The organism is Paraburkholderia sp. SARCC-3016 (genome assembly GCF_031119615.1).
Lineage (GTDB): Bacteria > Pseudomonadota > Gammaproteobacteria > Burkholderiales > Burkholderiaceae > Paraburkholderia.
In genome coordinates, this window is record NZ_JAVHZD010000001.1 from 458,544 (window position 1) to 514,541 (window position 55,998).

Annotated in this window: 58 protein-coding genes and 3 pseudogenes (2 of these 61 running past the window's edge); 34 read left to right on the plus strand and 27 right to left on the minus strand. The window is 61.1% G+C overall.

Annotated elements, in window-relative coordinates; all coding sequences use genetic code 11:
• The 7 genes from QYH69_RS02095 to QYH69_RS02130 form a co-directional block, all read right to left on the minus strand.
• Positions 1-296: the 5' end (the start) of a sensor histidine kinase gene (locus tag QYH69_RS02095; RefSeq protein WP_308830256.1), read on the minus strand. 829 nt of this gene lie to the left of the window's left edge; the window shows 296 of its 1,125 coding nt (coding positions 1-296); it begins with the start codon at positions 294-296; the stop codon falls past the left edge of the window.
• A 159-nt stretch (positions 297-455) separates the two neighbouring features.
• The gene (locus tag QYH69_RS02100) at positions 456-758 is read right to left on the minus strand and encodes a hypothetical protein (protein ID WP_075156058.1); all 303 of its coding nucleotides are present in this window, start codon (positions 756-758) and stop codon (positions 456-458) included.
• 439 nt (positions 759-1,197) lie between these two features.
• Entirely contained in the window at positions 1,198-1,413 is a 216-nt protein-coding gene (locus QYH69_RS02105) for a hypothetical protein (protein WP_308830257.1), read from the minus strand.
• A gap of 728 nt (positions 1,414-2,141) precedes the next feature.
• Positions 2,142-2,408, minus strand: coding sequence for a translation initiation factor IF-1 (gene infA / locus QYH69_RS02110; protein WP_075156061.1), 267 nt, complete (start codon positions 2,406-2,408; stop codon positions 2,142-2,144).
• A 30-nt stretch (positions 2,409-2,438) separates the two neighbouring features.
• On the minus strand, positions 2,439-2,663 hold the full coding sequence (locus QYH69_RS02115) for a hypothetical protein (RefSeq protein WP_308830258.1): 225 nt from the start codon (positions 2,661-2,663) through the stop codon (positions 2,439-2,441).
• A gap of 483 nt (positions 2,664-3,146) precedes the next feature.
• Positions 3,147-3,359: a 30S ribosomal protein S21 gene (rpsU, locus tag QYH69_RS02120; protein WP_308830339.1), complete on the minus strand. Its 213-nt coding sequence runs from the start codon at positions 3,357-3,359 to the stop codon at positions 3,147-3,149.
• 484 nt (positions 3,360-3,843) lie between these two features.
• A complete protein-coding gene (locus QYH69_RS02130; protein ID WP_308830259.1) occupies positions 3,844-4,047 on the minus strand; it encodes a cold-shock protein in 204 nt (67 codons plus the stop codon).
• Between the two features lie 339 nt (positions 4,048-4,386).
• On the opposite strand from QYH69_RS02130, the gene QYH69_RS02135 reads away from it, so the two are divergent.
• From QYH69_RS02135 to QYH69_RS02155, 5 genes are all read left to right on the plus strand, one after another.
• Positions 4,387-4,623: a hypothetical protein gene (locus QYH69_RS02135; protein ID WP_308830340.1), complete on the plus strand. Its 237-nt coding sequence runs from the start codon at positions 4,387-4,389 to the stop codon at positions 4,621-4,623.
• A 263-nt stretch (positions 4,624-4,886) separates the two neighbouring features.
• Entirely contained in the window at positions 4,887-7,289 is a 2,403-nt protein-coding gene (locus tag QYH69_RS02140; protein ID WP_308830260.1) for a PAS domain S-box protein, read from the plus strand.
• Positions 7,290-7,480: 191 nt separating this feature from the next.
• Positions 7,481-8,488, plus strand: a complete 1,008-nt coding sequence (locus QYH69_RS02145; protein WP_308830261.1) for a serine protease — start codon at positions 7,481-7,483, stop codon at positions 8,486-8,488.
• Between the two features lie 122 nt (positions 8,489-8,610).
• Complete coding sequence (locus tag QYH69_RS02150; RefSeq protein ID WP_308830262.1) at positions 8,611-8,841, plus strand: hypothetical protein; 231 nt, start codon at positions 8,611-8,613, stop codon at positions 8,839-8,841.
• Positions 8,842-9,410: 569 nt separating this feature from the next.
• On the plus strand, positions 9,411-9,644 hold the full coding sequence (locus tag QYH69_RS02155; RefSeq protein WP_075158603.1) for a DUF6723 family protein: 234 nt from the start codon (positions 9,411-9,413) through the stop codon (positions 9,642-9,644).
• 127 nt (positions 9,645-9,771) lie between these two features.
• On the opposite strand, the gene QYH69_RS02160 is transcribed toward QYH69_RS02155, so the two are convergent.
• Positions 9,772-10,449 (minus strand): TetR/AcrR family transcriptional regulator, encoded by a 678-nt coding sequence (locus QYH69_RS02160; protein ID WP_308830263.1) that lies wholly within the window; start codon positions 10,447-10,449, stop codon positions 9,772-9,774.
• A gap of 226 nt (positions 10,450-10,675) precedes the next feature.
• On the opposite strand from QYH69_RS02160, the gene QYH69_RS02165 reads away from it, so the two are divergent.
• Positions 10,676-11,149: a nuclear transport factor 2 family protein gene (locus tag QYH69_RS02165; protein WP_308830264.1), complete on the plus strand. Its 474-nt coding sequence runs from the start codon at positions 10,676-10,678 to the stop codon at positions 11,147-11,149.
• 30 nt (positions 11,150-11,179) lie between these two features.
• Positions 11,180-12,610: an MFS transporter gene (locus tag QYH69_RS02170; protein WP_308830265.1), complete on the plus strand. Its 1,431-nt coding sequence runs from the start codon at positions 11,180-11,182 to the stop codon at positions 12,608-12,610.
• A 327-nt stretch (positions 12,611-12,937) separates the two neighbouring features.
• On the opposite strand, the gene QYH69_RS02175 is transcribed toward QYH69_RS02170, so the two are convergent.
• Positions 12,938-13,084, minus strand: a complete 147-nt coding sequence (locus QYH69_RS02175; protein ID WP_308830266.1) for a hypothetical protein — start codon at positions 13,082-13,084, stop codon at positions 12,938-12,940.
• Between the two features lie 203 nt (positions 13,085-13,287).
• On the opposite strand from QYH69_RS02175, the pseudogene QYH69_RS02180 reads away from it, so the two are divergent.
• From QYH69_RS02180 to QYH69_RS02190, 3 genes and pseudogenes are all read left to right on the plus strand, one after another.
• Positions 13,288-13,461, plus strand: a pseudogene (locus tag QYH69_RS02180) (LysR family transcriptional regulator); the annotation flags it as partial.
• Between the two features lie 51 nt (positions 13,462-13,512).
• A complete protein-coding gene (locus tag QYH69_RS02185; RefSeq protein WP_308830341.1) occupies positions 13,513-14,244 on the plus strand; it encodes a substrate binding domain-containing protein in 732 nt (243 codons plus the stop codon).
• A gap of 102 nt (positions 14,245-14,346) precedes the next feature.
• The gene (locus QYH69_RS02190) at positions 14,347-15,102 is read left to right on the plus strand and encodes an SDR family oxidoreductase (protein ID WP_308830342.1); all 756 of its coding nucleotides are present in this window, start codon (positions 14,347-14,349) and stop codon (positions 15,100-15,102) included.
• A 458-nt stretch (positions 15,103-15,560) separates the two neighbouring features.
• Here the strand turns inward: QYH69_RS02190 and QYH69_RS02195 are convergent, their stop codons facing one another.
• Positions 15,561-16,526: a helix-turn-helix domain-containing protein gene (locus QYH69_RS02195; protein WP_308830267.1), complete on the minus strand. Its 966-nt coding sequence runs from the start codon at positions 16,524-16,526 to the stop codon at positions 15,561-15,563.
• A gap of 185 nt (positions 16,527-16,711) precedes the next feature.
• Here QYH69_RS02195 and QYH69_RS02200 point away from each other — a divergent pair, with 185 nt between their 5' ends.
• From QYH69_RS02200 to QYH69_RS02210, 3 genes are all read left to right on the plus strand, one after another.
• Positions 16,712-17,005, plus strand: coding sequence for a hypothetical protein (locus QYH69_RS02200; RefSeq protein ID WP_308830268.1), 294 nt, complete (start codon positions 16,712-16,714; stop codon positions 17,003-17,005).
• Between the two features lie 16 nt (positions 17,006-17,021).
• On the plus strand, positions 17,022-17,429 hold the full coding sequence (locus QYH69_RS02205; protein WP_308830269.1) for an MAPEG family protein: 408 nt from the start codon (positions 17,022-17,024) through the stop codon (positions 17,427-17,429).
• Between the two features lie 92 nt (positions 17,430-17,521).
• The gene (locus tag QYH69_RS02210) at positions 17,522-18,388 is read left to right on the plus strand and encodes an NmrA family NAD(P)-binding protein (protein WP_308830270.1); all 867 of its coding nucleotides are present in this window, start codon (positions 17,522-17,524) and stop codon (positions 18,386-18,388) included.
• 395 nt (positions 18,389-18,783) lie between these two features.
• Here QYH69_RS02210 and QYH69_RS02215 read toward each other — a convergent pair whose 3' ends face one another.
• Positions 18,784-19,728 (minus strand): LysR family transcriptional regulator, encoded by a 945-nt coding sequence (locus QYH69_RS02215; protein ID WP_308830271.1) that lies wholly within the window; start codon positions 19,726-19,728, stop codon positions 18,784-18,786.
• 104 nt (positions 19,729-19,832) lie between these two features.
• Here QYH69_RS02215 and QYH69_RS02220 point away from each other — a divergent pair, with 104 nt between their 5' ends.
• The gene (locus QYH69_RS02220; RefSeq protein ID WP_308830272.1) at positions 19,833-20,600 is read left to right on the plus strand and encodes an SDR family oxidoreductase; all 768 of its coding nucleotides are present in this window, start codon (positions 19,833-19,835) and stop codon (positions 20,598-20,600) included.
• Positions 20,601-20,623: 23 nt separating this feature from the next.
• Entirely contained in the window at positions 20,624-21,700 is a 1,077-nt protein-coding gene (locus QYH69_RS02225; RefSeq protein ID WP_308830273.1) for an alkene reductase, read from the plus strand.
• A gap of 354 nt (positions 21,701-22,054) precedes the next feature.
• On the opposite strand, the gene QYH69_RS02230 is transcribed toward QYH69_RS02225, so the two are convergent.
• Positions 22,055-22,648 carry a TetR/AcrR family transcriptional regulator gene (locus QYH69_RS02230; protein WP_308830274.1) on the minus strand — a complete coding sequence of 198 codons (594 nt, stop codon included), beginning with the start codon at positions 22,646-22,648 and terminating at the stop codon, positions 22,055-22,057.
• Positions 22,649-22,793: 145 nt separating this feature from the next.
• Here QYH69_RS02230 and QYH69_RS02235 point away from each other — a divergent pair, with 145 nt between their 5' ends.
• Complete coding sequence (locus QYH69_RS02235; protein ID WP_308830275.1) at positions 22,794-23,750, plus strand: NADP-dependent oxidoreductase; 957 nt, start codon at positions 22,794-22,796, stop codon at positions 23,748-23,750.
• Between the two features lie 244 nt (positions 23,751-23,994).
• Here the strand turns inward: QYH69_RS02235 and QYH69_RS02245 are convergent, their stop codons facing one another.
• Positions 23,995-25,188, minus strand: coding sequence for a GGDEF domain-containing protein (locus QYH69_RS02245; protein ID WP_308830276.1), 1,194 nt, complete (start codon positions 25,186-25,188; stop codon positions 23,995-23,997).
• Between the two features lie 277 nt (positions 25,189-25,465).
• Here QYH69_RS02245 and QYH69_RS02250 point away from each other — a divergent pair, with 277 nt between their 5' ends.
• From QYH69_RS02250 to QYH69_RS02285, 8 genes and pseudogenes are all read left to right on the plus strand, one after another.
• The gene (locus tag QYH69_RS02250; protein WP_308830277.1) at positions 25,466-25,918 is read left to right on the plus strand and encodes a MarR family transcriptional regulator; all 453 of its coding nucleotides are present in this window, start codon (positions 25,466-25,468) and stop codon (positions 25,916-25,918) included.
• Between the two features lie 29 nt (positions 25,919-25,947).
• Positions 25,948-26,511: an isochorismatase family protein gene (locus QYH69_RS02255; RefSeq protein WP_308830278.1), complete on the plus strand. Its 564-nt coding sequence runs from the start codon at positions 25,948-25,950 to the stop codon at positions 26,509-26,511.
• A 2-nt stretch (positions 26,512-26,513) separates the two neighbouring features.
• Positions 26,514-26,843, plus strand: a complete 330-nt coding sequence (locus QYH69_RS02260; RefSeq protein WP_308830279.1) for a hypothetical protein — start codon at positions 26,514-26,516, stop codon at positions 26,841-26,843.
• Positions 26,840-28,093, plus strand: coding sequence for an MFS transporter (locus tag QYH69_RS02265; RefSeq protein WP_308830280.1), 1,254 nt, complete (start codon positions 26,840-26,842; stop codon positions 28,091-28,093). Before QYH69_RS02260 ends, QYH69_RS02265 begins: the two co-directional genes overlap by 4 nt.
• A gap of 210 nt (positions 28,094-28,303) precedes the next feature.
• Positions 28,304-29,083, plus strand: coding sequence for an alpha/beta hydrolase (locus QYH69_RS02270; protein ID WP_308830281.1), 780 nt, complete (start codon positions 28,304-28,306; stop codon positions 29,081-29,083).
• A gap of 393 nt (positions 29,084-29,476) precedes the next feature.
• Positions 29,477-31,240: an alkaline phosphatase family protein gene (locus QYH69_RS02275; protein WP_308830282.1), complete on the plus strand. Its 1,764-nt coding sequence runs from the start codon at positions 29,477-29,479 to the stop codon at positions 31,238-31,240.
• A gap of 153 nt (positions 31,241-31,393) precedes the next feature.
• Positions 31,394-32,839, plus strand: a complete 1,446-nt coding sequence (locus QYH69_RS02280) for a cytochrome c peroxidase (protein WP_308830283.1) — start codon at positions 31,394-31,396, stop codon at positions 32,837-32,839.
• A gap of 7 nt (positions 32,840-32,846) precedes the next feature.
• Positions 32,847-33,233 (plus strand): annotated as a pseudogene (locus tag QYH69_RS02285) (M24 family metallopeptidase); the annotation flags it as partial.
• Between the two features lie 31 nt (positions 33,234-33,264).
• On the opposite strand, the gene QYH69_RS02290 reads toward QYH69_RS02285, so the two are convergent.
• Entirely contained in the window at positions 33,265-34,134 is an 870-nt protein-coding gene (locus QYH69_RS02290; RefSeq protein ID WP_308830284.1) for a helix-turn-helix domain-containing protein, read from the minus strand.
• Between the two features lie 61 nt (positions 34,135-34,195).
• Here QYH69_RS02290 and QYH69_RS02295 point away from each other — a divergent pair, with 61 nt between their 5' ends.
• The 5 genes from QYH69_RS02295 to QYH69_RS02315 all read left to right on the plus strand — a co-directional run bounded on the left by QYH69_RS02295 (position 34,196) and on the right by QYH69_RS02315 (position 38,183).
• Positions 34,196-35,026: an NAD-dependent epimerase/dehydratase family protein gene (locus QYH69_RS02295; RefSeq protein ID WP_308830285.1), complete on the plus strand. Its 831-nt coding sequence runs from the start codon at positions 34,196-34,198 to the stop codon at positions 35,024-35,026.
• A gap of 215 nt (positions 35,027-35,241) precedes the next feature.
• On the plus strand, positions 35,242-35,808 hold the full coding sequence (locus QYH69_RS02300) for a carboxymuconolactone decarboxylase family protein (RefSeq protein ID WP_308830286.1): 567 nt from the start codon (positions 35,242-35,244) through the stop codon (positions 35,806-35,808).
• Between the two features lie 65 nt (positions 35,809-35,873).
• Positions 35,874-36,650 (plus strand): enoyl-CoA hydratase/isomerase family protein, encoded by a 777-nt coding sequence (locus QYH69_RS02305; RefSeq protein ID WP_308830287.1) that lies wholly within the window; start codon positions 35,874-35,876, stop codon positions 36,648-36,650.
• A 55-nt stretch (positions 36,651-36,705) separates the two neighbouring features.
• Complete coding sequence (locus QYH69_RS02310) at positions 36,706-37,377, plus strand: peroxiredoxin-like family protein (RefSeq protein ID WP_308830288.1); 672 nt, start codon at positions 36,706-36,708, stop codon at positions 37,375-37,377.
• 89 nt (positions 37,378-37,466) lie between these two features.
• Positions 37,467-38,183 carry an SDR family oxidoreductase gene (locus QYH69_RS02315; RefSeq protein ID WP_308830289.1) on the plus strand — a complete coding sequence of 239 codons (717 nt, stop codon included), beginning with the start codon at positions 37,467-37,469 and terminating at the stop codon, positions 38,181-38,183.
• On the opposite strand, the gene QYH69_RS02320 is transcribed toward QYH69_RS02315, so the two are convergent.
• The 4 genes and pseudogenes from QYH69_RS02320 to QYH69_RS02335 form a co-directional block, all read right to left on the minus strand.
• Positions 38,160-39,092: a LysR family transcriptional regulator gene (locus tag QYH69_RS02320; protein WP_308830290.1), complete on the minus strand. Its 933-nt coding sequence runs from the start codon at positions 39,090-39,092 to the stop codon at positions 38,160-38,162. The genes QYH69_RS02315 and QYH69_RS02320 overlap by 24 nt on opposite strands.
• A 208-nt stretch (positions 39,093-39,300) precedes the next feature.
• A pseudogene (locus QYH69_RS02325) lies at positions 39,301-39,474 on the minus strand (alkene reductase); the annotation flags it as partial.
• Between the two features lie 174 nt (positions 39,475-39,648).
• Positions 39,649-39,819, minus strand: a complete 171-nt coding sequence (locus QYH69_RS02330) for a hypothetical protein (protein ID WP_308830291.1) — start codon at positions 39,817-39,819, stop codon at positions 39,649-39,651.
• A gap of 73 nt (positions 39,820-39,892) precedes the next feature.
• On the minus strand, positions 39,893-40,447 hold the full coding sequence (locus tag QYH69_RS02335) for a helix-turn-helix domain-containing protein (RefSeq protein WP_308830292.1): 555 nt from the start codon (positions 40,445-40,447) through the stop codon (positions 39,893-39,895).
• A gap of 87 nt (positions 40,448-40,534) precedes the next feature.
• On the opposite strand from QYH69_RS02335, the gene QYH69_RS02340 reads away from it, so the two are divergent.
• Complete coding sequence (locus QYH69_RS02340; RefSeq protein WP_308830293.1) at positions 40,535-41,554, plus strand: NADP-dependent oxidoreductase; 1,020 nt, start codon at positions 40,535-40,537, stop codon at positions 41,552-41,554.
• A gap of 70 nt (positions 41,555-41,624) precedes the next feature.
• Here the strand turns inward: QYH69_RS02340 and QYH69_RS02345 are convergent, their stop codons facing one another.
• On the minus strand, positions 41,625-41,780 hold the full coding sequence (locus tag QYH69_RS02345) for a hypothetical protein (protein ID WP_308830294.1): 156 nt from the start codon (positions 41,778-41,780) through the stop codon (positions 41,625-41,627).
• A gap of 54 nt (positions 41,781-41,834) precedes the next feature.
• Positions 41,835-43,004 (minus strand): DUF4382 domain-containing protein, encoded by a 1,170-nt coding sequence (locus tag QYH69_RS02350; protein WP_308830295.1) that lies wholly within the window; start codon positions 43,002-43,004, stop codon positions 41,835-41,837.
• 395 nt (positions 43,005-43,399) lie between these two features.
• On the opposite strand from QYH69_RS02350, the gene QYH69_RS02355 reads away from it, so the two are divergent.
• Positions 43,400-43,780 (plus strand): 6-carboxytetrahydropterin synthase, encoded by a 381-nt coding sequence (locus QYH69_RS02355; protein ID WP_308830296.1) that lies wholly within the window; start codon positions 43,400-43,402, stop codon positions 43,778-43,780.
• 112 nt (positions 43,781-43,892) lie between these two features.
• On the opposite strand, the gene QYH69_RS02360 is transcribed toward QYH69_RS02355, so the two are convergent.
• Positions 43,893-45,128, minus strand: a complete 1,236-nt coding sequence (locus QYH69_RS02360; protein WP_308830297.1) for an ATP-binding protein — start codon at positions 45,126-45,128, stop codon at positions 43,893-43,895.
• Between the two features lie 264 nt (positions 45,129-45,392).
• Positions 45,393-48,188, minus strand: a complete 2,796-nt coding sequence (locus tag QYH69_RS02365) for an AAA family ATPase (RefSeq protein WP_308830298.1) — start codon at positions 48,186-48,188, stop codon at positions 45,393-45,395.
• 382 nt (positions 48,189-48,570) lie between these two features.
• Here QYH69_RS02365 and QYH69_RS02370 point away from each other — a divergent pair, with 382 nt between their 5' ends.
• Both QYH69_RS02370 and QYH69_RS02375 read left to right on the plus strand, forming a co-directional pair.
• Entirely contained in the window at positions 48,571-49,866 is a 1,296-nt protein-coding gene (locus tag QYH69_RS02370; RefSeq protein ID WP_308830299.1) for an MFS transporter, read from the plus strand.
• A gap of 49 nt (positions 49,867-49,915) precedes the next feature.
• Entirely contained in the window at positions 49,916-50,698 is a 783-nt protein-coding gene (locus tag QYH69_RS02375) for a substrate-binding domain-containing protein (protein ID WP_308830300.1), read from the plus strand.
• A 22-nt stretch (positions 50,699-50,720) separates the two neighbouring features.
• Here QYH69_RS02375 and dctA read toward each other — a convergent pair whose 3' ends face one another.
• Both dctA and QYH69_RS02385 read right to left on the minus strand, forming a co-directional pair.
• Positions 50,721-52,043, minus strand: a complete 1,323-nt coding sequence (gene dctA, locus QYH69_RS02380; RefSeq protein ID WP_308830301.1) for a C4-dicarboxylate transporter DctA — start codon at positions 52,041-52,043, stop codon at positions 50,721-50,723.
• Entirely contained in the window at positions 52,040-53,026 is a 987-nt protein-coding gene (locus QYH69_RS02385) for a LysR family transcriptional regulator (protein ID WP_308830302.1), read from the minus strand. The genes dctA and QYH69_RS02385 overlap by 4 nt, the downstream gene beginning before the upstream one ends.
• 322 nt (positions 53,027-53,348) lie before the next feature.
• On the opposite strand from QYH69_RS02385, the gene QYH69_RS02390 reads away from it, so the two are divergent.
• Complete coding sequence (locus QYH69_RS02390) at positions 53,349-54,335, plus strand: PoNe immunity protein domain-containing protein (RefSeq protein ID WP_308830303.1); 987 nt, start codon at positions 53,349-53,351, stop codon at positions 54,333-54,335.
• A 22-nt stretch (positions 54,336-54,357) separates the two neighbouring features.
• Here QYH69_RS02390 and QYH69_RS02395 read toward each other — a convergent pair whose 3' ends face one another.
• The 3 genes from QYH69_RS02395 to ribD all read right to left on the minus strand — a co-directional run.
• Positions 54,358-54,495: a hypothetical protein gene (locus QYH69_RS02395; RefSeq protein ID WP_308830304.1), complete on the minus strand. Its 138-nt coding sequence runs from the start codon at positions 54,493-54,495 to the stop codon at positions 54,358-54,360.
• Positions 54,496-54,772: 277 nt separating this feature from the next.
• Complete coding sequence (locus QYH69_RS02400; protein ID WP_308830305.1) at positions 54,773-55,414, minus strand: riboflavin synthase; 642 nt, start codon at positions 55,412-55,414, stop codon at positions 54,773-54,775.
• A gap of 16 nt (positions 55,415-55,430) precedes the next feature.
• Positions 55,431-55,998 carry the 3' portion of a bifunctional diaminohydroxyphosphoribosylaminopyrimidine deaminase/5-amino-6-(5-phosphoribosylamino)uracil reductase RibD gene (gene ribD, locus QYH69_RS02405; protein WP_308830306.1) on the minus strand. 554 nt of this gene lie beyond the right edge of the window, so 568 of the gene's 1,122 nt are visible here — the last part of the coding sequence; its start codon lies beyond the right edge, outside the window; its stop codon occupies positions 55,431-55,433.

Here is a 55,998-nt window from a genome sequence, read left to right on the forward strand (position 1 = left end):
GCAGCCAGCTGATTGACGGAAAAGCCACTGCGCGCGCGCAGCAACGCATGAGTCTGCGCAGCTGTTTCCGGCGCATCGATCAGTTTCGGGGCGTGTCCCAACGACTTCTCGTGCTGCTCGTCGCGCGTCTGGGGAGTCGATATGTCTTTTGCCACCGCCTGCAGAATTTGTTGCGCATGGTCGCGCAGCGCGGGGGAGCCCATGTTTCTGGCCGCTGGTTGCAACGTCGCGGCAAACGCTTCCCACTGTGCAAGGATTTCGTCCATATGCAGCGCGATGAACTCGGCGAGTCGCATGTTGTCTCCCCAGGGACCGGAGCGGTAAGCGTATAAGCAGGGTTTGCGGTACCGATATTACCTCTGACGAACGCCTTGACGCCGAACGCGGACCACCCGAACGGTTCCGCGGGAAAATCATGCTCCTGATGTCGGAAGGAATGCGTGCAACACGCGCAATTATGTCGGTGCGAAAACAATCGCGCCCCGATCCTCGAAATGCGTTGCTCTACGCACGAAGCGATATACGTGCCCGGCGATCTCCATTCGATTGAGGCCGGATCTTGTACGGCGGAGGATTTCCTCGGCAAGCGATGCTGCGATCGACCCGTGAAAGATCAGCAGGCTCTGCGTCCTGGCAGCGTTACCGACATACATTGCGCAAGCGTCGTTGCATGCCTGCATCATGATGACGCTCTCGCCCGCATTGAGCGAAAGGTCGAGATATTCAGCCAGATTCAATAGTGACTCGTGAGCCGTCATGATGCTCCTTTCCAGGACACAGATTGCCCGCGCGACGAGCCGATCCCGGTTATCGGCGAACGACTTCAGAGCATGGTCAACAGTTCGAGCTGATGCGGCGTTTCTGCGCCGCTGATCAATGAGAACATGCACCGCGTCGCGCGCTCCTCGGCCGAAAACGTGTGCACGGCCGAGAAGGCGTCCCACACGGCGCCATCAAGCGGCGTAGCGACGCTGTGTCGACGTGCGAATACCTTCAATAACTGACTGGCCCCCCGATTGATAAGACAGCGGTGAACGTCAAGAACGTAGCACTCGTGTCCGGCACGCAGTACCAGATAGTGCGGGACTGACTGTCGGGGTTCACCCATGGCGATCGATCGCGCGAGGGGCGCCGCTCGCATCGATTCCCCAGCGCTCGTCCGGGGCATGGCGACAACGGCGGACGGGCCGCCCCACACTAGCCGTAGCGATGCTCGAGCCATTCGATTGCCCATTCGGTAGCAAATCTGACGGCGTCTTCACGCGCGTCGAAACCCGCGAGGTCGCCGCTCACGAGGATATCCTGCCGGCCGACTCCATCGCGACTACAACTGATGGCGGCATGAGCCATGAATTCGCCATCGGCCCGACGCGGTGTCGGGTCGATCTGAAAAATCGAGGAATTGAAGCGCATCTGATCTCTCCACGCGGATTGCCCGCACCATGTCCGGCCCTGTATCCGCGCGGGCCTTTGTCCTGGCTACGTCGATGACGTAACCGCGATGCGCTCATCGTTCGCAGTCCCAGATCGTCTTGTCCGCTGTGCAGGAGTCGATCAGATGTTCCGCGTACGCAGTCGATGCTCGTCTGGCGTCACCGCTGCTGCCGAATGCCCGCTTCACAGTGAGTACGAAGACACGGCTTCGCGTCTCGTCGACTTTTGGGCCAGGTTCGTTGATACGGACAGCCGCATCGAAACCTTCTTCGTAGCTGCGGCTGAATCCTGCTTTCGTGGGTCGTCGCGGGAATACGAGTGGCTGGACTTCCAGCCCTTTATAGACGTAACTGGAGGCTTGCATGAAATACCTCTGGCCGCGGTGCGGCGGCGTAGTGTGTGCGAGAAAGGTCGACGCAGACCGTGCGGTCCGATCAACAGGGAAGAGGCTAGGAGATAAAGGCGTGCCGGTGGCCAGCAGGCGGGCGGACGCTCAGGGCACAAACGGAAGGAATCGCCGAGGCGAGCGCGGGGCATCGGTGGACGGAACCATGGTACGCGCTTCCGGGTGTTTGTACAGCGATTTTTCGGCAACCGGCGGGCGACGTGGACGAACGAGCCCGTGGATGTCGACGCACGTCAGATACGAGGGCCGGTTGTCGTTACGGCGCAGTAGAGCGCCGCAACAGATGCGGACTCGCTGCGCATCAACGGCGGCGAAATGCGCTTCGTTGCGTTGCGCCGCTGCTTCGCTCGTCCTTATGCCGGAAATTGATTCTTCCCTTCGTCAGGTCGTATACCGAGAGTTCAAGCGTGACGCGATCGCCCGCGAGGATGCGAATGTGATTCTTGCGCATGCGGCCGGACGCGTACGCGCCCACTACGACGCCATTGTCGAGCGTAACGCGGTAACGGCTGTCAGGCAGTACTTCGTCAACGATACCGTCGAGTTCGAGTAGTTCTTCTTTTGCCATTCGAGTTTCCTGATAGATGGGGCATTGCCGTCAACCGCGCGTGTCGACCCAGGTGCGTGCCCAGCGTGTGGAGTGCCGCAACGCCTGCTCTTCACTCGCGAAGTAATCGAGCGAATAGAACTCGTAGCGGCCTTCGGCGTGCGCGCGTTCACCGCATTCGAGCAGCAGGTTGGATGAGAAACTACCGTCGGGCAAGCGATGCGCCGAGGGTTTGACGGCATAGCCGTTGTACTGTTGAATTCGTTCGTTTTGCATTTTGATTATAGTGCTGTTCGATGGGGCGCCGCGCGCGTCATATGACGGCGAGCTGATTCGCCTCTTTTCAAAGAGGGTGTGAAGCATCAAGGAGGGAGAGGACAACGAATACTGCCGGGAAGCGAGCAATTGATGAACAGCAATCGAACTTCTTGAACTCCAAGGGAACAGAGTACCTGCAGGACAATAGCGACGTCAATGCTTAACTTGTAACGGTTGGTACGGAATTGAATGACGGTGGGTAGCGAGAAGCAGCTCGCGGCTGCCGATAGCAGACAAGTCTTTGCAAAAAAATCGCATGAGAGACGGTTTTCCAGGGCACTTTATTTCGCGGCCCTAAACGCGATTACTCGATTCGGGACACAGCCAGGCTGCCACCCCCGATGGCGAGGCCGTAGCCGCAGCGCCCGTGCATCGATGCGCGAGAGACCCGCGGTGGCCGCTACACAACCGCTTCAGCAGGGGCTGCCTGGCAGTTCCCGGTCAATAACGCTTTTTCGGCGGCAACGATCGCTTGATCTGCTTGCGCAGGCGTGCCACTGCAGCAGCCTTTTTGCGCGTGCGTTTTGTCGTAGGTTTTTCATAGGCCGTCCGCGCACGAAGCTCCTGAATCAAGCCGGTGCGCTCGATCGCGCGGCGGAAACGGCGTAGTGCAACTTCCACGGGCTCGTCGGGTTTCAGAATTAAGGTAGTCACTTTGTTTCCTGGTTGAGGTCCTGCGGCAATGACGACGATGATGTGGATCGGCAAACAGCGTCGTGGCACACGTGGGGATAGCGGCCGACAGCCGCATATCGCGCCGTCACGACGTCGCAACATAGGGTTAGCGTCGCGCCACCGTTCCGTTCATCCTTGTGTCGAAGTTAACTCGTCCTTTCATCGGGTCGTATACCGCGCGTTCCGGCGTGATCCGACAGCCCACCAGGATGCAAATGCGATTCTTGCGCATACGCGCACGGCTGGGCAGGCTCAGAGCCGTTGCGTACGGCGCGTGACGCTACCGCGGAGAAGCAAAAAAGGACGTTGAAGCTAGAAGCCGGAACGACGTGCAACGAGACGTACGGCGCCGGACAAGCTGCTGAATGACAGCTCAGACGAGCGATTGGGCGATGCGCGAACCACGCTCCCCGAGGGTTGCGCTGCAAACCGGCGTCCGCCGCCGGTTTGCAGGCCTTTGAAATTACAGCGGCTTGATGTTTGCCGCTTGCAGGCCCTTCGGGCCCTGCTTCGTTTCGAAGCTTACCTTCTGATTTTCGAGCAGCGTCCTGAAGCCGTCGCTTCTGATTTCAGAGAAATGAGCGAACAGGTCTCCGCCGCCGTTGTCGGGGGTAATAAAGCCGAAGCCTTTACTGTCGTTGAACCACTTGACGATACCGGTATCCATAACAATCCTTGAGCAAAAATGAAAGTTTCCTCTATTAAAGAGGACGTGAAGCGTCAAGGAGAGAGAGGACAACGAATACCGCCGGGAAGCGATCAATTGATGAACAGCAATCGAACTTCTTGAACTTCTGGGTGCAGGCTACCTGTCCGACAGCACCGTCGTCAATGTTTATGTTGTAACTGCATGTCGGCAACCGCTTGCAGAGTGACGTCCTGTTTTGGTTGCTTGGGCCGGAAACGCCCCTCGAACGGGAACCGATCGCGTTCGCCGACCGGTGTATGGTACGAATAGCGATTGCGCGACTGGCAGTGCGCCTGTAATGACGAGATAGGGGCTTTCATGCACCGGATGATTACGTATCGCAGTTTCGAGATTCACGTCGAACTCGCTCCTGCTGCCAAAGACATGTTCGACGTGACGGTTCAGATCAAGGGTGGCGCAAACGTCGATGTACTGGGGGCGAGGGGAGACCGCGTATCCCTGCGCAATGGGCCCTTTACTGAACGATGGGCGTACCTGGTAGGCGAAGTCGCTGGTCAAGCCGCAATCGACGTGCTGCTTGGGCCGGATGCATGATTAATCGCTGTTTGCTCTGCTGACATGAAAAATTCTGCGCATCGTGCCCGCTCACCGGCGCTTCGAAGTCGGAGACCTCAGCGAGGTTTCGCATGCGCGCCGATGTACCTGTGCCATGGGTGAGTAACGAACTGCATCGCACAGGTCCACCGGCGCCGTGCGGCAAACAGCCGGCACATTTCAGCCCTTTTTCCGCGCGGGTGCACGGATTGCTAGAGATAACCATTTCTTAAAGCTTCCGGGGCATCGACATCCGTGACTGAATGAACGACATCGTGCCAACAACAGGTGAGTCCGGTTCTGCCTGGCTGCGGCTATGGGCCGACACCACCTGGGATTATTCAATTTTCGCCCTCTCTTTGGATGGCACGATCCTGACGTCGAACCCTGGAGGGAGACGCATTCACGGATATCGGCCCGAGGAAATCATAGGGCGCTCATTCTCCCTTTTTTACCAGCAGGCCGACCGTGCCTCCGGTGCGCCGCAGGCGGCGCTAAGCGCCGCGACGCAGACAGGACGCCACGCGGTCGAGGGCTGGCGGCTCCGCAAGGATGGCTCGCCGTTCTGGGCGAACGTGGTGATGACGGCGTTGCGCGACGGTAATGGCCAGGTAAGCGGGTTCGCCAAGGTGGTCAGCGACGTCAGCGACAAGAAAGCAGCTCACGACGCCGTCCTCAAAAGCGAACGCAATTTCCGTCTTCTGGTTCAGGGCGTTACGGACTATGCCATCTTCATGCTTTCGCCAGACGGGTATGTGACAAGCTGGAATTCGGGCGCGCGCCGTATCAAGGGCTATACGGAAAGCCAGATTATCGGCTCGCATTTTTCACGGTTCTATCCTCCGGAGGACGTCGCGGCCGGCGTTCCCTTGCGGGGGCTGGAGACAGCGAGACGCGAGGGGCGCTTCGAGGCCGAGGGCTGGCGGGTACGACGGGACGGAAGCCGCTTCTTTGCGCACGTGGTCATTGACGCAATTCACGAAGATGGCGATCTGGTAGGTTTTGCAAAGATCACGCGCGACATTACCGAGCGGCGGCGAGCGGGCGAACTGCTCGAACAGACGCAAAGGGCGCTGTTCCAGGCGCAAAAGATGGAAGCACTGGGCAAACTGACGGGCGGCGTCGCGCACGACTTTAACAATGTTCTGCAGGTGATGCGCGGGAACCTCGAGCTGCTCGAGAGCAGATACGGACGTGATGCGTGGAGCTCGGAGCGCCTGGGCAATGCGATCGACGCCGTGGACCGCGGTGCGAAACTCGCCTCGCAATTGCTGGCCTTTGGCCGGCAGCAGCCTCTCGCGCCCGTCGTCGTCAATCCGGCCCGTCAGCTCCAGGCACTTGACGATTTGCTGCGACGGGCCCTTGGCGAGACGATCCAGATCGAGTCGATCGTTGCGGGTGGCTTGTGGAACACCGTCGTCGATCCGCATCAGTTCGAGAATGTGATTCTGAACCTGGCGATCAATGCACGCGACGCGATGCCGGATGGCGGCAAACTCACGCTCGAACTCGCCAATGCGACGCTTGACGACGAATACGTCGCGTCTGTTGCCGACGTCCCAGCCGGACAATATGTCATGCTGGCCGTTACCGATACGGGAACCGGCATGAGCCACGAAGTGATGGAGCGCGCGTTTGACCCGTTTTTCAGTACAAAGCCGGAGGGACAAGGCACAGGGCTCGGTCTGAGCATGGCCTACGGCTTCGTCAAGCAGAGCGGCGGCCACATCCGGCTCTACAGTGAAACCGGCGTGGGGACAACCGTGAGGATCTACTTGCCTCGCTCCATGGGCACGGCCGTCGAAACCAGGCGGTCCATGGGGGGCGGGCTCGTGCGCGGCAGTGAGACGGTCCTCGTCGTGGAGGACGATCTGAAGGTTCAGTCGACCGTCGTCGAACTTCTCTCGGGACTTGGTTATTCGGTGCTAAAGGCCAACGACGCCGAGCAGGCGCTGGCTGTCGTTGCGAGCGGCGTGCATATCGACCTGCTGTTTACGGATGTGGTCATGCCAGGCGCGCTGCGCAGCCCGGAAATGGCTCGCAGGGCGGTCCAGATGTTGCCGGGGCTCAAGGTGCTTTTTACGTCCGGCTATACGCAGAACGCCATCGTGCACGGCGGCCGGCTCGATCCCGGTGTCGAACTGCTAAGCAAGCCTTATAGTCGCCAGCAACTCGCGCTCAAGCTGCGACAGATGCTTGACGGAAGCCGCATTGTAGCGCATATGAACGATACGCGCGGCGATGACAGGGCCGGGTCGGCCGCGAATGCCCGGAGCATGCGCGTACTTGTCGTTGACGACGATGTCGCGTCACTGGACGCAACCTGCGAGCTACTGTCGCTGATCGGCACGAGTCCGCGGCGCGCGGAGACTGCGGCGGAAGCACTCGCTGCGCTCGATGCACACGAGTTTGACGTTCTGTTTACCGACGTCGTCATGCCCGACATGTCGGGCATCGACCTCGCGCGACGCGCTCTCGAGGTTCGATCTACGCTCCGTATTATCTTCGCTTCGGGAAACCCGGTCCCGGGCCAGGAAAGGCTGGCATTTGAATGGTCGGCCTTGCGCAAGCCCTTCACGCTGGAGCAGTTGCGCGCAGCGCTACGTCCGAAGAGTGACCGGCATGCTGGCGATGGTCGACCGAAGTCGATTGACGATGGGTGGTGAAGGCAAGGGTTCGCGTGGTGCGGAGGTCCAGGTCGCCGTCGGATTGGTCGCGAGCGACCGGCCGGAAGAAGGCCCTCCGCTGTCACCGAGCCTGTTTTTTCCGCAGAGTCCGCGCTGGCTCCGGAGGGATTGGGCCACCATAGATCATCGTCACCGGTTAGCGAGACGTTGATCGCAACAGGAGACTGAAGATGAAACCGGCTTTGGTGGAGCTATACGCCAGTCCGAACGGCGACCGGTGGCTTCTGGGTCTCGGCCCTGACGAACTTCCCGTCGTTCACCATGTCCCGACCGCCGCATCGGGCGGCCGGTCATCCACGATTCCGGTTGCAACGTTCCTGTCGTCAGGGCATTCGGCGCCGCAACGCGACGCTCTGCTTCATCTGATCGGCCAGTTCGTACGCGATCAGAAGGATTCCCCGCCATCTTCATCAGACGCACGCACGGCGCTATCCACGCCCGCCGCGGATGCGCTGCTTCTCACTGGGGCGCGCGTCCGGACCTTCGCGCACACGGAGCATCTCACGAATGCGAGTAGCTTCTTTTTCGATCGTGACGGCCGGCTCTTTCTGGTGACGAGCCGCCATGTCGTCTGCGACGAACCAAGCCGGCACTTTCCGGATCGACTGGAGATTGAGCTTCACGTCGACCGCGACAATCTCGGCGCATCGACATGGTTCTCCATCCCGCTATATGCCGAAGGTGTCGGCCTTTGGCGGCAAGGTACAGACGACGCGGGCGCGATTGACGTGGCGGTGCTCGAGATCCGCAGGGATCGGTTGCCGGCGGACGCGGTGTTCAGCTCGTTCAGTCCCGACCACCTGCCCAGACCGGGGACCGTCGTGCCGATTGGCGCATCGGTGCTGATCGTCGGATTTCCGCTTGGGTTTCACGATTCGCTGCATCACCTGCCTGTTGTGCGGCATGGCGTCATGGCGTCGGCGTTCGGCCTGCGCTTCCAGGGTAAAGGATGCTTCGTTACCGATGCGCGAACGCACCGGGGCACGAGCGGCGCGCCGGTCGTCATGAGCCATGTAACGACCGGGCAGGAGACAACCGGCGCCGCTCTGCCGTGGCTGCTTCTGGGCGTCCATTCATCTACCATTGATATGGGCGCCCGGGATGTGCACGTCGACGAGACACTGGGCCTCAACAGTACGTGGTATTCAGACGTTCTGATGACTCTGACCAGCGACTGATCGATAAAGCGGACGGAATGAAATGCCGCCGCCAGTGACGCCACATTGAGCATTCGAGCTTTGGCTCGATAGAGTAAGTCGAAGCGCACCCGCATGGCTGCGCAGAATTTCCCGAGGACTTCATGATGAACAAGCCCTACATCAGCGCGGAAGCGATTCTGGAGCTGTTTCATACGACGGTCGAAGATGGGGCAAGCCAACCCGCCTCATCGGATTCTCTGCACTGGCTCGCTGCGTTCCTTGCCCGCGAGCGCTCCACGATGAGCGCAGACGACTGGGACGGTCTCGTGCGGCTGGGGGCGCAACTATGGCGTGCTCACGAGGCGTGGGATGGAGCGCCGAGAATGCGTTGATGTCGAGAAGGCCCGGGCATCGCCGAGCGCCTCTCAACCTGTTCGACTATTTTGCGAGTGCCGCCACGAGGTCGGCAGACATCCAGACGCTATGCAGGCAGACCGGCAAGAGGTGAACGCAACGGCGCCGCCGTCGATCCGTCTCGTGCACGCGTCAAGGATCACCGAACGCGCCGACGCGGCGGGACCGTATCACCGCCGCGCGATCCGCACGATTAAAACGGTCACCGACAAGAACAAACCTGTCCGGGATCTGGCATCCGGTGTATAGTCGGCTCTTGCTCAGGGGCGTCGATGCCCGCGGGCCGACCGGCACCTGTATCAGGGATCCGAATTATCTACTGATCTATTCGCGCCTATTCTCGCGCTTTGATCGCCGTTGAGGCTATTCCGAAGGCTTCTACACCGCCGTGTGCATCTGAACGCCACGGTTAAATCCCGTGCAGTATGTCCCGCACAGCGGCGCCATCGCACAAGGCTTCACCTGGTTAGTCGCATGCAGGGAAACTACCGGCGCCCGCGGCTATCGGTACACGCGCACCGCGCGTCGCTGGCACGAGGAATGACAGATGGCGACCAGTCAGGCAGGAGGCGGGCGATACGACGTTACGATTTCGTTCCGGCGGACCTCATACGGCATCGTTCCGGCATTAAGGATTGTGCGGCTACGCGATGGCCGTCTCATCTATCCGTTCGAGGGGTGCGCCGACATGCCAGTCTGCGCCGATACCGAGACCGCCATGCAATATGCTCGCGCTTGCGGAGAAAAGTTCGTTAATGGTGATATTGCAGTGCCGGAATGAGCCTCTCGAACTAATTCACCGCTTGATCCAGTTGACGCTCCCGTGCAACCGTTTCTGAACAACCGGCGCTTATCACGCGATGCCTGGACCGGACGCGTGGACGAAAATCGCGTCGATCGTTCGCGGCTCAGGTGCCCTCAGGCAATGAGAGTCCGTCCCGCGTTTTGCGGACCCCCTTAGGCATTGGCTGGTCCACTGCGGCGTCCCAGATCCCCATCGCGTCATTCACGGCCTTCTCGATGACGGCATGCCGGACATGATCGCGGGCGAGCACGGACAGCCCCTGGAAAAAGCAGTCGAACGCGATGGACAGCGCTGCCGGGTCCGTGCTGCTGCGCAGCTCCCCGCTCTGGATGCCGCGCGCTACGCAGGCGCGGAAGCCGGCGCGCGTGCGACTGCGCACCTCACGAAGCAACTGGGTGACGGCTTCACTGCCGATGGAGCTGGCCCCGACCACGCCCAGCGCGACCATACAGCCCTTTGGGTGGCCACTCTCAGTCTGCATCCGTGCCGACCGGAGCAGCGCCAGGAACACGGCCTCCCGTGGCGGAAGCGACGTGTCATGGAGACTGCGGGTCACCTTGCCATAAATCTCCATGTATCGCTCCAGCGCCTCCTTGTACAGCGCCTCCTTGGACTCAAAGGCCGCATAGAAGCTGGGCGCGGAGATACCCCCGCCGATCGCCGCCTTCAACTGCGACAAAGACGTCGATTCGTAACCATGTTCCCAGAACAGGTGCATCGCCGAAATGACTGCCGCATCGCGGTCGAACGTGCGTGGCCGCCCCCGCTGAACCATGATCATCTCCGTTAGCAAATCATATAAATACTAATCGATACAAAATGTTTGAGCAAGTCTCGACCTATAGCCTCCCGCGCATGGCAGCGGGTCATTCAAGAGTACCGTTGACACGGCCTCGTACATCATCTTATATTTGTATCAATCGGTATTTAAATGCGGGGCAGCGGGGTCATCACACGAGCCCCGCATTTTTTTATCTATTTGTGTACCAATTGATACGGAAAAACCTATGTCCAAAGAACTCGAAGCACGCCTTGACGCCATCGAAAGCCGCTTCGCCATCGATGCGCTGATCGCTAACTACGCCGAGGCGTTCGACACCATGAACATCGAGCTGCTGGCCACTCTCTGGCATCCCGAATCGCGACTGCTCCTGGGCGCGAACGGCAACTCCGAGGGCCTGGAGGCCATCCTGGCGCAAGCACGCATCAACATGAAGCGCATGCCCCACATGCATCATTGGATGGCGAACGCTCTGATCACGGTGGACGGTGACAACGGCCACGGCCTGGTGGCGGCGAACTGTCTTTTTTACGATGTCAATCAGGGCACGCTGCAAGTGAGCGGCCAATACCGCGACGTCTATCAGCGCCGCGAAGGCCGCTGGGCATTCCTGGAGCGCACCTTCACCATGCACTACGCCACGCCGCTCCAGAACTGGCACCCCATCACAGGAACGGAACGCTTCGGCCGTCCGGCCTAACGCGGTCTGCGGCCGCCGAGACTTATGCATATGACAACCTCCTCCACGCGTCGATGGTCGGCGTTCGCGGTGTTGCTGGTGGGAGCATTTCTGCCTCCGCTGGACTTTTTCATCGTGAACGTCGCCCTGCCGTCCATCCAAAGCACGCTCCACACGAGCGCTGCAGAGCTGCAACTCGTCATTTCCGGATACGCCGCGGCTTACGCGGTCTTCCTTATCACAGGAGGACGCTTAGGCGATCTCTTTGGCCGGCGAAGAATTTTTCTGATCGGCGTAACGGGCTTCGGACTGACATCGTTGATGTGCGGGCTCGCATCGTCACCGGCCATACTGATCTTCGGGCGTGTGCTGCAAGGCCTGAGTGCCGCCGCCATGGCGCCGCAAGGGCTGGCCTCCGTTCACGCCCTGTTCCCGGAGAAGGAGCGCGCGCGCGCTTTGGGCCTCTACGGCGCCGCGGTGGGACTGGCTGCCGTAGCAGCGCAGGCGCTCGGGGGTGCGCTGATCTCCGCGGACATCCTTCATCTGGCGTGGCGCGTCGTCTTTCTCATCAATTTGCCGGTCGTCGCCGCCGTCCTGATCTTCGGGCTACCGTTGCTACCCGACGTCCGCGGCGACAGCCCGGCACCTGTAGACCGGATCGGGGTGCTACTCTGCGCGCTCACGCTGGGCTTGCTCATCGTCCCTCTGGTCGAAGGGCGGGAACTGGATTGGCCGTGGTGGGCTTGCGCAATGCTCATCGCGTGCCCTGTCGCTGCCATAGGCTTCTGCCGATATGAGATGGCCTACTCCCGCCGAGGCGGCGTGCCTCTGATCAGCGTGGAACTGATCCGGAGGCCTGGCCTGATGAGCGGGCTGACAGGCGTCCTTTTCTTCTACGTCGTCTCTGCTTTCTTCCTGACGTTCTCCGTCTACCTCCAGGCGGGCCTCGGCATGAGCCCATTCAGGACAGGGCTGGTTTTCCTACCGTTCGGAGTTGGCGCCTTCATCGGGCCGCTGACGACGCCACTGGCCATCCGCCTCTTCGCCGACCGCGTCCCCGCCATCGGCATGATGCTGGAGGTTGCCGGCTGCACACTCCTCGCCGCCCTCGTGGCCGGCGCGCCCGGACAGATGCCGGCTCAGTTTCCCTTGGTCGGGGCGGTAGCACTTCTGGGATTCGGTCAGGGCTGGGCGCTGCCTACGGTGGTCCGTTCGGTCATCAATCGCGCACCGGCGACCGGTTCCGGGATGATCGCGGGGATCACCAACTCGGCGTTGCAAATCAGTGCAGCACTGGGTGTCGCGGTCATCGGCGGCGTCTTCTTCAGCGTGGCAGGGACTTCAGCAGATTCGTTGACCCTGGCCAGGGCACTGGTCGTCGCAATGATGTGCGTCGGCGGCAGTCTGACCGTTTCGGCTGTCCTGTCTATCGTCGCTTCGAGATCGAGCATTCATGCCGCTGCAGGGATCGCGCCTCGTTGAGTCCGGCCCACGATCACTCTCGACTTGAGTGGGACGCCCGCCTGCTGAGACGCTTGCAGCACCGTTGCAAGCAGGATATCTCGATTGAAGAGCATGACGGGTCCGGAATCGAAGCGGCTGGATGAATCTGTTGCTGCTCCTCGGCCCGATAGAAGGGAGTCAGTCAAACGGCCAGTGCACCAGCAGTGAACGGGCCGTGCGAACGACGGTTTTGCGAGAGGGCCGACCGGCCAAACCTGGCCGGTCAGTGCCTCATGCGACAGCATGGATTGCCGGATGCGATCGGCAATAGTGGAGCCTCTTCGTCAAGCTGTTGCAGTCCTATGATCAAGGAGCGGTAGTCCGGAAGCTTTCAAGGGCGGTGACGCGTTCCCACCATTCGCCGACGCCTTTCAGAGCCAGGATTTCATCGCGATGCGGCGTAAGCGCCACGTAGGTCATGATGGGCGCCAGATAAACATCGGCAATGCTCAACACGCTACCTGTTACGTTGGCTCGGGAACGGGCAGCGGAAGAGCTCGCTCAGCAATTCTCGCGGGAAGGGCGCCCGATCTCGGGCCGCCAGGCAATCGGGATGCGTCTGGCTGTCTCCGCCTTGGCCACATCCTTCAAAGAGCAGAGTGACCGACCGCGTGCACGCTTGTTAAGCTTAGGGCTCAGACTATCAGAGAGCCGCCGTGGACGAACTTCGAGCGATTTCTACCTTTATCCGCGCTGCCGAATTGGGCAGTTTCAACCGGGCCGCGCACGCGCAGGGCAGCACACCGCAGGCAGTCAGCAAGGCAATTCGCCAGCTCGAGGAACATCTCGGCGTGCGGCTCTTTCACCGCACGACGCGCAAGAGCGCATTGACCGATGACGGGGCGCGGCTGCTGGAATCGGTGCGCGACAGCATGGAGGGCGTGCGCGCCGCGATGAGCCGCGTGCGCTGTGCGGCGTACGAAGACGAGGGGCTCATTCGCATCAGCGCGGGAGGCGCGGTGGGCCGAAAGGTACTGATGCCGGTCCTCGCCGAATTCAGCGCGCTCTATCCGGCGATCACCTTCGACCTGCTGCTTGAAGATCGCCTGACCGACGCCGTCGCTGAGCGCATCGATGTCGGTTTCAAGGCAGGCAATGCACCCGTCTTGCAGGTCGTGTCGCGTCGGTTGTTTCCCATTCAGCTCGTCGTGTGCGCGTCGCCCGACTATCTCTCAAGGTGCAATGCGCCTGTTCGCATCGATGATCTCGCGAAGCATCGTTGCGTGGGCTATCGCCAACCCGGCACTGGGCAACCAATGCCATGGGAGTTCGAGGTGAAAGGCGAGACCGTGTTCAAAACGATGTCGCCGGTCGTTTGCTGCAGTGACCCGGAGGCGGAGATGCACGCAGTGTTGACGGGGATGGGCATCGGGCAAATCGATAGCATCAACGCGGCTGCACCGTTACGTGCGGGACAGCTGGTACCGCTGCTTGTCGGATCGACGAGCGAACGCATGGGCCTCTACATGTTCTACGCGCAACGATCCAACATGCCGCGCCGCGTGCGCCGTTTCATCGACTTCGCAATCGATCGGTTGGGTGTCGCGAGCGAGTTCCACGTGCCGGCGGCGACGTTAAGAAAAATGGCGAAGCTAAACGAGAGCCGACGCTGATTGGCAACCGGCGGTTGCCAATCAAACATCCGGCAACGAACTACTCGACGAGAACAGCCGTCGACACAATGGCGTCACTTTCACCACGATTGGAGCCTGAAAATGAACACCATTTCTGTCGTGACCGGCGCGAGCCGTGGCCTTGGCCGAAACACCGCGCTGAACATTGCGCGCAAAGGCGGCGACGTCGTGCTGACCTACCTCGGCAATCAGAACGCCGCCGGCGAAGTCGTTGCCGAGATCGAGGCACTTGGCCGCAAGGCGATTGCGCTGCAACTCGACACAGGTCGCGTATCCACCTTCCCCGATTTCGCCGACCGTTTGCGCGATGCATTGCGGGCGAACTGGCGGCGGTCGGCATTCGATCACCTCGTGAACAACGCGGGACATGGCGAGTTCGCGGCGATCGCGGACACGACGGAAGTCCAGTTCGACAAGCTCGTCAATGTCCACTTCAAGGGTGTCTTCTTTTTGACGCAGGCTTTGCTGCCGCTTATCGAAGACGGCGGACGGATCGTTAACCTGTCTTCCGGACTCACTCGCGTGTCCGCACCGGGGTGGTCGGCGTATGCGGCGGCCAAGGGGGCAGTCGAAGTTCTGACGGTCTATATGGCAAAGGAACTGGGGAGCCGCAAGATTGCAGTCAACGTCGTTGCGCCGGGCGCTATCGAGACCGACTTCTTCGGGGGGGCTGTGCGCGATACGCCCAAGTTCAACCAATTCTTCGCGGAAATGACGGCGATGGGGCGCGTCGGCGTTGCGGATGACATCGGCCCGATGATCGCCAGTCTACTCGGCGCGGACAATCGTTGGGTCACCGCACAGAGAATCGAAGTTTCAGGCGGACAAGGTATCTGACGTTTGCGTCTTCGGTGCGTCGGTTGACGCGATCTGATCAACGCCTGATTGTTTGAACGTCTGGAAGGCCGCTTTCGGTGGATGTGCGGCCGCTTCGAATATACGGTGAGCGGCGCTTATGGCCGGTACGATCTCACGCGCTGTGCATGAAGTCTAGTTTGAATACAGGCGCAGCGAGTGGCTGAGTGCGACCCACTCCGGTCAGACGACCACCTTCAAAGCGGTCAGTCAGTCGAATCGGAGGGGGTGCGAGCTGGACCGCCTCGCAACGGCCGTTCGCGACATCACGCAAACGGCCAGGAACGGTCACCCGTCCAAAGCGTCGTCTGAAGATTCAGACGACGCTTGGTCCGAAGTCTGCGGTCCTTCGATTGCGGATGAAGAACATTTGCTTGCTCCGCCGTTGCCGTTATTCGTGCACTACATGGCCCGTTTAGCCGTGCACCGTTCAGGGGCTTTCAGCGCAAGTCAGCGCGCAACTCGCGCACCCCTCTTCCCAAGCGGTCACGCAAGAGGGTTCCCAATGTCGCCCCATCGACGTAGCCCACCTCCGCTGCGATTGCATCAAGGTCAAGGTTGCTGCCGTGAACGAGCGATCTTGCGCGTTCCACGCGCAGGTCTTGGAAGTAGGAGAGCGGTGATTTCCCGAGCACGGCCTGGCAGCGACGTTGCAATGTCCGAGGACTCGTAGCAAGTGCGCGAGCTGCGTTTGCTAGCGAGAAGCCTTCCTTGAGATTGTCCCGCGCCCACCGTTCGAAGCGCTGGATGACGGGATCTGCTTGTGCCAGATGATTTGGGATGATGTAGGGCGCCTGCGACGAACGAAAGTCGGCGAGCAGATAGCGTGACACGACCGCCGCTAGCTCCGGGCTCGCCTTGCGCACCAGCCAAAGCGCTAGATCCAGATGACCCATAGCGGCTCCGGCAGTAACGATCTTGCCCGAGGGTACAAGCATCCGAGTCTCGTCGAGCCGGATCGTTCGGTACCGCTGCCTGAACAACGGACTGAGCCACCAGGTCGTGGTCGCCTCCCCACCGTCGAGCAGCCCAGCCTCGGCCAGAAGGAACGTGCCGATACAGGATGCCGAAATCTGCGCTCCTCCATCATGCCATTTCACTAGCTGCGCCATAGCCTCCTTCACATCCCGCCGTTGGAGCGCGGGGACTAGCAGATCAGGTGTCCCCGTATTCAATGCTGGAACGATGACCCAGTCCGGCTTCATATCCGAGGTTACTGTTTCCACGGGAATCGCCAGTCCTTGCCCGGACCGGACCTTCTTGCGCATGCCCACGATCGTAACGTCGAACGTCAGCGACCCGCCCATTTGCTGGGCGGCGAATTTATGGGCAAGCCCGAGCGCGTCAAGAAGCACGGTCAGACCCGTGTCAAATACGCCGTCGAGGGCCAGCAAGAATATACGCATGACGTAAACGAACCTAGATGTCTTCTTTGCGACTATATCGGGTCGCCCACAGGAAGACAAAAATCGCTCGCTTCGATGTGGCGCGAACGGTATCAAAGTTGACGTTTACGACTGTTCGTTTTACGAGGCAGTGGGTTCACACTTGGGTCCTCACTCAGCCACATCATTGCAAAAGGGGATTACCCATGAAAGTTCTAGCGCTTGGAAAGGGCGTAAAGCCGATCACGGATGAAGTTCGCAAGCAGATCATGCCGAAGGAAGTGCCGCACACGCTCAATCTCTACCTCGAAGGTAAGATCGAGCAGTTCTATTTCACGGAAGACAAGCCCGGCGTCGTCTTCTTCATGAACGTCGCTTCGGTCGACGAAGCGAAGGCGACCGTCAGCGCGATGCCGCTTGCCTCTGCCGGCTTCCTCGATTTCGAGTTCCTGCCGATCGGGCCGCTGAAGCCCCTCGGCATGCTCCTCCAGGGCAAGTAGCTCGGGGGGTTTGGCTATGAAGCTCGCCCCGGAACTCTACTATCTGGCGCTCACGGCCGTTCTGACAGCTCTGATGTGGGTGCCCTACATGGGCGCGCGCATCCTGACCCGTGGGGCCGGCCGCACGCTGGGCGATCCCGCCGACCCGAGCGCATCGGCCGATCCGGCGTGGGCTCAGCGGGCGCGACGCGCACACGCCAATGCGGTCGAAAACTTCGCCGTGTTCGCCCCGCTCGTGATCATCCTCGCGCTGATTGGGGTGAGCACGCCGATGACGGTGCTGGCGGCACAAACCTACCTCGGTGCGCGGGTCGTTCATTACGTCGTCTACGCCGCTGGCCTGCCTGTCGTGCGGACGCTCGCCTTCGTCGTCGGCGTCGGCGCGACGCTGGTGATCGCCGCCGCTGTGCTCGGCCATACCTGACTAATCGCCCTTTCGATCTCTTGCACCGTGCAAGACCCGACCCGCTGCCGCGGGTCGCTGATCCGACTGCAACACTACTGAAGGACCTAGCTATGAAGCCCAATATTCTCATCTCGGGTGCCGCTGGATCGACCGGCAGCATTGCAACGCAGCTCCTCGTGGAACGGGGCTTTCACGTTCGCGCGCTCGTTCGCAAGGAAGACGAACGCTCGGAGAAGCTGAAGGCGCTCGGTGCGGAAGTGGTCGTGGCTGACATTCTCGACTTCCGGGCGATTCAGCCCGTGTTCGAGGGCATCCAGCGCGCCTATTTCTGCTATCCGGTCGCACCCGGCATCGTGCAGGCGACGGTCGATTTCGCGCAGGCCGCCCTCGACGCCAAGGTCGAATATATCGTCAACATTTCGCAGCGAACCTGTCGCGAGGACGCCATCGCCAATTCCGCAATCCAGCATTGGCTGGCGGAGCGGGTCTTCGATCGCTGCGGGGTGCCGGTCACGCATCTGCGGCCAACCGCCTTCAACGAATGGTTGCTCTACTTCCGGCACAAAATCCGGGACGGCGAATACACCGTGCCGTTCGGTCCCAACGGCAAGTTCGCGCCGATCTCCGCGCGCGACCAGGCGGAGGTCATCGCGGCGCTTCTGGCCGATCCGGCCGAGCACATCGGCAAGACGTATCCGCTGCTCGGACCCGTCGAGCTGACCCCTCCGCAGATCGCCGATGCCGTTTCCAAGACCCTCGGCAAGGAGGTTCGCTACGAGCAGGTGTCGCCGGAAGAGTGGGTCCAGATCGTGTTCGGGGGCGATTTCGCCTGGGGCGCGGAGCACCTCAAGGGGATCGTCCAGCAGCACGCGCGCGGCGATATGGCCGGGACCAACGACATCGTGGAGCGGATCACCGGCCACAAGCCGGAGTCGGTGCCCGAGTTCGTCGAGCGAAACCGCGCGGCCTTCGCGTAACTCTGATCGGAGACCGAGCTGATGCAATGCCTTATCAACAAGGCGATCGAGGCCCACGGCGGCATGAAGCGTTGGAACGAAGTTCGGGAAATTTCCGTCATCGCTGTCCCTGACGGTGTTGCCTTGCACCGAGGGGGCAGGCGGCGACGTACTGCTGGATCTGGCCGGCGATAAGCTCGTACGTTTGCTGCCCGAACCGCATTCAGACGCAGGCATGATTCCCCTTTACTACGCTTCGCGGCGGCTCTAGCCCGCGAAGACGCGTGTGTTCATCGACTTTGCGATGGAGAATTTTCGGCAGCTCGGAGAAGGCGCAAAGATTCCATGCGACGAAGGACGAGCGTGTGACGGACCGCATATCCAACCGATGACCGCGTATTCTTCGACGACAAGCGCTAGGAAGCGTGAGCCTGCACCAGTACGTCCCAAGGCGCAGGAGACGGAAAGATGTCCTGCAAAAATCCGACAAACGCTCTCACCGCCGGATTACTTCGCCGGCTCTCGGGCCACACGGCATGCAGATGGAATCTGTCGTAGGCGAACTCATGGAGCACAGGGACAAGTTCGTGCCGTCGAACGAATGGCGCCGCGATATACGTTGTCGAAATCCCGATACCGGCGCCGGCCGCCAACGTCGCGGCAATCGCGTCGCTGACATCGATAATTAAGCTCGACGCGGGCGTGAACTCGACGAGCTTGCCTCCCACGTCGAATGGCCACGCAGCCTCCTGGCCCGTCGACTGATATCTGAAGTTCACGCAATCGTGTTGCAAGAGATCGTTCGGATGCTGCGGCACGCCCCGCTCAAGCAGATATTCCGGCGACGCGAACGCGCAAATCCGATGCGGCGCAAGACGGCGCGCGATCATCCGGGTGTCGCTAGGATCGCCGACGCGAATGGCGACATCCACGCCCTCCTCGATCAGATCGACGTATCGATCGCTCAGGCGCACATCGACGGTCACTTTCGGGTGCTGCCGGCGAAAAGCGGGCAACGCGGGCGCAAGGATGTTCACGCCGACGGGCAGCGGCGCCGTCACCTTGAGCGTTCCGGCCGGCTCCGCGCGCGCGGCGGCGACGCCTTGCTCGATAGCTTCCGCCTCGCGCAATAAGCGTTGCGTGCGCTCCAGAAGATCGCGTCCCTCCGGCGTCAGCGTCAGCGAGCGCGTGGTCCGGCTGAACAGCCTGAGTCCGAAATGCTTCTCCAGCCGCTGGATGCTCTTGCTGATAGCCGATGGCGAAACGGACAGCGAACGCGCGGCAGCCGTATAGCTGCCAAGCGATGCGGCACGCGCGAAAGCAATCAGCCCAGTCAGTCTTTCGACGACAATTTGTTCCATGATGGCATCATTAAAGCGAACAACGGCCTGATTATCAAGTCAAGTTTCGCGAATTAACCTTCTTCCATCGACGCCACATCGGCGAAGTCAAACAGGAGAAGGACATGAACGCGAATACGAAAGTGCAGGCCGCACAGGCCACGGAAGACGCCAACGGCGCATTGGCAGGCAAGACCGCACTCATTTTTGGCGGAACGTCGGGCATCGGGCTCGATGCGGCTCTTCAGGCGAAGCGCGCGGGCGCCGCAGTCATCGTCGTGGGTCGATCGGCGGATACGACTCAACGCGTCGCCGCGCAACATGGCTTCGCCGGATGGCGCGCAGCTGACGTGACCGACGCGCACGCGCTGCAGCAGGCGGTAAGCGACATTCCGAAGGTCGATCACCTGGTCTTGCTGGCCGGCACCTTCGTCGCGGGGACGGTGCGCGAGGCGGACGTCGCACATCTGCGGGACGCGTTCGAGGAACGCATCTGGGCGGCCGTGCATGTCATTCGTGCTCTGGGCGACCGCTTGAGCACCGATGGCTCGATCACGTTCATCTCGGGCAGTCTCGCCGACCGTCCGAACGCCTACGGCACCGCGGTGCTCGCGGCGGCATCGGCAGCCATGGAAGCGTTCGCGCGCGGCCTGGCGCTCGAAATGGCGCCGGTGCGCGTCAACACACTGTCGCCCGGTCCGATCGACACGCCGATCCTGCGCAAAGCGCTCGGCGACGCGCGCGATGCGGTCGTCGCAAACATGGAGAAGACGCTGCCGCTGCATCGTCTCGGCACCGCCAGCGAAGCCGGCGCAGGCGTAGTGTTCCTGATGACCAACGGCTTCATGAACGGAGCGACGCTCAACGTCGATGGCGGCGCGCGCCTCGTGTAACGCCACAGCCAACGGAGATAGAGATGACTACGCTTTTCGACCCGATCCGGCTGGGCGATATCGAAGCGCCGAACCGCATCTTCATGGCGCCGATGACGCGCGCGCGAGGTACGCGGGATCACGTGCCGACATCGATCATGGCGCAGTATTACGCCCAGCGCGCGAGCGCCGGACTCATCATCAGCGAGGCGATCGGCATCTCGCAGCAGGGCTTGGGATGGCCCTTCGCGACCGGCCTCTGGTCCGACGAACAGGTGGCGGGCTGGCTGCGCGTCACCGACGCGGTACACGCGGCCGACGGGCGCATCATCGCGCAGCTCTGGCACATGGGGCGCACCGTGCATCCCAGCTTCAATGGCGGCGTGCAGCCGTTATCAGCGTCGGGCACGACCGCGCCGGGACACGCGCACACCTATAACGGCAAGCAGCCGTACGTCGCGGGCAGACCCATGCGCGCGGACGAAGTGCCTGCGCTCCTCGACGATTTTCGCCGCGCGACGCGAAATGCACTGCGCGCGGGGTTCGATGGCGTGCAGGTGCATGCCGCCAACGGATATCTGATCGACGAGTTCTTGCGCGACGGGACCAACTTCCGCGACGATGCGTACGGCGGCAGCATCGAAAATCGCGTCCGGCTGCTGATGCAAGTTACGCAGGCGGTGATCGAGATTGCCGGTGCTGGCCGCACCGGGGTGAGGCTCACGCCCAACGGCACGGACCAGGGTGTGCGCGACAGCGATCCGGAGCCCGTGTTCGTCGCCGCAGCGCGGACGCTATCGGCGCTCGGTGTCGCGCATCTGGAACTACGAGAACCGCCGATGAACGGGACTTTCGGCGCATCCGATCGGCCGCCCTTCGCGCCCGCCATCAGGAAGGCGTTCGCAGGCGTGATCATCTTGAATTCCGATTACGGTCCGGATCGCGCGGCGGCGGCTGTCTCCAGCGACGAGGCGGACGCCATCGCCTTCGGCCGACCGTTCATCGCAAATCCGGATTTGCCGCAGCGTTTCACCACAGGCGCTCCGTTGGCGGCCGATAAGGGGGTGTTGTGGTTCACGCAGGGGCCCGAAGGCTATCTCGACTACCCCGCTCTTGCCTGAACAGATGAAGGTCCGCTCCTGGCGGTTTGAGGCAGTGCGGGCGCCAATTAGCTTACCGAACAACGGCCATTCAGCGAGGGCGGACGAGGTCTCCGTTAGCCACACTGGACGACGACCTCGACTGGCTGCTCATGGCCGACTACAACCCGGCGCAGTCCCCCGACGCGCCCCGACTCGACCTGTGCAGCCATCTCGAGCGCGTCGTCAACTTCGAGGCGAGCTATCGGACCGTGCTTTCAAGCCTGGTATGACCAAGCAGAAGATGTACGGCGCGCGGACGTTTTTCGTCCGGCGGTAAATCAGCAATGCCTTATAACAACTTCGGAGCCAAAAACGGCAGTCCGGGTGTGAGGACTACCGCGCCCCTGTCTCGTCACCCGGTCTCCGAGCGAACGTCACGAGATCGCTCAATTCCTGGAACGCGTGTTCGACGTGGACGCCGAGATCCGTCGATCCGCTTTCAAACCAGGCGGCCACCGCCTGACCCAGCGCCGCCATGCCGACTTGTGCCGCCAGGCCGGCGGCACGGTCGGGCACGCCGCGCTGCCGGAATGCCTCGACAAGCGCCGACATGACGGCGCGGGACTTCGTCTGTGCCCGCTCCTGCAAGGCGGGGTGGGCCGCGATGATGTGTCGACGCGGCTCGGTAAACGAGCGGTTCTGGATGAAGAGTGGCTCGACCGACGGAAACGCGCGAACCAGGGCTTCCAGCGGTCCGACGCCCGACGGAACGCTCGCCACCGCGCTCGTCAGTGTCGAGATGAACTCGTCTTCCCCGCCGAACAGCACTTCCCGCTTATCGGGGAAATGACGAAAGAAAGTGCGCTGCGTGACACCGGCCTCAGCCGCAATGTCGGCCGCCGTCGTGTCGTCGTAACCACGGGTTTGATAGAGCTTGAGCGCCGCCTCCTGAAGACGGCGCCGCACTTTCTCGGGATCTCTGGGCATGATTCACCAATCGTATTGTCACAAACTGACTTTGCGCGTATCGTCAGCATATGACGATACGCTATCGTTGTTCTCCGTCCGCCGCAAGCGTGGCAGAGGCAACCGCGCGTCTCGCATCTGTTGCCAACCGTCACGGAGAATTGCAATGTCGGGTTCCGATCCATCAACGATGAAAGCCCTTTGGGTTCAGCGCTATGGTGCGCCGGCCGATGTGCTGCATCTGGCCGATGTTCCTCTCCCCGCACCGCGTGCGGGGCAGGTGCGTGTCCGGGTTCATGCGTGCGCTTTTAATCCGGCCGACTGGGCGGTATGCGAGGGTTTCTTTCCGCTGCCGCCGCCGCGCGGCATCGGCTTCGACGTGGCGGGAACGGTCGATGCGATCGGGGAGGGCGTCACAGACGTCGCGATCGGCGATCGCGTGTTTGGCGTTCCCGACTATCTTGGCTATCCGAGCGCCGGAGCGGCGGAATTCGCCGTCCTGAAAGTATGGTTCGCCGTGCCGCACGGGTTGAGCCTCGAGCACGCGGCGTGTCTCCCCATGGCCGTCGAAACGGCCACGCGCAGCATCGACCTGCTTGGTCTATCGAAAGGGCAAACCATCATGATCAACGGCGGCGGGACGATGACCGGGTTTGCCGCTGTCCAGATCGCCCTGCTGCGCGGGGCCCATGTGATCGCCAGTGCCGGCGAAATGTTCGCAAGTCGCTTGCGTGCGCTGGGCGCGAAAGTGACACCGTATGGCGAAGGGATGGTCGAACGTGTTCGCGAGATCGCGCAAGGCGCGACTGATTTCGCCTTGCACACCGCGCGTGTCGAAGGCGTACTGCCCGACCTCATACGGATCGTGGGCGGCGACCCTCTCCGGGTGATGAGCGTCAGCGATTTCGACGAGGGCGGCCTCGGCGTTCGCACGACAGGGCGCGAGAAGGGCGCGGTGCATCGCTACGACGTACTCGGACACTACGCGCGGCTGGCCGCCATCGGGCAGTTCGCCATTCCGGTCGCGCGCACGTTCACGTGGGACGACTGGCGCGAAGCGGTCGAACTGAGCATGGCCGGGCGCGCGCACGGCAAGCTGCTGCTCATCCCCGGACCGCGTTGAACGGCCGCGCGAGGCCATGTCGATGAATCGGTCGAAGAAGCGCGGCGTCGCCTCGTTGGTCATCGGAACGTTCCAGTGGCGATCCATCACGATCGCGGGAAAGGGAACTGGGCATGCTATCTCCCGGGAGATGAGCGCTACCGGAATGGAGGCGCTACAGCGGAAGAGCAGCGGTGGTCGGTCATTGCGCCAATTACATCTCATGTGATCAACGCGGCTCCAGTGCTTGCCCGCGTTCGGGCGATCACACGATGTCAAGCTCGGGGGCATCCCACGTCTGACCTGACGGCTCCGTGATCACCCGGTTCCTTCCCGCACGCTTCGCCGCATAGAGCAGGTGATCGGCCCGAGCCAGCAACTCCCCGACCGCCTCGCCAGGCCGATACCGGGCAATCCCGGCACTCGTCGTGACGCACAGCGTGGTATCGATTTGATCGAAGCGGGAAGACGCCAGCACGGTGCGTAAGCGCTCGGCGATCTGATACGCCAATTTGTCGTCAGCGATCGGTAACAGAAGCACAAACTCCTCGCCGCCGATGCGCGCCACCACGTCCTTCTCGCGCACTGCGGCGCGCAGGATGGCGGCGAACTGGCGCAGCACTGCGTCGCCGGCCGCATGCCCGTAACGGTCGTTGATGGATTTGAAGTTGTCGATGTCGAAAGCGATCAGCGCGAGCGGATAGCTTCGCTTGTCCGCGACGCGGCGGCCTGCCAGGCGTTCGAACGCACGCCGGTTTAATGTTTCCGTGAGCGAGTCGAGATCGCGTTCGACCGTCAGCCGGTCGATCACGTCCGACATCGCGGCCGCCAGCAGCACAAGCCCCAACACAGCGCCCATCAGGGCGAGCGACAACTGCAGCATGACCCAGAAGAGGGTCTGCGCGAACGGCGCAGTGCTATGAGGCAGCGGGTGGATTGTAGTGAGCGGCGTCCTGATGAAAAAACTGGCGCCGAAGATCAGCAGCACCCAGAGAAGAACGCGGTTAACGGTGCGTCCATTGCAGTGTTTCCTGAAACGGAGCGCGGTCAACATCATCAACACCCCGGCGCTGAGATTCAGGATGTAGACGCGCACGAGCAGGTTCGACGTCACAAAGGAGAAGTAATACATGCCGCCCAGCACGAGCGCGAACATCGCCGCATGCGTCGCTAGCCGCCAGCGAAGCCCAGCCCTGCGCAGCACACCCTCCGCCAACAGTTGAACGCTTGACACATAAAACGCTGCCGATATCAGCGCGTTCAATCTCCATTCATCGGGCAGGTGGCAGATCTGCACTGCCGAGCCGAGGGCGAACGCAACAAATGAAGCGGCGAGAAAGCGCAGATAGCGCAGCCGCCTATCGTAGATCCACGCACAGGCAAAGCCGAGCGAAAAGACTGCCGTAATTCCTGGGATGATCAACTGAACGAGTTGATTGGGCGTTATATGAGCGGGCATGTGGCTTGTTCTCCGCTGACGGCCGCGACATCGCCGGGCCTGGCAGTGGCGGTTCTCGGGGCGCGTATCGCCAGCCGCCATGTGCGACTCCCTCGAAAATGGAGGAGCATCCGATCGGTCAGAGGATTGTACGCCCGGTGACTGGGAGTTTTCGGGCAATGCGAGGTCGCCGCACGCGGGACAGATGCGAAGCAGTACGCGCTTTCCGCTCAAATTCAGACGGGTATATATACAGTCAATATGTACAGATAGACTGTATATATGCTATCGTCGCCTTATGACGAAACAATCGAACACGTCCGAGACTCCCGAGTTAGCCGCTCTGGCCGGCGAGCTGCGCATTTCGCTGGGCAAACTGATTCGCCGGCTGCGCGAGCAGGCACATCCGGGCGACTTCACCTCTGCCCAGAAGTCGGTTCTCCTGCGTCTGGACCGCGATGGGGCCGCCACGGTCTCCGCTCTCGCCCGGGCAGAGAGCGTGCGTCCGCAATCCATGCGCATCACGGTCGCCGGTCTGGAGGCGATGGGGGCCGTGAGGGGCGAGCCCGACCCGGCCGATGGCCGGCAAACGCTAATAAGCCTGACCCCGCGTTTCCGGAAACAGCTCAAGGCGAGCCGGGCTGCCAAGGAAGACTGGCTGGTCCGCGCCCTCCAGGCGCAACTGTCTCCGCGGGAACAAGGCGAACTCATGGCCGCGGTCAGACTGCTACAGCGGCTCGCCAACTTCTAAGCCATTCCCCGTCCATTTCAGGAAATAACATGGCCCTGACCACGCTCGATCCGAACACCGCCCTCATCATCGTTGACTTGCAAAAGGGCATCGTCGGCTTTTCCTTCATCCATCCCATTGACGAGATCGTGAATCGTTCGCGCGCGCTGCTCGACGCGTTTCGCGAACGCGGCCTGCCGGTCGTCCTCGTCAACGTTGCCGGGGTAGCGCCTGGCCGCACCGAGCGGCAGCGCCGCAGCGAACCGTATCCGGCCGGGTGGACAGATTTCATCCCCGCGCTTGATCAGCAGCCCGGCGACATCGTCGTGACGAAGCGAACCTGGGGCGCGTTCGCCAGCACCGACCTCGAAAACCGGCTGAAGTCAATCGGCGTGACCCAGGTCGTCGTCGCCGGCGTCGCCACCGGAACGGGCGTCGAGTCGACCGCACGCCAGGCGTACGAGCATGGCTTCAACGTCACGTTAGCCCTCGACGCCATGACTGAGGCGCGTCCCGAGGCTCACGAATACAGCATCCAGAACGTCTTCCCGAAGCTCGGCGAAACCGGTACGGCCCAGGACATCATCGATCTGCTGGCAGCGAGGAGCGTCTAGGAATGGAATGGCTTCATTTTGTGTCGTGGTTCTGTGGCGGTGCCTTTTTCGCGAACGCCATACCGCACTACGTGAGCGGCCTGATGGGAAGACCGTTCCAAAGTCCATTCGCGAAACCGCCGGGGCAAGGGCTGTCGTCATCGACCGTGAACGTGCTCTGGGGTTTTCTCAATCTGGTCTTCGGCTATCTGCTCGTTTGCCGCGTCGGCAATTTCGACCCGAGAGACACGCGTGATGCCCTCGCGCTCGGGCTCGGCTCGCTGGCACTCGGCTTGTACACGGCGCGACATTTCGGCCGCTTCCACGGCGGCAATACGCCGAACCGTTCGTGAGTGTTCCGGCAGCCGGCGTCTTCCGTTCGCTGAGAAACGTCAACTACCGCGTCTGGGCGGCCGGCGCGCTGGTTTCGAACGTGGGCACCTGGATGCAACGCACAGCGCAGGACTGGCTCGTGCTGACCCAACTCACCCATCACAATGCGGCGGCCGTGGGCACAGTCATGGCGCTCCAGTTCGGGCCACAGCTTCTGCTGCTGCCCTGGACAGGCTTCGCCGCCGATCACTACAACCAGCGCAAATTGCTGATGGCCACCCAGGCCGTACTGGGCGTTCTGGCCTTGATGCTCGGTCTTCTCACGGTGACTGGCATCGTCGAGCTCTGGCACGTCTATGTATTCGCGTTTCTGTCGGGCTGCGCCTCGGCGTTCGATGCCCCCGTGCGTCAGACATTCGTGGCCGAACTTGTCGGCGATGCGGATCTGCCGAACGCGGTCGCGCTCAACTCGACTTCGTTCAACGCGGCACGGATGATCGGGCCGGCGGTGGCCGGTCTGGTCATCGCTTCGATTGGCACAGGCTGGGCGTTTCTGCTGAACGGCGCCAGTTTTCTAGCGGTGCTGGCATCCCTGTTTCTGCTACGCGTGTCCGCTCTGCATGCGAATGCACGGGCACACCGGACCAAGGGGAGTCTCACTGGGGGATTGCGCTATGTGTGGTCCCGACCGGACCTCAAGGCGATCCTCGTCATGCTGTTCCTGATCGGCACGTTCGGATTGAATTTCCCGATCTTCATCTCGACCATGGCGGTCAGTGTTTTTCACGCTGATGCACGTGGTTACGGCCTCCTGTCGTCGATCATGGCCGTCGGTACCATTTCAGGGGCACTGCTTGCCGCCGGCCGCGATCGGCCACGGTTCATGTCCTTGCCGATCGGCGCCGCGATCTTCGGAATCGGCTGCACGCTGGCCGCTATCGCCCCAGGCTACTGGTTATTCGCTGGCGCGCTAGTCGTCATTGGTGTGGCCGCCTTGACCTTCACCAACGCCACCAACAGCCTGATGCAGCTCACGACCGAGCCTTCCATGCGGGGGCGCGTGATGGCTTTGCGCGTCGCCATCGCGCTCGGCGGTACGCCGATCGGAGCGCCGCTCGTGGGCTGGGTAGCCGACCATCTGGGGCCGCGCTGGGCTCTCGGTGTCGGCGCGACGTCGGGCGTTGCCGCGGCGATGGTAGCGGTCCACGCCATGACGCAACGGATTCATCGGCCACGCGAAGGCGGATTCGAAACGCGCGACTCGCAGTGATGTGGCGATCGGCCCGATTCAGAAGCGGAGCGGGCGCTCCAATGTCCGGCGGTCGTGACACCAGGCGCGACGTGGCATTGCAAGGCACCGGCCCTGCGCTTCGTCATTTTTTTGTAATAACTGGGTAACCGCCTGGTTCGAACCGCGCCCGTACACTTTCCTCACGATGTTTCAACACCACCGCAGCAACATCAACGAAAGGAAACCGGCATGAAACGCAGCATAATCGGCGCTACTCTCACCGCGCTCTCTTTGACGTTCGCAGCTCACCCGGCGCTGGCCGAGACGAATGCACCCGCCACCCCCGTTCACAATATCGTGCTCGTGCACGGCCTGTTTGCCGACGGGTCCAGTTGGGAAAAGGTCATTCCCCTGTTGCAGGCAAAGGGATTCCATGTGACCTCGGTTCAGAACCCGACGACATCGCTGGACGCGGACGTCGATGCGGTCAAGCGCGCGCTCGCTCAGCAAGACGGGCCGACGCTGCTGGTTGCCCACTCGTATGGGGGCATGGTTATCAGTCAGGCAGGCGACGATCCGAAGGTCACGGGCCTCGTCTATATCGCAGCACGCGCGCCCGAAGCCGGCGAAGACTATCCTGCGCTGACGCGCAAGTTCCCGGCTGCTCCAGCATCCGCGGGACTGCAATGGTCCGCGGACGGCTATGGCAAGCTTTCCGAAAATGCATTCGTCAAGGACTTCGCAGGCGACCTGCCGACTGCGGAGGCCGAAAAGTACTACGCGGTGCAGCAGCCCATCGGCAAGGCCATCACCATGGCCAAAACGACCGTCGCGGCGTGGCACGACAAACCGACATGGTATGCCGTCTCAACCGAAGACCGCACGATCAACCCCGATCTCGAACGATTTATGGCGAATCGGATGAAGGCACACACGATCGAGATTCCTTCGTCACACGTATCGCTGATTTCGCACCCGCAGGAAGTGGCTAATCTGATTCTGGAAGCGGCGGGGCAGCAGGCGAAGTGACGACTGGTCGAGGGGCGGCGTTCGCAATGAGGGAGTGGATATGCTCTTGTTGCGAGGCGCCCTGTTCGGGTACCTGAGCATCGATTTTCAACGGCCTGTACCGATTGCCGCGGATTCCGCAAACAATCGGCTACCGACTACCCGGATACATCGGAATCCAGATCGATTCCTGAGGGGGTGACATTGGTATAGCGCGCTTTGAAAGCAGTCGGAAAGTAATTAGAGCGAATATGAAAGAAGGTATTTAGAAAGCTAATAGCCTCTATTTATTTATATTCCGATGTTTCAATTCGGTGGCTTCAAACCGCAGATACGCAGAACGCACCGCCTGGCGCACCTGCGTTCTCCACACGTACCGAAAGCGCTATACCGCGAATCTGGAGCCCCCCGAGCATGTTGAGAAACGCCTTGTTACCCATATCGCTGGCGGTGACGCTATTTGCGCTGGCCGCCTGCGGAAGCGACGATAGTAGCGCCCCTGCTGCATCAACGCCGCCCGCGGCCGCGTCCGTATCTGTTCAGGACGCACTTCCAACCGCTACGCCGATCAAGCACGTAGTCGTGATCTTTGGCGAAAACCGGTCATTCGACCACTACTTCGGCACGTACCCGAACGCCGCGAACCCTCCGGGCGAAACGCCGGTGTTTACGCCGCTGCCGAATACGCCAAAGGTGAATAACCTGCTCGGCGCCACGCCTTCGCTGCTGACAGCCAACCCGAACACGATCAACACGCAGAACCTGGCGATCGTGGTCACGCCGGCCATTCCGGCGTCGGGCACGCAGGCTGCCGTGCCTGCCGTGACGATTTCGCCGTCGCTGCTGAACCCGTTCCGTCTTGACCGCGCTCAGGCCAACACTGCCGACCAGAGCCACTCGTATGGTCCGGAACAAAACGCCTATGACAACGGCGCGATGGACGCTTTCCCCGCCAACACCGGCAAGGCGACGACCGGGGCCGCCGGCCAGTTCGGCACGAAAGCTCAGGTGATGGGTTACTTCGACGGCAACACGGTGACGGCACTCTGGAACTATGCGCAGAACTTCGCCATGAGCCAGAACGCCTATACCGACACGTTCGGCCCGTCGACGCCGGGCGCTATTGCCGTCGTCTCCGGCCAGAACAACGGTGTGGTGCCGGTGATCGGCAGCGCGTCGACGGTGAATGACGGCCAGGGCGGCCTCAGCCTGACCGGCGATACGGATCCGGCCGGCGATACCTGCTCGTCGACAAAAAGCACGATGCACATGACGTCGAAGAACATCGGCGATCTGCTGAACGCGAGGAACATCACGTGGGGCGGCTTCATGGGCGGCTTCAACCTGCAGACCATCAACGCCAACGGTTCGACGGGCTGCACCCGCACGACCTTCTCGAGCGTGCTCGGCGGCAATGTGCCGGACTACGTTCCGCACCACATCTTCTTCCAGTACTACGCGTCCACGGCGAACCCGACGCACGCACGCCCGAGCTCGCTCGCGGCGATCGGCAATACGCTCGAAGCGGATGGCAAGACGGTTGATCCGGCTAACCACAACTACGATACCGACGACTTCTTTGCAGCGGTTTCGGCGGGCAACTATCCGTCGGTCAGCTACCTGAAGGCACCGGCAATCGGCGACGGTCACCCGGGCAACTCGGATCCGATCGACGAACAGGCGTTCATCGTAAAGGTGGTCAACTTCCTGCAGCAGCAGCCGGACTGGAAGAACACGGCCGTGATCATCACGTACGACGACTCGGACGGCTGGTACGACCATCGTTACCAACCGCCGAAGACAGCTTCGTTCTCGTCCTCGGATTCGTTGAATGGCCCGGGCACCTGCAACGTGGCGGGCACGTCGGTACAAGGCGTGGGCGTGAACGGCGCGGCAGTGCAGGGCCGTTGCGGCCCCGGCACGCGCATTCCGTTCCTCGTGATCTCGCCGTATGCAAAGGCCAACTACGTCGACGACGTGCAGATCAACCAGTCGTCGGTGGTGAAGTTCATCGAGGATAACTGGCTCGGCGGTCAACGCATCGGCCAGGGTTCCAACGATGCGAACGACGGCAGCATCATGGGCATGTTCGACTTCACGCAAAACGTGACCACGCCGCGCACCCTGTTCCTCGATCCGAACATGGGCACCAGGCTGGCGGCGGCTCCTACGAACTAAAGAAGAAGCCTGCTTCATTTGTCCCGGGTCCGGTGCGCGAGCGTAGCGCGCGCCGGCCGGCGATGAAGACGTCTGCGTCTTGTGCGTCGAGCCAGGCTCTCCGTCGGCTCGACCATCTGTTTTGTGCTGTTGCGCCCTTGTTTTTCTGATCACATGAACCAGCCATTGCATACCGTTTCGCCGGCGGCTCCTTCCGCCGGCGGCGCCCGCGCACCCGATGCCGTTCGCCGGACCGCACGTCGCACCGTTTTATGGAGTCTCGCGGTTAGCATGCTTGCCGCGTTTGCCGTGAGCGCCTATGCGCTTGTCTATCCGCAGCGGATGCCGGAACCGGTGGGATTGCTGGTCGAGGACCTGACCGGTGCGAATCCTCATCCGATCGTGCTCAGGCGGCCGCTGGCGGAGCCTTTGAGCGGGCTCGCGCAGCTTGGCAAACAGATATTCAACGATCCGTCGCTGTCGGCGTCGGGAAAGCAGTCGTGCGCGTCATGCCACAGCGCGCAGAATTCATACGGACCGCCAAATGCATTTCCTGTGCAGTTCGGCGGTGCGCATATGACGCTCGCGGGCTACCGGTCGCCGCCGTCGCTGGCCTATCTGTATCGGCAACAAGGATTCAGCATCGGGCCTGAAGCGGCAGAAACCGATATTCCGCCGGACCTGAGCGCGCTTGCCGCGCAGGCCGCGGGCACGACGCGAGCGGTGAAGACGGCGGGCGCGGCTCCCGCGGCGCCGGCGATGGTGCCGCAGGGCGGACTGTTCTGGGACGGCCGCGTCGATACTTTGCAGGAGCAGGCCTTGGGTCCGCTGCTCAATCCGGTGGAGATGGCCAATACCAGCGAAGCCGAGGTGGCGCACAAGCTGGCGGCGGCGAAGTATGCCGATGCCTTCAAGGCGTTTTTCGGCGTCAACGTGCTCAATACAACGGGTCTGCTGGTGGCGGAGGCGATGTCGGCGGTGAGCCGCTACGAGTTCGAAGATCAGTCGTTCCATGAATTCAGCAGCAAGTACGACTACTGGCTCGAAGGCAAGGCGCGCCTGACGCAGGCCGAGTTACACGGCATGCGGCTTTTCAACGATCCGAACAAGGCGAACTGCGCGGGATGTCACCTGAGCCAGCCGAGCAAGGACGGCTTGCCGCCGTTGTTTACGGATACGCAATACGAGGCGCTGGGCGCGCCGCGCAATCCGGAAATTGCGGCCAACAAGGATCCGAAGTTTTACGATCTGGGCGTCTGCGGGCCGTTCCGCCGTGACCTCGCGAATCAGACGCAGTACTGCGGAATGTTCCTGACGCCGACCCTGCGCAATTCCGCTAACCGGCCGGTGTACTTTCACAATGGCGTCTATCGCACGCTCGAGCAGGTGATGGATTTCTATAATTTCCGGAACACGAATCCGGACAGGATCTATCCGCGTGATGCGTCGGGGAAGGTGGTGAAGTACAACGATATTCCGCCGCAGTTCCAGGCGAATGTGGATGTGGTCGATGCGCCGTTTGACCGGAAATTTGGGGATAAGCCCGCAATGACGGAAGGTGAGATGCGTGACATCATCGCGTTTGTCAAAACGTTGAACGACGGGTTTAAACCCAATTAGGACCGCGCAAAGCGGGGACATCGTCAATTTCGACGTTACGCTAGAGAAGAATGGCTACATCGCTGATGCCAGCAAGACCTGTCTTGTGGCAGAGGTGTCGCCTCTGGCTAAACGGCTCGTGCAAGTGACCTATGAGGCGATGTGGAAAGGAATCATGGCCGTTCGCCCCTGCGGCAGACTTGGCGACTTCGGCCATGCCATGAGCGGCACGCGCGCAGAAATGGCTAATCGGTCATGCGAGAGTATTGCGCACATGGCATCGGTTGTGAAATGCAGGTTACGTGATGGGCGACTGTCGGCGCAGCTTGAACACACCGTGACCGCGACCCAAAACGGCAGAGTTCGACAGCGATTGCCACGCGCTGAGGTCCTATTGTTGATTCGTACCGGCTAAAGGAGCCCGGCCGGATCTCGACGGGCATCGATTACAGCTGCGCCGCTCTGTCTTTGTACTTAAGCATGCCCACGTTGCCGAGTTCGCGACGGAACGCTTCGGGTGTTGCTCCCGCGAAGACGTGAAAATCTTCGATGAGATGCGCCTGGTCGTAGTAACCGGCCGCGACGGCTATGCTCGCCCAGCTTGCATGACTGCTTTCGCGCGCGAGGTCCGTCGCGCGCGAGAATCGCATCAGTCGCGCAAACGTCTTTGGGCTCATACCAACCGTTTCGAGAAACACGCGGCGCAGATGCCGTTCGCTTATTCTCAGGTCAGAGGCAACTTCGCTCACGCTCGCGTTGAGCAATTTCTTTGCGGCTTCGCCTGCTAGCAAGGAGCGACCCGACGTCAGGTCGTCGGGCGACACCCGGGCCGCAATGGCTCGCTCCAGAATCATCGCTGCATCGGTGGCCTTCTTCGCCGTCGCGAGATCGTCGTACAGGTTTTGCGTTTCGGCGGCGCTCCACACTTCCTCCACCGGCACCACGCGTCCGTTGAATGTGGAGGGCGGCACTCCGAGCACCGCACTCGCCTTGCCCAACTGGAGACGGGCCAGGATGGTCCACTGTCCTTTGCGAATGACCTTTCGGGTTACGCGTTGGCGCGCCCCGAGCACGTGAATGTCCAGTCCTCTGCTTGCCGAAGGTCCGAATCTGACCACGACATGCACCTCTGGGCGCGGAATCGCCACTCTCAGCCCGTCCATGAGGCATTCGTCGGCGAACATTGCATCGACAATCGACGGGACCAGGGTATTGGACCTTGCTTGTCCGCGATGAATGGCTTCAATGTGCATGGGCACATTGTAGACGGCGTTCGCCGTCGCGCGAACGATGTGGGATCTGTCCGTTTTTTCCAATTCAAGCCGGAGACCAGCGGATACAGTCGTCGGGTCCCATCACTGTGACAGGAGTCTGCGCATGACAATTCTTGTGACTGGAGCAACCGGAAAGGTCGGAAGTCGGCTCGTCAAGCGCCTGGCCCAGCGCGGCGATCAGGTACGCGCCATGATCCGTGACCCGATGCACGCAACGCAATTTGAAGCGGATGGTATCGAACTCGCCGAGGCTGACCTCCTTGATGCGGACTCACTCGAAGCGGCAGTCTCTGACACCGACGTCGTGGTGCACAGTGCGGCATTTTTCCGTGGCGCCACACCTGAGCAGGCACATGACGTCAATGACGTTGGCACGCAGCGTCTGGCAACGGCCGCTCGTGCCGCCGGCGTGAAGCGATTCATTTTTCTGAGCACGGGTCTGGTCTATGGGCCAACCGGCGAACGCCCGGCGAAAGAAGACGATCATTGCGCACCGACTGCCGCTTACCCGCTGAGCAAGCTTGCGGCCGAACGATTCCTGCTTGGCCTGAAGGATCTGGATGTGCGGGTGCTACGTCTGGCTTTTGTGTACGGCGACGGAGATTCGCACATTCGGGAAGCGGTTACTCTCATGCGTGGATTTTCTCCGACCCAGCGTATGTCGATTGCGCATCATGCTGACGTGGCTCAAGCTGTTGCACGGCTGCTCGACACCTCTGACCCGACGTACCGCATCTACAACGTGGTCGACGACGAGCCAACCCGGATCGCCGAACTCTTCGCTTCCATCGGAGCGCCGCCGCCGGACGGATCGGATGCTAAACGTGGAGCGGCTTTCGACACGCCGCTCGATGGTCGTCGTATCCGCGATGATCTGGGCTTCCGACCCACGTTTTCACGCCTCGCGGATGCCATCGCCGCGCGTGCCCTTTAGGACCACCTGACGCTGAATTCAAAGAGCAGAGTGACCGACCGTGCGCGCTTGCCAAGCTGAGGGCTTCATCGCCAGCCGCCTGAGACGGGTAGCCCTCAACGGCACAGCCACCGCTTTATGCCTTCAGGGAATGAGTGTTATCGACGGCGCCTGCCTTCTCCGAGAAGGCGCTGACCTTCATGATCTGCTCACCGTCAACCAACAGGAACAAAACGATGAGCACTTTCCAGACCTACACGATCGATAACGCACCGGCCGCATCGAAGCCCAGCCTCGAAGACACGAAACGCGCTTTCGGTTTCGTCCCCAACCTGCAGGCGAACATGGCGGAATCGCCCGCGCTGCTGGCCGGCTACTCGGCGTTGTGGGATCTGTTCTCAAAGAGCACGCTAACGCCGCACGAACAGCAGGTCGTCTACCTGACTTCGAATTTCGAGAACAACTGCCATTACTGCATGGCCGGTCACAGCACGCTGGCAAAGATGATCAAGATGGACGCAGGCGTGATCGCCGCGCTGCGCGCCGGCACGCCGCTGCCCGATGCAAAACTCGAAGCGCTGCATCGCTTCACGACGCTCGTGGTGCGTGAGCGTGGCTTTGTCCCGGATGCCGATGTCGACGCGTTTCTCGCCGCCGGTTACACCCGTCAAAACGTCCTCGAAGTGATTCTGGGTGTGGCGACCAAAGTGATGAGCAACTACACGAACCACATTGTCCACACCGAACTCGACGGCTTCATGGCCGGTAACGAGTGGACCAAACCGGTCGCTGCCGCTGCATAAGCCGTCTCGGGAGCCGCCTCGCGGCTCCCGTCCAGCCCCATATTGAATCTCACCGAGGAACCGAAATGTCCACGTTCGACCGCTATAAAGACGCATACGCCAACGCCAAACTGACCCGTACGCCGGGCGGCGTGCTCGAAGTCCGCTTCCATACCGACGGCGCGAAGCTCGTCTTCAATGGCCACACGCATGAACAGTTCACCGATATGTTTCATCAGATCGGCGAAGACCCGGAAAACCGCGTGGTCATCCTGACCGGTAGCGGCGACGCATTCATGGACGCGATCTCGCCGGAAGGCTTCGATTTCTTTACACCGCGTGGCTACGACAAGATCTTCCGCGAAGGCCGCAAGATCCTGATGAACATCCTGGACATCGAAGTCCCGATGATTGCTGCGCTCAACGGTCCGGTCCTGCTGCATTCGGAATACGTCCTGCTGTGCGACATCGTGGTAGCGACGCCCGGCACCGTGTTCCAGGACATGCCGCACGCCGCGTTCGGCATCGCGCCCAATGATGGCGTCCATCTGCTCTGGCCGGAGATGATCGGCAGCATTCGCGGCCGCTACTTCGTGCTCACGCAGCAAAAGCTCGATGCCGAGGAGGCGAAGTCGCTGGGCGTGGTCAACGAGATCGTGCCTGCGAATCAGTTGCTGGAGCGTGCACACGCGATCGCCGCAACGATCGCAAAGCAGCCGCCGCTCACCACCAAATACACCCGCATCGGATTGACCCAACGCCTGCGTCGTGTGATCGACGAAGGCATCGGCTACGGCCTCGCGCTCGAAGGCATCACCGCGGCCGAAGTAGCGCGCACCGCCGCTGCGCAGAACGCAGCCTGAATCCGCTCGTCACGCAATTTACCGATCTCACTATTCTTCTCGACGGAGACCTCTCATGTCACTGCAAGACAAACTCGATGCATTCCGGGCCGACTTCAAGGCAGGCAAACCGCCGTTCAACGCGCCGCCGGAAATTCATCCGGTGATGGAACGCGCCACGGCAGAACTGATTGCAAGCGGGCAGGCCGGTCGCGCAATCAAGGCCGGTGACCGCGCGCCGCATTTCAACCTCAAAGATCAGGATGGCAACGACGTATCTTCCGCTGCATTGCTGGTGAAGGGTCCGCTCGTGGTGACGTTCTATCGCGGCGTATGGTGCCCGTACTGCAATATCGAATTGCAGGCGATCAACGAAGTGCTGCCGAAAATTCAGGCCTATGGCGCGAACGTCGTGGCAATCTCGCCGCAAACCCCGGTCAACAGCCGTAAATCGGTGCGCACCAACGAACTCGGTTTTCCGGTGCTGAGCGACGTGAACGGCCAGACGGGCGCTGATTTCGGATTGCGATTCGCGTTGCCCGACTATCTGGTCGAGTTGTACAAGAACCTGAAGAACGATCTGCCCGCGTTTAACAACGACGCGAGCTGGACCTTGCCGATGCCCGCGCGCTACGTCATCGGACAGGACGGCATCGTGCTGTATTCGGAGGTCAACCCCGATTACACGCGTCGTCCGGACCCGTCCGACATGTTCCCGGTTCTGGAAAAGGCAACGACCAACGTCTGAGGCCGGCCGCTCAACGCCAGCCGGTTGCCGCCGGCGCCGGAGTATCCGGCGCGGCTTTTCGGCCCCATTCAGTTCGTAAAGGACATCTGATGACACAGCGTACCTTTCTCGTCACCGGTGCGACCAAAGGCATTGGCCTCGCGCTAACAGAACGGCTGATCGCCGACGGCCACCACGTGGTGGGCCTCGCGCGCGAAGCAAGCGATTTTCCCGGCGACCTGGTTCGGGTCGACCTGGCCGACCGTGCTGCCACCGGCGCGGTACTCGATGACCTCGTGCGCCGCCATGCTTTCGATGGCGTGGTGAACAACGTCGCGCTAGTCAGACCGCAACGTCTGGGCGAAGTCGCGCTAAGCGACCTCGATGACGTTCTCGCGCTGAATCTTCATCCTGCGGTGCAGACCGTGCAGGCACTCCTGCCCGGCATGCGAGCGCGCGGTTGGGGTCGCGTCGTGAATATTTCCAGCCTGACGATTCTCGGCATGACGCAGCGCACCGCCTATGCAGCGGCGAAAGCGGCGCTGGTAAGTTTTGCGCGTTCGTGGGCGCTGGAACTGGCCAGCACGGGCATCACGGTAAACGCCGTCGCGCCGGGTCCGACCGAGACCTTGCTGTTTCGCGCGAATAATCCGCCGGGGAGCGAAGGCGAGATGCGCTATCTGGCCTCGGTGCCGATGGGTCGCTTTGGCCAGCCGCATGAGATTGCCGCGACGATCGCGTTTCTGCTATCCGACGCGGCTGCTTTCATGACCGGTCAGACGCTTTACGTCGATGGCGGCGCGTCAATCGGGAAGCTCGCTTTCTGAGGCCGCGCCGTCGGTGCCACTGCCAGCGGCACCGAGAATCTCTTCAACGAAGGCGACGAACGCTCGCGCCTTCGCACTCACCAGGCGTCCGGCCGGGAACACCGCCCACAGGTCGATCGGGGGTAATTCCCAGTCGGTCAGCACCGCTTGAACGGCGCCGTCGGCAAGTTCCGGCGAGAACATCCATTCCGATGCGATCGCGAGGCCCATGCCGCCGAGCACCGTCGTGCGGATGCCTTCGGCGGCGCTCACGCTGACGCGTCCACTTACGACGACGGCCGCTTCCTTGCCTTGCTGGCTGAACGCCCACGACTCGCCACCGCCTCGCAACGAATACACGATCACCTGATGCTGGCTGAGGTCTGCAGGCGTCGTCGGTACGCCCGCTTCAGCGAAGTACCCGGGCGTACCCACGACCAGCCGGCGACTTTGAGCAATGCGGCGCGCGGTCATGGCCGAATCGTCGAGCGAGCCCATGCGCAACGCGACGTCCACGCCTTTTTCGAGCAGATCGATGGTGCGATCGTCCAGTACGATATCGACCTGCAGGTTAGGGTGCCGGTCCAGAAACGTCTTGAGCGCAGGCAGGATGTGCAGCCGCGCGAAAGTCACGGCGGCACTGATGCGCAGCACGCCGGATAGTCCGGTCGACGCGTCGCGCGCGACATGCTCGGCAAGGTCTACTTCTTCGATTGCGCGCTTTGCGTGCTCGTAGAAACGCTGACCCGCATCGGTGGGCATCAGGCCGCGTGTCGAGCGCAACAGGAGTCGCACGCCGAGTCGCTCCTCGAGTTGCGCGATCGACTTCGAGACGGCCGGTTGCCCGAGTTTGAGCCGCTTCGCGGCCGCCGAGAAAGAGCCGGCCTCCACAACGCTGACGTATGTTTCCATAGCTGCCATCCGGTCCATGCCGCAGTTTCTCCTTGAAGGATCGCGAATTCCTTGTCGTGACTGAGATGTGTGTTCAGCCGGAAGTCTATCGCGCCGGAACATGGACGATGAAGTTAGCGGCGTCAGCGGTCTTTGCAATCGACATCGCGATCGGAATGCGCAGAAGCGAAACGGCCCCGGCGCAGGCGATCCCGCGGCAGGGCCGTCAACCACGCTCGCTTCCGGTTCAGAGAGCCGGCGCGGCGCTGAGGAAGGAATAATCGGTGTAGCCGCGCGCATCACCGCCATAGAACGTCGAGCGGTCGTAACGGTTCAGCGGCGCCCCGACGCGCAGTCGCTCCGGCGAATCCGGATTGGAGATGAACAGGCGCCCGAACGCGACGAGATCGGCATCGCCCGCTTCGTGGCTCGATTACATGCAGATACCGAGCCCTTAGCCAATCTGCTTAATCCGAAGATGGCGCTGTTCGTCCTACCACAACATCAATCGCGCAGTTGCAAGCGTTGGAAACTGGAGTGCATTCCGGTGATATGCCATTGCTGTCGATCGTCCGAAATGTGTTGAATGCATCTCTCACGCGACGGGCATATCTCTGGTAACCGGGAGCTGCTTTCCCATGTCGAACGCACGAAGCTCGAAACCCAGGTCGCGGTATAGATCGATCGCTGGCTTGTTGAATGCCCAAACGGTCAGTCTTATGTCGCTGGCGCTGTTTTTTCGTGCCCACTCTTGCGTAAGTCTCATCAGCGCGGTCGCGACTCCGCGCTCCGCAATCGTTCCGAAACGGCAATCGAGCCAATGCGACCCTCGAGACACTTCATCCAGTTCGATTGGTCAGGATGGCACTGACTATGACCTTGAAAACTCGGTCTGCACGAGACGCGTGCGAGGACTGCTCGCGCAGCCAGGCGAGGGCCGCGATGATATCGAAGAGTTCTGCGCCGTTCAGATCGGCGCGCGCCTTCCCATCTTTCTGCGCCCGAGCCAGAAGCGAAGCGCCCGCACTGCGCAACGTGGCACATGAAGCATGGAGCGCCGAGTCTGGCTCCTCAATCGCACCCATCATCGGCGCGATGATGCCGCGGTGCTCATGGGTGAAAGCAATGATTTCTTTCAGCCATGCCACCAACGCTTTATCGGAGGCACTCGACGTTTCCAGACTTTTGGCGCGCTCAGCCAACTCGTCGAAGCTCGAACGCAACAATGCATCGAGCAAAGCCTCGCGATTCGGGAAGTGGCGATACAGCGTGCCGAGGCCAACCTCGGCTCGCCGGGCAATGTCCCGCAACGAGGCTTCCGCTCCCTGCTCGGCGAAGACCTCGCGAGCGATCTTCAGCAGTTGATTAAAGTTTCTTTGGGCATCCGCACGCATACAGCTCCTTGACAAACGGAACAGCGCTCCATATATTTGGAGCACTGTTCCGAAACGATAGCCGATTTTTGGCTTCAGGAGAAAGCGATGTTGCCCAAAACGATGAAGGCAGTTCAGCAACATGAGTTCGGCGGCCCGGATGTCCTGCGCTACGAAGATGCGCCGATGCCGGTGCTCAAAGCAGGCGAAGTTCTTGTGCGCGTACATGCGGTAGGGATCAACCCACCGGATTGGTATCTTCGCGACGGATACAAGATGTTGCCGCCCGAATGGCAGCCACAGGTAACGTTCCCGCTGGTCCTCGGAACGGATGTTTCCGGTGTCGTTAGCGCGATCGCCGAGGAAGTCAACGGATTTTCCATTGGGGACGAGGTGTTCGCGATGGTGAGATTTCCCACCGGTCTCGCCGGGGGCAGCAGAGGCTATGCGGAATACGTCAGCGTACCGGCTTCCGAGATAGCACTCAAATCAGGCGGCATCGACCACGTCCAGGCCGCAAGTACGCCGATGTCACTGCTCACTGCATGGCAGTTTCTTGTCGATCTTGGTCACGACGAACCTAATGCGCTGCAGGCGAATCGGCATGTGCCGGTTGAGCTGGCAGCAAAGACCGTACTCGTGAACGGAGCGGCGGGCGGCGTTGGTCATTTCGCGGTGCAGGTCGCCAAACTAAAGGGCGCGCGAGTGATCGCGGTCGCGTCCGGCAAGCACGAGACACTCTTGCGCGAGCTTGGTGCAGACGACTTCATCGACTACACCAGGACCGCACCCGAAGATGTCGTTCGCGACGTGGATCTCGTCGTTGACGCGGTTGGCGGACCGACTACAGGTCGGTTCCTGCGAACGATCAAGCGCGGCGGCGCCCTGTTCCCCGTCTTTCCCCTTGGATTTCTGAAAACCGAAGAGGCGAACAAACTCGGGGTGACCGTCTCAGCAACTCAAGTCCGCTCGAATGGCTCGCAGCTTGCGGAACTGGGCCGCTTGCTCAATACAGGCGCAATTCATCCCGTGATCGACAGCACTTATCCTCTTGCTGAAGCCAATAAAGCACATGAACGCGCCACTCGTGGGCACATCCAGGGCAAGCTCGTCCTGAAAGTGCTTTGATGATGAGCGGAATGCAAGTAGCTATCCATCGACCAGACCTTCATTCGAGCGCAACAGCAACAACAGTCGTTTAGCAGTTACCCTTCTTGGCTTGCCCCGGCGGGCAGAATCCGTTGCCCGGGCCGCCTTGCGGCTGCACGGCTACGCCCGGTTCGCCCGGCACGTACACTGCACACCCGGCCAGCATGCCCGAGGCAATCGACAAAGCGACGATGATCTTTTTCATGATGTCCCCCGAAGGAAAGGGGCAGACGTTGCCCCTTCGTCAATACTGACGTGTTCAGAACGCGAAGTTCACGTTGGTTTGACTTCCGCCCGCAATGCTGACGGCAGTCGATTGCGTGGCACCCGAGGCCGCATCAGCTTCCATGGTGTATTGTGCCGCCGACGCTGCAGCCGCGCTCAAGCCAATGGGCAACGTGGCCTTATATACGCCCACCATCGGCGCTGCAACGGGCAGACTCGTTGTATAGGCACCCGTATCGAGGTTCGCATTCGCCGACGCGATCTCGTAGACGCCCGCCGAGACGGTCTGGAGCGCGCGCAGGCTCGCCGTTGCCGACGCTGTCACTGTGCCGCTCACCGTATTCGCCGTGGAAACGGGAAGCGTGATAGGTTGGTCTGCCGTCGACACTCGTGTCGTCGCGCCAACGATGACAGGTACCGACGTTATGATTCCCGTCGTCTCGTTCGCCTGAACGATCACGATGTCGTAGTTGCCGTTCGTCGAACTCTGAACCAGTGTCGAGAACACGAAATGGCCCGTGCTGTCTGCGACCGTACCGCTCACCACCTTGCCATTCTGCTCGGCATACACGGTAGCGCCGGCTTCGGAGGCGGCAACATAGCCGTCGATTATCCCGCTCACGGCCGTTGGCGTGGCGGTGATCACAGGCTTCAGTGCGTATGAACCGTTGCCCTGCTGAACGACTGACTTGCAGGCGTTGAAGTCCAGCACGAGATCGACCGTCGAGTTCGCTGCCACGTCAAACGGACGAATGATCTTGAGACCGCTTTGGGTCGCACTCGGTGTCGCGAGCGGCTGTTCGTTGGCCGTTCCCGACACGACGACCGAATTCGCTAACGTGTTGCCCTGGTTCTGGGCAAGTACGAGGCGCACCTGCTGATACTGGCCGGCGGGCAGCGTGGCCTGTCCGAGAGTCGCCATTGTGCCGTTAGTAAGCGAAAGGAGATCGACCTTTTGCGGTGCCGCGGGCGTGATGCTGGTCCAACCACTGTCGTTGTCGCCCGCGTTCGAACTCGCGTTGATGCGCACCTGGCTCACGGTAACGTAGACGTGGTCGAAGCCGCACGAAGGCGCATCGGTCATCTGGACGTTCACGCTGCCGGTCGCGTTGCCTCCGCTGCTACCATCTCCTCCGCCGCCGCAGGCCGCGAGTGCGACCGACGCGAAGATACCGACTATTAGTGTTTTCGGTATGTTGTTCATTTTTTTGCACCTGTCGTTTTTATCTGTGGTGCGCGAAGCATACGTCAGGCGGGCTGCAAATAATTTTGCGATTTGCAACAATCCGTAACTTCCCCCGCATCGTAGAGTGTTTGTCTCCCGATGTCTCAGCGGTATGAGTGACGCACGCCGTCGTCCAAAGACAAAACTAAGTCGCTTCTGGTCATACGCCCCATTTGACCGTTGGTACATTATCGTGTGTCGCAAAAAAATCGCAATCTGGCTAGCCGAAAGCCCTCTCGCGCCGGTCACCGATGCCAGGGAGGTACTGTTGCTTGAAGCGTTGTGGTCGAGGGGGAGAGTTCGACAATTTCGCTGTCGAGCGGCTTCACATGATGGCTATGAATTTACACTGTTTCACACAAGCAGGGATCTATATGGTCTACGAATTAAGTCAGCGATTTTATTTTGAGGCCGCGCATACGCTCGAGCGAGATATTGACGTGGAAGGCAGTCGGCGCATCCACGGTCACACTTACCATGCGCAAGTATTTGTTCGCGGAGTACCCGACCCGCGGACAAACATGGTCATTGACCTCGGGCATCTGAACCAGGTGATCAGTACCGTACGCGCAGAGCTGGATCACCGCTTTCTGGACGACGTTCCTGGATTAGGCGCGGCCACTATCGAGAACCTATGCGCCTTCATATACCGGAAGCTGGAGGCAGTCATCCCGCAGGTCAATCGCGTCGCAATCGAGCGCCCGGCAAGCGGCGACCGGTGCGATTACATTGCCACGGCTGCCGCCACTGCCTGAGAGCCGATCCACGCCCAGGCCGATATTCTGCGATTGCCCGTCGCCGCGTCGATGATCGCGTTCCTGTCGCCCGAATGGAAACGCCTGTCCAGCGAGGTGCGAAATACGCGGTTCAACATGTGTCCGGGTGCTCTTCCGGAAAAGGCAAATACATGCGAACAGTAGAGCCGTAAGGCTGGTTCGTAAAAATATCGATCGACCCTTCATGGAGCTCGACTATCGACTTGCAAAGCGCCATTCCGAGCCCGAGCTTACCCGGACGATTCGTCGCGAATGGCCTGAACGCAGCGATAGTTGCGCCTGCCACGCCTGCCCCCGTATCCGATATGTCTACTTGAAGCCGGTTGGCGTCGGGATTCTCGTAACGAACGGTGAGCGTACGCGCTCGTCCTTGTACGGTCATCAGCGTATCCAAAGCGTTCCTGAATATCTGCAGCAATGCCAGCGAGATAAGGTGGCGATCTCCAGTAATCGATGTTTCACAGGACTCGCCGTTTTCAACAACGAATCGGATATCTGGTGTTTCGATATGCGCCCGGAGAGCGGCGAGCACAGTCACGACTGCGTCGTTCAGGTCGAACAGCACGCGCCTTCGATTGGAACGCCCCGTCGAACCTCGAAGCTCGGAGATCACGCTCATGGCCTGGCCCGACTGCTGCACGATGTTCCACAGGCCCGTTTGCGCGCTTCGATGGTCTGGCTCGCCTCGGTCCAACCAACGGGCGCCCACGGGAAGCCCGTGAGGTGGAGCGCTTGCATCTTCTTCCTGACATGGTTTCAAAGTGGCGGGGTGATGATCAGTCATCCTCAGTGCATCGCTCATCTCCCGGCGAAGCGCATTCAAACTGATCTCAGCCCGCGTCGCCATCGCTCCTGCCGTTTGCTCGGCGTCGGCTGGAAAGTGAAGCAGCGTAAATGCGTATTCAGCAATCTTTTCGAGTGCATATCTGTCGGCAGGGCCGATTTTTTTTGCGGTGTCGCCCATCAGTAGCAGCGCGCAGACCACGCGATTATCACTTGTTACGGGCAGACAAAGGAGGGACCCGCGCATGGATGCTGCGCGAGCGTGCCGAGGCAAAGGAGCGATCTCGCTTGGTTCGTCGATTACCAACTGGCGTTTAGCCTTGACTACGGTCTCCACGGCAAAGGCGGGTAAATCATCGACTTCTGAGACAGCTCTCGGCCCTATGTAAAAATTAACCTCACCACCATGGAGCGCGGCCTCAGCCTCAACTAGCTGCACTTTCAGGCTTACGTTTACCAGTACGATCCGGCGTCCTCCGGTATGAGCCAACGCCACGCGTAGCAGATCTCGCACCGCATCCGACGCGCGATATAGATCCGGCAAATTCGAGTCCGACCACCGGCTGTCAGCCGGACCTGGGTACCCGTGCATCATCCTACCCGTATCAAGTTAAGTGCTGACGTTCCTCGCACAAAAGGTCGCGCGACCGCAGCAAAGCAGATTCATGACCGACGTCGCTTCGTGGCGCACGTGGTGAAATGACGAGCTCGTCGTCAAAGTTTTGCGGCGGCACGCATTCCCTTAGTTTGCCCGCAGAGATGAGGTCGCCGCTTCTGTCAAATGACCAGTCGGATGACCGATCGGGCGTCAACCCGCGGGGTTGTCAGCTGTGGCAACGATTGAGCCCAGTGAAGACCGGGATTTGATCCCGGTCTTTGCGAAGATCTGGCCAAGGTGATATCCAACGGTCCGATGAGACAGATACAACCTTGTTCCGATTTCTTTGTTCGATAGTCCGGCAGCGGCGAGTTGCGCGATGTGTAGCTCTTGTGGGGTGAGCGTTTCCCATGCCTTCTCAGTTCGCTGGCGGCTTGTTTCGCCCGAAGCGCGCAGTTCCTGGCGCGCCCGGTTGCTCCAGGGCGACGCGCCGAGCGCGTCGAAGAGATCGCGAGCCTCCCGCAACGGCGCTCTTGCGTCGGCGGGTCGACGCTGGCGACGCAGCCATTCGCCATAAGCGAGGAGCAGACGTCCGCGCAAGAACGGCCAGTTCTTTGCCGCGGGCCCAAGACCTTGCAAAAAAAACCCTTCAGCGACAGCGGGTGCGGCGAGCAGAGCCTTACCGTAATGCAGCATGGTCTCAACCCATGGCACTGGCGCCGGTGCCGACGCCACCTCCATTTCCTCAATCACGGCACGCGCTGCCTCCGCATTGCCCGAAAAAACACCGGCTTCCACAAAATCCGCGAGCCCGAAAAACTGAAGACCGGAATTAAAGGCGGGATCTGCAGGAATAAACAGGCGCCGCAGATGGTCGTATGCTTCCCCATGCCGGCCTGCGCCGATCGCCGTGATACCTCGCGCAATCTGCAACATGGCCAGCAGAAAGCTGGCGCCGATCGATAAAGCCATGCGTTCCGCCTCAGCCGCATAGGCTTCGAACCGCGGCAAATCGCCTTGCATTCCCGCAAGCCGGGCTTTCACGATCGTTGCAGCAGCGCTCCAGGGCACCCCACCGGTCTCTTCGGCGAGGCGAGCGGCTTCTTCGACCTCCCTCATCGCGCTTGTCCAATCGCCAACTTCCATCTCGGCCCATCCCTGCGCGAAAAGCACGCGGGCCAGGTCGCTAAGCCGCCCCTGTTCCCGCAGCGCGGCACTGGACTCCGAGAGAAAGCTTACGCCAAGGTCGAATGCGCCAATGACATTGGCCGTACTGCCGACAATTCGCGAGACGTTAGGATCGCCATTTCTTGTTTCGGAAAGCCGCTGCAACCTCGCATGCAAGCTGCCTCCCAGGTGAAGCGGTTCGACATAGGCGATGATCGAGATCAGGCGGTGGTCCGTCTCCGGCAATTCAAGCTGATTTGCCGCAATCAGAACTTTTGCACGCAGTTCGTTGTTTGCGCTGCTCCACCAGCAGCGTTGCGCGGCGCGCCAGAGGAGATTGCTCGCAAGATCTCTGGCACCTTTGGCGTGGGCCTGACTCGCGAAGGCAATCAGAGCCGGTATCCTCGACGGGTCGCTGATCGCAAGAGGCTGGCTGATCTCCCGACACCAGCCGACGCGCACCGGCGCAAGCTCATCCGATTCGTCAACATCGGCCTGACGTAGGAGACGCTCCAACAGGTCTGGCTGCCCGAGATCGGCGGCAAGTTCGGCAGCCCGCAAGAGCCGGTCGCTTTTTGCTCTACCCGTGCTGCTCAGGCGCGCGGCATTCTCCAGGACGTCAATCGCCGTGGCGACGGCGCCTCGGCCGAGCGCCCGCGCCGCCATGCGATCGTAGTCATTCGCAAGTTCGTCGTCGGCTCCGATGGTGGCTGCGGCCCGATGCCATAAGCGACGATCTGTTTGATCCTGAATGGTCGCCGCGAGTGCCGCGTGGATTCTTTGGCGGGTCGCCAGATCCGCCGCCTGATGCATCGCGGAACGAACGAGCGGGTGCCGGAACCGCACCTGCGTTGCGTCAATCTCTATCAGCCCGGCGGCAATAGCGGGCGACATGGCATCGACGCTCAACCGATCGCCTGACATGGCTTCGCCGGCAGAGATGATTTCATGGAGCGACGTCTCGTCGTTTTCCGCTGCCACGAACAGTAGCGTTCGAGCCGCCTCGGGAAGATCGGACAAGCGACTCGAAAAAGCTCGCTCGAGGCGTTCCGTGAGGGGAAGCCACGGCGCATCGCAGGCCTCGGTCGCTCGACCGCTGCGAGGCAGTTCCAGAAGAGCCAGCGGATTACCCGATGCCTCCCTGAGAAAACGGTTGCGTACGTTAGCGGGGAGGCCTTGCGCATGTGCATCCAGCAAGTGCCCTGCATCGGCCTCGCTCAGTCCTGAAAGTCGCAGCCTTAGCGTGGAAGCGTCGCCGAAGAACCGGTTGAAGCTATCACGCATGGCCACGACTAGAACGACGGGGTCCGAGCTCAATCTGCGCGAGACGAAGGCGAGGACTTCATAGGTTGCCTGATCAAGCCATTGCACGTCGTCGGCAACAAGCAGAACCGGCTTGTGCGACGCGCTTTCAGTCAAAAGAGTCAGCGTCGCCAGCGCTACCAGAAAGATGTCCTGTGCCCCTTTGCCGTCGCAAATGCCGAAGGCCGCCAGCAAGGCGGATCGCTGGCGAGGCGCCAACGCGGCTGTCCGATTCATAAGCGGGCGCAGCGCGAGTTCCAGTGCAGCGAACGGTAAGTGCACCTCGGCCAGGACGCCGGTCATGGTCAGCACCGAAATGTTCCGACTAACCGCATGATGTTTCGCGATCTCGAGAAGTGCGGATTTTCCGATACCGGGCTCGCCGCTTATCACGAGCGTTGATCCGCCTTGATCGATTTGATCGATCAGACCATTAATCAGAGCAATGTCACGATCTCGGCCTTGCAAAGCCGGGGGTGAAAATTGAGCATCACCGGAGCGCTGTTGCGACGGAAGCACGGATTTTCTATTCGTCATTCTGGTCATCCAACAGCCAGTTTCAGGGGCGCTGCCAAGCCTATGCCAGGCGCCAGCACACGTTCTGAACTGTTGGGAGGAAGGTTGTCTGAGTCGCAAGCATCATGGGTATTCTTCATACACAGAAAGCGCGGTGCGGCGTGGATAGCGATATTTTGCATCAGGCTCAGGATCCGGGTGTATCGGTTGGCGTGACGAGTGACCCCTGCGAGGCATGCAGAGGTGCGACGAGCGGGCGACGCGGGCGAGCGTCGATTGATAACCATAGAACATCAATCGTTCCAAAAATTGCACTTATCGTTTTACCGGCGCCGGGCGAATATCGCCAGAACCACAATCGGCCGGACCACCGCGCCTGTTCGAGTTTTCAGGAGACACCTCGATGCACCCCTCGTCTAACCTTTCGACCGGACGTTCAAAGGCCGCTGCGGTGTTCCGCGTAACGGCCGGGAATTTCCTGGAGCAGTTCGACTTTTTCCTGTTCGGCTTTTACGCCACGCAGATCGCCAACGTCTTCTTTCCTGCCGAAAGCGAGTTCGCATCGTTGATGATGACCTTCGCCGTCTTTGGCGCGGGCTTCCTGATGCGGCCACTGGGCGCGATCGTGCTCGGCGCCTACATCGACGACGTCGGCCGCCGCAAGGGTCTCATCGTCACGCTGTCCATCATGGCGAGCGGCACCATTCTGATCGCATTCGTACCGGGCTACGCGACGATCGGCCTTCTGGCGCCGGCGCTCGTGCTGCTCGGACGGTTGCTGCAGGGCTTCTCGGCGGGTGCCGAACTGGGCGGCGTCTCCGTATACCTCGCCGAGATGGCCACGCCCGGCCGCAAGGGCTTCTTCACGAGCTGGCAGTCCGCGAGCCAGCAGGTGGCGATCGTCGTCGCCGCGGGCCTCGGCTTCGCGCTCAACCAGTGGCTCAGCGCATCCGCTATCGCCGCATGGGGCTGGCGCGTGCCGTTCTTCGTCGGCTGCATGATCGTGCCGTTCATCTTCATGCTGCGCCGCAATCTCGAGGAAACGCAGGAGTTCAAGGCGCGCCGGCATCGTCCGACCATGAAGGAAGTATTCGGCACGCTGGTCCAGAACTGGTCCGTCGTCGTCGCCGGCATGATGCTGGTGGCAATGACCACCACGAGCTTCTATCTCATCACGGTCTACGCGCCGACCTTCGGCAAGACGGTGCTGCACCTGAGCACCGCCGACAGTCTGCTCGTGACGCTGTGCGTCGGCGTGTCGAACTTCGTGTGGCTGCCGATCGGCGGGGCGCTCTCCGACAGGATCGGCCGCCGCCCGTTGCTCGTCGGCATGACGGTGCTCGCCATCGCGACCGCCTACCCGGCACTCTCGCTGCTCGCTCACGCGCCGAGCTTCGTCAACATGCTGCTCGTCCTGCTCTGGCTCTCGTTCATGTACGGCATGTATAACGGCGCGATGGTCGTCGCGCTCACGGAAGTGATGCCGGTGCAGGTGCGCGTCGCTGGTTTCTCGCTCGCTTACAGCCTCGCGACGGCCGTGTTCGGAGGCTTCACGCCCGCGATCTCGACGGCGCTCATTCATATGACCGGCGACAAGGCCGCTCCCGGTTACTGGATGAGCTTCGCCGCAGCGTGCGCGCTTCTTGCGACGTTCGCGCTCTATCGCCGTCGCGCAGTGACGCTGACCCCGGCGCACTGATGCGCTTGCTGCGCACCCATTGCGATCCTGCACGACCACAATCACGACCATGAAAAACCTGCTTCTGAAACTTTGCGCGGCGGTGCTCGTCGCAAGCTCGGCCGCTGCGGCGAACGTGCAGGCCGCGGACCTGCATGTCATGAGTTCGGGAGGTTTCACCGCGGCCTACAAGGTGCTCGGCCCGAGGTTCTCGTCCCGGACGGGCGACACGCTCGACACCGCGCTCGGGCCGTCGATGGGCAAATCGCCCGAAGCGATCCCTAACCGGCTCGCGCGCGGCGAGCCCGCGGACGTCGTCATCATGGTCGGCTATGCACTCGACGAGCTGATCAAACAAGGCAAGGTCATCCCCGGATCGCGGGTCGAACTGGCCGATTCGCGCATCGGCATGGTCGTGCGCGAAGGTGCGCCGAAGCCCGACATCAGCTCGGCGGAAAGTCTCAGGCAGACGCTGCTGCATGCGAAGTCGATTGCCTACTCGGACAGCGCGAGCGGCGTCTATATCGAGCGAGAGTTGTTCAGGAAGCTCGGCATCGAGGATCAGGTCAGGGCGAAGGCGAAGATGATCCCGCGGATTCCCGTGGCGTCGGTGGTGGCGAATGGTGACTACGAAGTCGGCTTTCAGCAGGTGAGCGAATTGCTGCCTGTGCAGGGCGTCACATTCGCCGGCAGGATTCCGGAGTCTCTGCAGTCCGTCACGCGCTTCGCAGCCGGCATTCCCGTCGGTGCGCAGCATCCGAAGGAGGCGAAGGTGCTCCTCGACTATCTCGCATCGCCCGCTGTGCAAGGAGAAGTGAAATCGACCGGGCTCGATTCCGTCTCCGCGCATTGAGAGAACGACGGGAAGGCCTGCCTCAGCCAGCCTTCCCGTCATGCCCCGGGGGCGTCGCGGGGTCGTTCGCAACGTCCGGGCGGCCCGGCCCGGACGTCCTGAGCATCTGTGCGAGACGCACGCGATCGCACGAGCCTTCCCACATCGAAACGAAGATGACGGCGCACGCGTTGCTGATGACGCTCGTCAGAGCGCGCGCCTCGGACATGAAGCGGTCGATACCCACCAGCAGCGCCACGCCGGCGACGGGCAGATCGGGAATCACCGTGAGCGTGGCGACGAGCGCGACCAGCCCGCTGCCCGATACGCCGGCCGCGCCCTTCGATGTGAGCAACATGACAGCGAGCATGGTCGCGATCTGCGGCGCGGAAAGCGGCACATCGCACGCCTGCGCGATGAACATCGCGGCGAGCGTCAGATAGATCGCGGTGCCGTCCAGATTGAACGAATAGCCCGCGGGCAGCACGAGCCCGACGACGCCCTTGTCGCAACCGAGCATCTCGAGCTTCGCGATCAAACGCGGCAGCACCGGCTCCGTCGACGATGTTGCGAGAACGATCAGCAATTCCTCGCGCATGTAGCGCAACAGTCGCCACAGCGCGAAACCGTGCAGACGTGCGAGCGGCGCGAGCACCAGCGCGACGAACAATCCGCATGCGACGTAGAGGGACGCCATCAGCATGCCGAGCGATCCGACCGAACGAATGCCGAAGCGGCCCACTGTGAAAGCCATCGCGCCGAATGCGCCGAGCGGAGCGAGCCGCATGATCATCGCGAGCACGCCGAACAGTATTTGCGCGACGCTGTCGATGAGCGCCAGCACGGGCCGTCCGGCTCGCGGATATGAATTCAGCGAGAAGCCGAAGAGCAGCGAAAGCAGCAGCACCGGCAGCACCTCGCCCTTGTCGAACGCGCCGAGCATGGTCTCCGGGATCACGTTCAGCCCGAACGCTACGAGTCCGCCCGCCTCCGTGTGCTTCGTATATTGCGCGAGGATGCTCGAATCGAGACGATGCACGTCGATGTGCATGCCCGCCCCCGGTCGCAGCACGAACGCGGCAACGAGTCCGAGCACGAGCGCGACAGCCGTCAGAAGATAGAAAAGCGCCAGTGCCCGGACGATCGTGCGTCCGATGGCCTTCCCGTTGGCGAGCGACGTGATGCCCGAGACGATCGTGCAGAAGACGATCGGCGCGATCATCATCCGCACGAGCGCGACGAACGCGTCGCCGAGAGGTTTGAGCAGCGTGCCCGTCGCCGGCCATAAGTGCCCGACGGTGATGCCCAGCACCATTGCGAGCAGCACTTGCACATAAAGCAAATGAAGCGGTCTTGCCGACCTCACGATGCGGTCTTCCTTCTCGTCCTGGCCGCCGTTGTCGTGGTTGTGGTCTTGGTCGTGCTGTTGCTCGCGGCTTCGCTGCTTGCGGCGCCGGCGCGCTTCGTCTCGATGATCGCCCGGTGGAATTCCTGTGCCGCGGGCGTGAGCGGCCGTCCGCGCCGTCTCACGATTCCAATGCGTCGTTTCACCACCGGTTCGACGAGCGGCACGCTCGTGAGGATCGGGTGGTCATGTCCGGGCATGGCCATCGACGGCACGGCGGCGACGCCGAGTCCCGCTTCGATCAATCCGAGCATCGTCGTCACGTGCCGTGTCTCGCAGACGCTTGGCGCGCGAGGCGACACGGCGGTGAGCGCCTGGTCGAGCAACAGGCGGTTACCGGAAGTCTTGTCGACAGAGACGTAGTCGTGTTCGTAGAGTTCGTCCCACGTCACGCGCTTCTTGCGTGCGAGCGGATGGTCGCGGCGGCAGGCCGCAACGAATCGCTCCTGCAGCAGGACTTTGAATTCGATCTCGGACTCCTGACTGCCCATGAAGCTCACGCCGAAATCGGCTTCGCCGCTGTTGACGGCGCCGAGTACCTCGTTGGCACTCGCATCGAGAAGCTTGACCCGGATGCGTGGAAAACGGCGATGGTAGCTTGCGATGACGCTCGGCAGAAAGTAGTACGCCACCGATGGCACGCACGCGATAGTCACCTGACCCAGGCGGCTCGATGAAACATCGCGAATGCCGAGCAGTGCGATGTCAAGGTCATCGAGCAGTCGTTCCGCGCTCGGGGCGAACACGCGGCCGACCGTTGTGAGTGTGACGCTGCGCGTGGTTCGCTCGAACAGACGCACGCCGAGCGCTTCCTCGAGCTTGTCGATCCGGCGACTCAAAGCCGGTTGGGAAATGCTCACGGCCTCGGCAGCTTTGCGGAAGCTTCCCAGCTCCACGACCGCGCGAAACGCCTGCAAATCGTTCAAGTCGAAGTTGACGCCCACGACTGGACTCCGCGTTTTGGAATCCGACTATTTTGCATCAGTCGGGAGAGGTGCTGCAGCGGGTTTCAGCGAGACGATGATACACAGTCGGAAAAACAGGCAACGGGCTACTTCGATGCGCTATGGCCGTCCTTGTTCGCTCCGAGCATGCACTCCACATTGATGCTCTCTTGATTAGGTGAGAAGTGAATGGCAAGGTTACGAGCATTACCAAGCTCGACGAGAGCGGTAAAGCATTGCAGGATGCGGCGGGAAAGCCTGTTACGGTGCCTGTGAATTGAACGGCTCTGATAGGAAACCCACAAAAGGAACAGCTACCAAAATGAGTGAAGCATTCGACAAACTGAGGCGTGAGCCTTTGCTTCCAGAGCATCACTACCGAGAAAAATTGGAGTACAAGGAAGGCCGGTTAGTGAAGCTTGAGCAGATGCTTGCTGCTCCAGAAAAATTCCCTGGACACAAGCGAGGTCTATCTTGGGACAGGGGCACTATTTCGTTAGAAATTCTGATTGCCCGCTATTCAGCCGGTGAAGCCGTGGCTTCACTCAAAGATGACTTGACCCGCTGCATGGAATTGTTCAAGTCCCACTATGAATCATATCCAGACTACGGACGACTGCGCCTTTGGGAGCCTGAGGCCTACCAGTACGTAATGTGGCTGCTATCGCTGGCGGTGCTGCTCGGCCTGAGGGAATGGGTGCCGGTCATCGCGACGTGGATTGGCACTGATTCCGAGGACGGCCAGGACGCGTTGGTGAGCCGCCTGTTTGGCCGCCTGGGCGTTTCCCTGCCGGGTGACTCGCTGATCCACGAGAAGCCGTATGCCGACCTGTTGCGCGCAACAGAAACGCAAGGTGAGGCACAGCAACAGGCAATGGCCGACTACCTGAAGCGCTGGTATGGCGGCATGAAGGATTGCTACTGGTACGACGGCCACAAAAATCTTGGAGTGTTCTTTTTCGGCTATTGGGCCTTTGAGGCCGGGCTGGTGACGCTGCTTTGGAACATCGACGACCGCAGCTATCGCGACATGCGTTTCTATCCGAAGGATCTGTTGCACTTCGCGAGCGAGCAGGTAACGGTCCCGCACGATGAAGTGCAGAAGCCGCATATCTCGCGAAAGACCGGCGAGCGCTGCCCCTACGCGGGCCGCTGGGGCGTGCTCGAATCGCCGGGCGCGTTCGTGCAGGAGCGCATGTTCAAGGAGGGCGACGTGTTCCCCGAAGGCATTGGCCGCGAGCGAATCGAAGGGCCTGTCACGTGGATCGTGATGTCCCGTGAGGACGGCGGACCGACCCGCGAAGCGTGAGCGAATGATCGAGGCTGTTGATTTACTGAGATGGACCCGACGCCCCTTCAGGGAAGCGTGATACTGCTGAAAGGTCTCGTGCGGAGATCACATCGGGAGGTTCATCATCGAAATCGATATTCTCGGCATTGATCAGGTCAAACACATCTTCCAGCTTCATGGCGCTGAGCGCAGCGCGCGCGGTGCATCGATCCAAAGTCGGGCGCGCAGCATTGGTCCGAGAAGGTTTGCAAGCTTCGCCCGCGGATCATTTCATTGCCTTGGAGGCCTGCAGCTGAACGCATCACTGGGCACGCCGCTTTATCTCCATGGGTATCGAGGTTCGCCTGATCAGTGATTCATGGCCGCACTGCGTTCCACGACCGCGCGCGACGTTTATCCGACGCAGCCCTGCGTCAATGCCGTCTGCTAGACAGTCGATTTCGCCGAAAACGCAATCACTTCATCTTCGATGCGTTATGGCCGTCCTCATTCGCTCCGAGCATCCGCTCTACATACCGCGCAATCAAATCAATCTCCAGATTGACCTTAGCGCCTTCCTTAAGATGCTTAAGCGTCGTCACCTGCACGGTATGCGGAATCAGGTTGATCGAAAACTCACACCCATCTTCGCGGTCGCTAACGGAGTTGACCGTCAGGCTCACCCCATTCACTGTAATGGAGCCTTTATACGCGAGATAACGCCCAATCTCCCTGGTCGCAAGCACACGCAACTCATGCGACTCCCCCACAGGCGCAAACCGCGTCACCGTCCCCATCCCATCGACATGCCCCGACACGATATGCCCGCCAAGCCGGTCATGCGCCCTTAACGCCTTCTCAAGATTCACCTCACCGGTCTGCGAAAGCCCCGACGTCAAATTCAAACTCTCGCGCGACACATCGACATCAAACGAATGATCAGTCTTCCCGATCACCGTCATGCAAGCACCCTGAATCGCAATACTGTCGCCGAGCTGCACATCCTCAAGATCGAGCGCACCCGCTTCGACCGTCAACCGCACACCCGCTTCCGGCTCGTGACCAAGCGGCGTGATCGAGGCAATACGGCCGACGGCCGCGACGATTCCTGTAAACATCGTTGACGTTTCCTGTTCAGTGCAAAGGCGGCGGCGGCACAAGCCGCGCAAGAATACGAATGTCAGTGCCGATCCGATCAACCGATTGATACTCGAGCTGCACGCGCTTATCAAGCGATGCCGGCGCAACAAGGTTAAACATGCTCATCGAATCCGAACCAAGCAAACTCGGCGCAAGATAAACGAGCAGTTCATCGACGCACCCTTCACGCAACAGCGAGCCATTGAGCTTGTATCCCGCTTCCACATGCAGCTCGTTCACGCCGCGTTCCGCGAGCTCTTTCAACATAGCCGGCAGATCGACCTTGCCGTTCTCATTCGGCAGCGCCACGATCTCCGCGCCGCGATCGCGCAACGCAGCAGCGCGCGCTTCGAGCCGCTCGTCGAGATGGCCGCAAATAATCAGCGTCGGCGCGCCCGCCAGAATGTGCGCTTCAGGCGGCACGTCGAGCCGGCTGTCGATCAACACGCGCTTTGGCTGGCGCGGCGTATCCACAGCACGCACCGTCATACGCGGGTTATCTTCGCGAATCGTGCCGATGCCGGTCAGAATCGCCGATGCGCGCGCACGCCACGCATGGCCG

Coding starts and splice junctions, on each gene's coding strand:
- QYH69_RS02235 (WP_308830275.1), top strand. CDS start 22,794: ATGTCGGGTTCCGATCCATCAACGATGAAAGCCCTTTGGGTTCAGCGC.
- QYH69_RS02390 (WP_308830303.1), top strand. CDS start 53,349: ATGAGTGAAGCATTCGACAAACTGAGGCGTGAGCCTTTGCTTCCAGAG.
- QYH69_RS02310 (WP_308830288.1), top strand. CDS start 36,706: ATGTCACTGCAAGACAAACTCGATGCATTCCGGGCCGACTTCAAGGCA.
- QYH69_RS02245 (WP_308830276.1), bottom strand. CDS start 25,188: ATGCCCGCTCATATAACGCCCAATCAACTCGTTCAGTTGATCATCCCA.
- QYH69_RS02225 (WP_308830273.1), top strand. CDS start 20,624: ATGACTACGCTTTTCGACCCGATCCGGCTGGGCGATATCGAAGCGCCG.
- QYH69_RS02350 (WP_308830295.1), bottom strand. CDS start 43,004: ATGAACAACATACCGAAAACACTAATAGTCGGTATCTTCGCGTCGGTC.
- QYH69_RS02130 (WP_308830259.1), bottom strand. CDS start 4,047: ATGGATACCGGTATCGTCAAGTGGTTCAACGACAGTAAAGGCTTCGGC.
- QYH69_RS02210 (WP_308830270.1), top strand. CDS start 17,522: ATGAAGCCCAATATTCTCATCTCGGGTGCCGCTGGATCGACCGGCAGC.
- QYH69_RS02365 (WP_308830298.1), bottom strand. CDS start 48,188: ATGACGAATAGAAAATCCGTGCTTCCGTCGCAACAGCGCTCCGGTGAT.
- QYH69_RS02205 (WP_308830269.1), top strand. CDS start 17,022: ATGAAGCTCGCCCCGGAACTCTACTATCTGGCGCTCACGGCCGTTCTG.
- QYH69_RS02200 (WP_308830268.1), top strand. CDS start 16,712: ATGAAAGTTCTAGCGCTTGGAAAGGGCGTAAAGCCGATCACGGATGAA.
- QYH69_RS02215 (WP_308830271.1), bottom strand. CDS start 19,728: ATGGAACAAATTGTCGTCGAAAGACTGACTGGGCTGATTGCTTTCGCG.
- QYH69_RS02340 (WP_308830293.1), top strand. CDS start 40,535: ATGTTGCCCAAAACGATGAAGGCAGTTCAGCAACATGAGTTCGGCGGC.
- QYH69_RS02155 (WP_075158603.1), top strand. CDS start 9,411: ATGGCGACCAGTCAGGCAGGAGGCGGGCGATACGACGTTACGATTTCG.
- QYH69_RS02375 (WP_308830300.1), top strand. CDS start 49,916: ATGAAAAACCTGCTTCTGAAACTTTGCGCGGCGGTGCTCGTCGCAAGC.
- QYH69_RS02335 (WP_308830292.1), bottom strand. CDS start 40,447: ATGCGTGCGGATGCCCAAAGAAACTTTAATCAACTGCTGAAGATCGCT.
- QYH69_RS02315 (WP_308830289.1), top strand. CDS start 37,467: ATGACACAGCGTACCTTTCTCGTCACCGGTGCGACCAAAGGCATTGGC.
- QYH69_RS02165 (WP_308830264.1), top strand. CDS start 10,676: ATGTCCAAAGAACTCGAAGCACGCCTTGACGCCATCGAAAGCCGCTTC.
- QYH69_RS02145 (WP_308830261.1), top strand. CDS start 7,481: ATGAAACCGGCTTTGGTGGAGCTATACGCCAGTCCGAACGGCGACCGG.
- QYH69_RS02160 (WP_308830263.1), bottom strand. CDS start 10,449: ATGATCATGGTTCAGCGGGGGCGGCCACGCACGTTCGACCGCGATGCG.
- QYH69_RS02355 (WP_308830296.1), top strand. CDS start 43,400: ATGGTCTACGAATTAAGTCAGCGATTTTATTTTGAGGCCGCGCATACG.
- QYH69_RS02280 (WP_308830283.1), top strand. CDS start 31,394: ATGAACCAGCCATTGCATACCGTTTCGCCGGCGGCTCCTTCCGCCGGC.
- QYH69_RS02220 (WP_308830272.1), top strand. CDS start 19,833: ATGAACGCGAATACGAAAGTGCAGGCCGCACAGGCCACGGAAGACGCC.
- QYH69_RS02140 (WP_308830260.1), top strand. CDS start 4,887: ATGAACGACATCGTGCCAACAACAGGTGAGTCCGGTTCTGCCTGGCTG.
- QYH69_RS02395 (WP_308830304.1), bottom strand. CDS start 54,495: ATGAAGCTGGAAGATGTGTTTGACCTGATCAATGCCGAGAATATCGAT.
- QYH69_RS02190 (WP_308830342.1), top strand. CDS start 14,347: ATGAACACCATTTCTGTCGTGACCGGCGCGAGCCGTGGCCTTGGCCGA.
- QYH69_RS02115 (WP_308830258.1), bottom strand. CDS start 2,663: ATGCAAAACGAACGAATTCAACAGTACAACGGCTATGCCGTCAAACCC.
- QYH69_RS02330 (WP_308830291.1), bottom strand. CDS start 39,819: ATGAGACTTACGCAAGAGTGGGCACGAAAAAACAGCGCCAGCGACATA.
- QYH69_RS02170 (WP_308830265.1), top strand. CDS start 11,180: ATGACAACCTCCTCCACGCGTCGATGGTCGGCGTTCGCGGTGTTGCTG.
- infA (WP_075156061.1), bottom strand. CDS start 2,408: ATGGCAAAAGAAGAACTACTCGAACTCGACGGTATCGTTGACGAAGTA.
- QYH69_RS02370 (WP_308830299.1), top strand. CDS start 48,571: ATGCACCCCTCGTCTAACCTTTCGACCGGACGTTCAAAGGCCGCTGCG.
- QYH69_RS02100 (WP_075156058.1), bottom strand. CDS start 758: ATGACGGCTCACGAGTCACTATTGAATCTGGCTGAATATCTCGACCTT.
- QYH69_RS02400 (WP_308830305.1), bottom strand. CDS start 55,414: ATGTTTACAGGAATCGTCGCGGCCGTCGGCCGTATTGCCTCGATCACG.
- QYH69_RS02230 (WP_308830274.1), bottom strand. CDS start 22,648: ATGCCCAGAGATCCCGAGAAAGTGCGGCGCCGTCTTCAGGAGGCGGCG.
- QYH69_RS02150 (WP_308830262.1), top strand. CDS start 8,611: ATGATGAACAAGCCCTACATCAGCGCGGAAGCGATTCTGGAGCTGTTT.
- QYH69_RS02195 (WP_308830267.1), bottom strand. CDS start 16,526: ATGCGTATATTCTTGCTGGCCCTCGACGGCGTATTTGACACGGGTCTG.
- QYH69_RS02250 (WP_308830277.1), top strand. CDS start 25,466: ATGACGAAACAATCGAACACGTCCGAGACTCCCGAGTTAGCCGCTCTG.
- QYH69_RS02105 (WP_308830257.1), bottom strand. CDS start 1,413: ATGCGCTTCAATTCCTCGATTTTTCAGATCGACCCGACACCGCGTCGG.
- QYH69_RS02255 (WP_308830278.1), top strand. CDS start 25,948: ATGGCCCTGACCACGCTCGATCCGAACACCGCCCTCATCATCGTTGAC.
- QYH69_RS02345 (WP_308830294.1), bottom strand. CDS start 41,780: ATGAAAAAGATCATCGTCGCTTTGTCGATTGCCTCGGGCATGCTGGCC.
- QYH69_RS02300 (WP_308830286.1), top strand. CDS start 35,242: ATGAGCACTTTCCAGACCTACACGATCGATAACGCACCGGCCGCATCG.
- QYH69_RS02275 (WP_308830282.1), top strand. CDS start 29,477: ATGTTGAGAAACGCCTTGTTACCCATATCGCTGGCGGTGACGCTATTT.
- QYH69_RS02295 (WP_308830285.1), top strand. CDS start 34,196: ATGACAATTCTTGTGACTGGAGCAACCGGAAAGGTCGGAAGTCGGCTC.
- QYH69_RS02270 (WP_308830281.1), top strand. CDS start 28,304: ATGAAACGCAGCATAATCGGCGCTACTCTCACCGCGCTCTCTTTGACG.
- QYH69_RS02260 (WP_308830279.1), top strand. CDS start 26,514: ATGGAATGGCTTCATTTTGTGTCGTGGTTCTGTGGCGGTGCCTTTTTC.
- QYH69_RS02320 (WP_308830290.1), bottom strand. CDS start 39,092: ATGGACCGGATGGCAGCTATGGAAACATACGTCAGCGTTGTGGAGGCC.
- QYH69_RS02305 (WP_308830287.1), top strand. CDS start 35,874: ATGTCCACGTTCGACCGCTATAAAGACGCATACGCCAACGCCAAACTG.
- QYH69_RS02135 (WP_308830340.1), top strand. CDS start 4,387: ATGCACCGGATGATTACGTATCGCAGTTTCGAGATTCACGTCGAACTC.